The 51,241-nt window shown below is 74.5% G+C and carries 47 protein-coding genes (1 of these 47 running past the window's edge); 29 read left to right on the top strand and 18 right to left on the bottom strand.

Translation table 11 applies throughout. The features are described 5' to 3' along the window. Positions 1-457: 457 nt before the first annotated feature. Complete coding sequence (locus WA762_RS15315; protein WP_335936240.1) at positions 458-664, bottom strand: DUF5988 family protein; 207 nt, start codon at positions 662-664, stop codon at positions 458-460. Between the two features lie 237 nt (positions 665-901). Here WA762_RS15315 and WA762_RS15310 point away from each other — a divergent pair, with 237 nt between their 5' ends. Together WA762_RS15310 and WA762_RS15305 are read left to right on the top strand one after the other, a co-directional pair. Beyond that, positions 902-1,234, top strand: coding sequence for a hypothetical protein (locus WA762_RS15310; protein WP_335936239.1), 333 nt, complete (start codon positions 902-904; stop codon positions 1,232-1,234). A gap of 12 nt (positions 1,235-1,246) precedes the next feature. After that, positions 1,247-2,950: a helix-turn-helix domain-containing protein gene (locus tag WA762_RS15305; protein ID WP_335936238.1), complete on the top strand. Its 1,704-nt coding sequence runs from the start codon at positions 1,247-1,249 to the stop codon at positions 2,948-2,950. A 219-nt stretch (positions 2,951-3,169) separates the two neighbouring features. Here the strand turns inward: WA762_RS15305 and WA762_RS15300 are convergent, their stop codons facing one another. Together WA762_RS15300 and WA762_RS15295 are read right to left on the bottom strand one after the other, a co-directional pair. Beyond that, positions 3,170-4,597 carry an RtcB family protein gene (locus WA762_RS15300; protein WP_335936237.1) on the bottom strand — a complete coding sequence of 476 codons (1,428 nt, stop codon included), beginning with the start codon at positions 4,595-4,597 and terminating at the stop codon, positions 3,170-3,172. Positions 4,598-4,698: 101 nt separating this feature from the next. Next, entirely contained in the window at positions 4,699-5,163 is a 465-nt protein-coding gene (locus WA762_RS15295) for an archease (protein ID WP_335936236.1), read from the bottom strand. A 450-nt stretch (positions 5,164-5,613) separates the two neighbouring features. On the opposite strand from WA762_RS15295, the gene WA762_RS15290 reads away from it, so the two are divergent. The 4 genes from WA762_RS15290 to WA762_RS15275 all read left to right on the top strand — a co-directional run bounded on the left by WA762_RS15290 (position 5,614) and on the right by WA762_RS15275 (position 10,502). After that, positions 5,614-6,960 (top strand): discoidin domain-containing protein, encoded by a 1,347-nt coding sequence (locus WA762_RS15290; protein WP_335936235.1) that lies wholly within the window; start codon positions 5,614-5,616, stop codon positions 6,958-6,960. Then, positions 6,960-8,252 carry an MFS transporter gene (locus WA762_RS15285; RefSeq protein WP_335936234.1) on the top strand — a complete coding sequence of 431 codons (1,293 nt, stop codon included), beginning with the start codon at positions 6,960-6,962 and terminating at the stop codon, positions 8,250-8,252. Before WA762_RS15290 ends, WA762_RS15285 begins: the two co-directional genes overlap by 1 nt. After that, the gene (locus WA762_RS15280; protein ID WP_335936233.1) at positions 8,249-9,265 is read left to right on the top strand and encodes a TolB family protein; all 1,017 of its coding nucleotides are present in this window, start codon (positions 8,249-8,251) and stop codon (positions 9,263-9,265) included. Before WA762_RS15285 ends, WA762_RS15280 begins: the two co-directional genes overlap by 4 nt. 100 nt (positions 9,266-9,365) lie before the next feature. Then, the gene (locus WA762_RS15275; RefSeq protein WP_335936232.1) at positions 9,366-10,502 is read left to right on the top strand and encodes a baeRF3 domain-containing protein; all 1,137 of its coding nucleotides are present in this window, start codon (positions 9,366-9,368) and stop codon (positions 10,500-10,502) included. Between the two features lie 234 nt (positions 10,503-10,736). Here WA762_RS15275 and WA762_RS15270 read toward each other — a convergent pair whose 3' ends face one another. Continuing rightward, the gene (locus WA762_RS15270) at positions 10,737-11,903 is read right to left on the bottom strand and encodes an MGDG synthase family glycosyltransferase (protein ID WP_335936231.1); all 1,167 of its coding nucleotides are present in this window, start codon (positions 11,901-11,903) and stop codon (positions 10,737-10,739) included. Positions 11,904-12,325: 422 nt separating this feature from the next. On the opposite strand from WA762_RS15270, the gene WA762_RS15265 reads away from it, so the two are divergent. The 4 genes from WA762_RS15265 to WA762_RS15250 all read left to right on the top strand — a co-directional run bounded on the left by WA762_RS15265 (position 12,326) and on the right by WA762_RS15250 (position 15,188). Next, a complete protein-coding gene (locus WA762_RS15265) occupies positions 12,326-13,141 on the top strand; it encodes an SDR family NAD(P)-dependent oxidoreductase (protein ID WP_335936229.1) in 816 nt (271 codons plus the stop codon). A gap of 273 nt (positions 13,142-13,414) precedes the next feature. Beyond that, positions 13,415-14,176 carry a polysaccharide deacetylase family protein gene (locus WA762_RS15260; protein WP_335936228.1) on the top strand — a complete coding sequence of 254 codons (762 nt, stop codon included), beginning with the start codon at positions 13,415-13,417 and terminating at the stop codon, positions 14,174-14,176. 141 nt (positions 14,177-14,317) lie between these two features. Beyond that, positions 14,318-14,902, top strand: a complete 585-nt coding sequence (locus tag WA762_RS15255) for a TerD family protein (protein WP_335936227.1) — start codon at positions 14,318-14,320, stop codon at positions 14,900-14,902. Between the two features lie 103 nt (positions 14,903-15,005). Continuing rightward, entirely contained in the window at positions 15,006-15,188 is a 183-nt protein-coding gene (locus tag WA762_RS15250; protein WP_335936226.1) for a hypothetical protein, read from the top strand. Between the two features lie 85 nt (positions 15,189-15,273). Here WA762_RS15250 and WA762_RS15245 read toward each other — a convergent pair whose 3' ends face one another. Next, positions 15,274-15,747 (bottom strand): pyridoxamine 5'-phosphate oxidase family protein, encoded by a 474-nt coding sequence (locus WA762_RS15245; protein ID WP_335936250.1) that lies wholly within the window; start codon positions 15,745-15,747, stop codon positions 15,274-15,276. Positions 15,748-16,050: 303 nt separating this feature from the next. On the opposite strand from WA762_RS15245, the gene WA762_RS15240 reads away from it, so the two are divergent. Next, on the top strand, positions 16,051-16,533 hold the full coding sequence (locus tag WA762_RS15240) for a hypothetical protein (protein WP_335936225.1): 483 nt from the start codon (positions 16,051-16,053) through the stop codon (positions 16,531-16,533). A 65-nt stretch (positions 16,534-16,598) separates the two neighbouring features. Continuing rightward, on the top strand, positions 16,599-17,279 hold the full coding sequence (locus WA762_RS15235; protein ID WP_443080593.1) for a vitamin K epoxide reductase family protein: 681 nt from the start codon (positions 16,599-16,601) through the stop codon (positions 17,277-17,279). On the opposite strand, the gene WA762_RS15230 is transcribed toward WA762_RS15235, so the two are convergent. Continuing rightward, a complete protein-coding gene (locus tag WA762_RS15230; protein ID WP_335936223.1) occupies positions 17,230-18,588 on the bottom strand; it encodes a globin domain-containing protein in 1,359 nt (452 codons plus the stop codon). The two genes, WA762_RS15235 and WA762_RS15230, sit on opposite strands and share 50 nt — an antisense overlap. Before the next feature lie 257 nt (positions 18,589-18,845). Here WA762_RS15230 and WA762_RS15225 point away from each other — a divergent pair, with 257 nt between their 5' ends. Next, positions 18,846-19,592, top strand: a complete 747-nt coding sequence (locus WA762_RS15225; RefSeq protein WP_335936222.1) for a response regulator transcription factor — start codon at positions 18,846-18,848, stop codon at positions 19,590-19,592. A gap of 69 nt (positions 19,593-19,661) precedes the next feature. Here the strand turns inward: WA762_RS15225 and WA762_RS15220 are convergent, their stop codons facing one another. Next, the gene (locus tag WA762_RS15220; RefSeq protein ID WP_335936249.1) at positions 19,662-21,371 is read right to left on the bottom strand and encodes a sensor histidine kinase; all 1,710 of its coding nucleotides are present in this window, start codon (positions 21,369-21,371) and stop codon (positions 19,662-19,664) included. Positions 21,372-21,903: 532 nt separating this feature from the next. Between WA762_RS15220 and ctaD the strand changes: the two genes are divergently transcribed. Together ctaD and WA762_RS15210 are read left to right on the top strand one after the other, a co-directional pair. Further along, positions 21,904-23,658 (top strand): aa3-type cytochrome oxidase subunit I, encoded by a 1,755-nt coding sequence (gene ctaD, locus WA762_RS15215; RefSeq protein WP_443080590.1) that lies wholly within the window; start codon positions 21,904-21,906, stop codon positions 23,656-23,658. Between the two features lie 51 nt (positions 23,659-23,709). Beyond that, positions 23,710-24,072 carry a hypothetical protein gene (locus tag WA762_RS15210; protein ID WP_335936221.1) on the top strand — a complete coding sequence of 121 codons (363 nt, stop codon included), beginning with the start codon at positions 23,710-23,712 and terminating at the stop codon, positions 24,070-24,072. A 173-nt stretch (positions 24,073-24,245) separates the two neighbouring features. Here WA762_RS15210 and WA762_RS15205 read toward each other — a convergent pair whose 3' ends face one another. The 5 genes from WA762_RS15205 to WA762_RS15185 all read right to left on the bottom strand — a co-directional run bounded on the left by WA762_RS15205 (position 24,246) and on the right by WA762_RS15185 (position 29,590). Further along, entirely contained in the window at positions 24,246-24,866 is a 621-nt protein-coding gene (locus WA762_RS15205; protein WP_335936220.1) for an L-threonylcarbamoyladenylate synthase, read from the bottom strand. A gap of 158 nt (positions 24,867-25,024) precedes the next feature. Then, positions 25,025-25,963: a carbohydrate ABC transporter permease gene (locus WA762_RS15200; RefSeq protein ID WP_335936219.1), complete on the bottom strand. Its 939-nt coding sequence runs from the start codon at positions 25,961-25,963 to the stop codon at positions 25,025-25,027. Continuing rightward, positions 25,960-27,144 carry a carbohydrate ABC transporter permease gene (locus tag WA762_RS15195; protein WP_335936218.1) on the bottom strand — a complete coding sequence of 395 codons (1,185 nt, stop codon included), beginning with the start codon at positions 27,142-27,144 and terminating at the stop codon, positions 25,960-25,962. The genes WA762_RS15200 and WA762_RS15195 overlap by 4 nt, the downstream gene beginning before the upstream one ends. Positions 27,145-27,149: 5 nt before the next feature. Continuing rightward, positions 27,150-28,394 (bottom strand): extracellular solute-binding protein, encoded by a 1,245-nt coding sequence (locus WA762_RS15190; protein WP_335936217.1) that lies wholly within the window; start codon positions 28,392-28,394, stop codon positions 27,150-27,152. Positions 28,395-28,540: 146 nt separating this feature from the next. Beyond that, entirely contained in the window at positions 28,541-29,590 is a 1,050-nt protein-coding gene (locus tag WA762_RS15185) for a LacI family DNA-binding transcriptional regulator (protein WP_335936216.1), read from the bottom strand. Positions 29,591-29,730: 140 nt separating this feature from the next. Between WA762_RS15185 and WA762_RS15180 the strand changes: the two genes are divergently transcribed. Beyond that, complete coding sequence (locus tag WA762_RS15180) at positions 29,731-31,869, top strand: amylo-alpha-1,6-glucosidase (protein WP_335936215.1); 2,139 nt, start codon at positions 29,731-29,733, stop codon at positions 31,867-31,869. Positions 31,870-32,223: 354 nt separating this feature from the next. Here the strand turns inward: WA762_RS15180 and WA762_RS15175 are convergent, their stop codons facing one another. After that, the gene (locus WA762_RS15175; RefSeq protein WP_335936213.1) at positions 32,224-33,270 is read right to left on the bottom strand and encodes an AI-2E family transporter; all 1,047 of its coding nucleotides are present in this window, start codon (positions 33,268-33,270) and stop codon (positions 32,224-32,226) included. Positions 33,271-33,656: 386 nt separating this feature from the next. On the opposite strand from WA762_RS15175, the gene WA762_RS15170 reads away from it, so the two are divergent. Next, positions 33,657-33,812, top strand: a complete 156-nt coding sequence (locus WA762_RS15170) for a DUF6131 family protein (protein WP_335936212.1) — start codon at positions 33,657-33,659, stop codon at positions 33,810-33,812. A gap of 210 nt (positions 33,813-34,022) precedes the next feature. Beyond that, positions 34,023-34,715 carry an RraA family protein gene (locus tag WA762_RS15165; protein WP_335936211.1) on the top strand — a complete coding sequence of 231 codons (693 nt, stop codon included), beginning with the start codon at positions 34,023-34,025 and terminating at the stop codon, positions 34,713-34,715. 161 nt (positions 34,716-34,876) lie between these two features. On the opposite strand, the gene WA762_RS15160 is transcribed toward WA762_RS15165, so the two are convergent. From WA762_RS15160 to WA762_RS15150, 3 genes are all read right to left on the bottom strand, one after another. Continuing rightward, complete coding sequence (locus WA762_RS15160) at positions 34,877-35,929, bottom strand: polyprenyl synthetase family protein (protein WP_335936210.1); 1,053 nt, start codon at positions 35,927-35,929, stop codon at positions 34,877-34,879. Further along, the gene (locus WA762_RS15155; protein WP_335936209.1) at positions 35,926-36,984 is read right to left on the bottom strand and encodes a tetratricopeptide repeat protein; all 1,059 of its coding nucleotides are present in this window, start codon (positions 36,982-36,984) and stop codon (positions 35,926-35,928) included. The genes WA762_RS15160 and WA762_RS15155 overlap by 4 nt, the downstream gene beginning before the upstream one ends. Before the next feature lie 352 nt (positions 36,985-37,336). After that, on the bottom strand, positions 37,337-37,660 hold the full coding sequence (locus WA762_RS15150) for a hypothetical protein (protein ID WP_335936208.1): 324 nt from the start codon (positions 37,658-37,660) through the stop codon (positions 37,337-37,339). Between the two features lie 282 nt (positions 37,661-37,942). Here WA762_RS15150 and WA762_RS15145 point away from each other — a divergent pair, with 282 nt between their 5' ends. From WA762_RS15145 to WA762_RS15120, 6 genes are all read left to right on the top strand, one after another. Further along, positions 37,943-38,404 (top strand): hypothetical protein, encoded by a 462-nt coding sequence (locus WA762_RS15145; protein ID WP_335936207.1) that lies wholly within the window; start codon positions 37,943-37,945, stop codon positions 38,402-38,404. A 191-nt stretch (positions 38,405-38,595) separates the two neighbouring features. Beyond that, entirely contained in the window at positions 38,596-39,861 is a 1,266-nt protein-coding gene (locus tag WA762_RS15140) for a sensor histidine kinase (protein WP_335936206.1), read from the top strand. Positions 39,862-39,881: 20 nt separating this feature from the next. Then, entirely contained in the window at positions 39,882-40,544 is a 663-nt protein-coding gene (locus WA762_RS15135; protein ID WP_335936247.1) for a response regulator transcription factor, read from the top strand. Positions 40,545-40,630: 86 nt separating this feature from the next. Next, positions 40,631-40,822, top strand: a complete 192-nt coding sequence (locus WA762_RS15130; RefSeq protein WP_335936205.1) for a DUF6381 family protein — start codon at positions 40,631-40,633, stop codon at positions 40,820-40,822. A gap of 277 nt (positions 40,823-41,099) precedes the next feature. Next, a complete protein-coding gene (locus tag WA762_RS15125; protein WP_335936204.1) occupies positions 41,100-42,143 on the top strand; it encodes an MsnO8 family LLM class oxidoreductase in 1,044 nt (347 codons plus the stop codon). Between the two features lie 134 nt (positions 42,144-42,277). Next, a complete protein-coding gene (locus tag WA762_RS15120; RefSeq protein WP_335936203.1) occupies positions 42,278-42,787 on the top strand; it encodes a mycothiol transferase in 510 nt (169 codons plus the stop codon). Positions 42,788-42,978: 191 nt separating this feature from the next. On the opposite strand, the gene WA762_RS15115 is transcribed toward WA762_RS15120, so the two are convergent. Both WA762_RS15115 and WA762_RS15110 read right to left on the bottom strand, forming a co-directional pair. Beyond that, positions 42,979-43,785 (bottom strand): SAM-dependent methyltransferase, encoded by an 807-nt coding sequence (locus WA762_RS15115; RefSeq protein WP_335936202.1) that lies wholly within the window; start codon positions 43,783-43,785, stop codon positions 42,979-42,981. Positions 43,786-43,984: 199 nt separating this feature from the next. Then, positions 43,985-44,551: a DUF4291 domain-containing protein gene (locus WA762_RS15110; protein ID WP_335936201.1), complete on the bottom strand. Its 567-nt coding sequence runs from the start codon at positions 44,549-44,551 to the stop codon at positions 43,985-43,987. Between the two features lie 459 nt (positions 44,552-45,010). Here WA762_RS15110 and WA762_RS15105 point away from each other — a divergent pair, with 459 nt between their 5' ends. The 5 genes in view from WA762_RS15105 to WA762_RS15085 are tightly spaced (at most 2 nt apart) and all read left to right on the top strand, a layout consistent with a single transcriptional unit that may run on beyond the window. Next, complete coding sequence (locus tag WA762_RS15105) at positions 45,011-46,621, top strand: ABC transporter substrate-binding protein (RefSeq protein WP_335936200.1); 1,611 nt, start codon at positions 45,011-45,013, stop codon at positions 46,619-46,621. Further along, positions 46,618-47,604 (top strand): ABC transporter permease, encoded by a 987-nt coding sequence (locus WA762_RS15100; protein ID WP_335936199.1) that lies wholly within the window; start codon positions 46,618-46,620, stop codon positions 47,602-47,604. The genes WA762_RS15105 and WA762_RS15100 overlap by 4 nt, the downstream gene beginning before the upstream one ends. 2 nt (positions 47,605-47,606) lie before the next feature. Next, positions 47,607-49,514: a dipeptide/oligopeptide/nickel ABC transporter permease/ATP-binding protein gene (locus WA762_RS15095; protein ID WP_335936198.1), complete on the top strand. Its 1,908-nt coding sequence runs from the start codon at positions 47,607-47,609 to the stop codon at positions 49,512-49,514. Further along, positions 49,511-50,284 (top strand): ABC transporter ATP-binding protein, encoded by a 774-nt coding sequence (locus tag WA762_RS15090; protein ID WP_335936197.1) that lies wholly within the window; start codon positions 49,511-49,513, stop codon positions 50,282-50,284. Before WA762_RS15095 ends, WA762_RS15090 begins: the two co-directional genes overlap by 4 nt. Next, positions 50,281-51,241, top strand: partial view of a S9 family peptidase gene (locus WA762_RS15085; RefSeq protein WP_335936196.1) — the beginning only. The gene runs 965 nt beyond the window's last position; 961 of the gene's 1,926 nt are visible here — the first part of the coding sequence; it begins with the start codon at positions 50,281-50,283; its stop codon lies beyond the right edge, outside the window. The genes WA762_RS15090 and WA762_RS15085 overlap by 4 nt, the downstream gene beginning before the upstream one ends.

Raw genomic sequence — 51,241 nt, 5'->3', positions numbered from 1 at the left:
CTGGTCTGTCCGGGCGACTTTCCCGACCCCCGCTCACCCCCGGAACGGCGTGTCTTTCATTGACACGCCCCGAAAACACCGCACGACATTTCCGTTGCGTTGTTGGTTTCGGCCTGTGACCTGCTGCTCCTTCCGCTCTTCCCCGTGATGCGCGATGCGTCGACGCGTTGTGGGACGTCGCGGGGTGTCGTGGCGGCCGGCCGGGGCGGGCGGCCCGGACAGTCGGGGCGGAGCCGTGATGGGAGGGCCGTGGATCGGGAGAACGGCGACCGGGCGGCGGGCGGCACGCGACCGCCGGCCGCCCGGTGTCCTTCCGGTCCCCTGTGAGGACGGGCGGGCGTGGCCGGGGGCGCGCCGCTCGCGGACAGCGGCGTCGACGTACCGCGTCCGTCGTCGCCCGCCCGCCGCGGAGGGCGGGAGAACTCCTGGAGCCGGGGTGAACTCCTGGGGCCGGGGGTCAGCCGGGGAATTCGGTGCGTTCCCACCATTCGTAGACGGGCAACTGTCCCTCTTCCGTCTCCTTGCGGCGTGTGGTGATCCTGAAATGCTCGTATCCGCCGCGGAAGGCGACCTTGAAGTCGTCTCCCGGGGCGGTGAGGGAGACGATCCGTTCGGGGAGATCGGCGGGACCGCCTTCGAGGAATGCTCTGAGTGTGTTCGCCATGAAGAGGAGTTTCTCCGCTGGACGGTTCGGGCTTCCCCATGACGCGCCGGGGTGCCGATGCGCCGTCGGCGGGGAGCCCGGCCCTCGCCCGCCCGTCGGCCCTCGCGGCCCGCGGTGTGGGCGCGGGCCGCCGCGCGTCCCCGCGTGCGGGGAGCGGACGCGCGACGCCCTGGCCGGCTCGCCGCGTCGGCGGTGTTAACTTCTTGACAAGTTGCGGAGTATTCCGGGAGGTGGGCGGTGCTGCAGATCCGGATCGGTCCCGAGCGTGCCGCGGACGCCGGTGACGGGCTGGCGCGCACGGTCCTCGGCTGGCGTCCCGGCATGAGCGAGGACGAGGCATGGGAGGCCGGCCGGGGTGTCTGGAAGTTCAACGCCGATCGCGCCCTGTCCCAGAGCGAGGCGCAGATCATCAACGAAGCGGGAACGGTGCTCGCGGTGGCGAGGATCACCGGTATCTCCAAGCACGGCGGCCGTTACGCGCTCCAGGGCGAGCTGCTGCGCGGCGATCCGCGCGTCGGCCGTCCCACTCCCAGTCCGCATCTGTCCCGCAACCCCGTCACCTACCTCTGAAAGGCCCGTTCGGTGAGTGATTTCGACGCGATCGACTCGCTGCTCGCAGCCGTCGGGCCGGAGGCCGAGCTCCCCTCCGCCGAGGCGCGCCGGGAGCTGCGGGAACGGGCGCGGCTGTCCCGGGCGCAGGTGGCCCGGGCGCTGGGAGTGGGCCCGTCGACCGTGGCCGGATGGGAGAGCGGCCGCGACCCGTCGGGCGAGACGCGTACCAAGTACGCCTATCTGCTGGACGGCCTGAGCGCCAAGCTCGGCACCGAGCCCGGGGCCGTTCCGCCCACGTCGGAGCCCGAGCCCGGGGCCGGTCCTCCCGGGCAGGCGTCCGGGACCGTACCGGGACCCGGGGCCGGTCCTCCCGCGTCGGAGCCCGAGCCCGACGGCGCGGCGGACTCCGTCCCCGGGGCCGCCCCCCGGCCCGGGCCGGAGGGCGAGGACGCCTCGGGCCCCGGCCGGGCGTCCGACGAGGTGGAGCCCCTCGCCGTCGCGGAGCCGTGCGTGCTGTGCGGGCATCCGGCCACGCAGCGGGTCGCGGGCTTCGCCCAGCACCTGGACGCGGCCGACTGCCGCCCGGCCCCCGCGCCGGCCGGCCCCTCGGGCACCGCGTCGGCCCCGGCCCGCACCGCGGGCGCGCCCGCCCACCGGGCGCCGGGACGCGCCCCGGCCCGCAGCGGCGACGCGTCGGCCCCGGCGGGTCCGCCCGCGCGTCCCCGGACGCCGACGCGGCGCGCGTTCCAGGAACCGTCCGGCCCGGCCGACCTGATCCACGAGGCGGTCCGGAACGCGCTCACCGAGCACCGGGGCGACGTCGACGCGGCCGTCGCCGCCCTGACGAAGAAGTCCATCCCGGACGCCATGCGGCTCCTGGACGAGACTCGCAAGGGCGCCCGCTACGACGTGATCGCCCACCCCTGGATCCCGGACATCCTGAAGAAGCAGACGTCCCGGGGCGCGGACCAGATCTGGGAGGCGCGGCCGAAATGGACCCGCCGGGAGCTCCCGCCCGGCCGGCACGAGGTGACGGCGCTCGACATCAACGGCGCCTACCTCTCCGCCCTCAAGACCCACCTGCCGATCGGTCAGCTGGAGCATTCCACCGGCTTCGACCACGACCGCCGCCGCGCCGGAGTCCACCTGATCACCCCGCCGGAGTGGGAGCACACGGCGGTGCTCCCCAACCCGATCGGCAACCGGGACGAACCCGGACCTCTGTGGGTGACCGAACCGACACTGCGCCTCCTGCTGCGCCTGTCCGGTCCGAAGTACGGTCTGTGCGAGCCGCCGGAGATCCACGAGTCCTTCACCTCCGGGGCCACCGAGAACCTGCTGGAGAAGTTCCGGGTCGCGCTCAAGGAGGCCAGGGACACGGCGATCGCCGCCGGCGACGAGGTGACGCTGGAGTATGTGAAGGCGATGTACTCGAAGTTCGTCTCCACCATGGGGGAGTCGAACTACAACCGGGAGCTGTACCGGCCGGACTGGATGCACATCATTCGCTCGCAGGCGTTCGCCAACCTCTGGATGAAGGCGCTCAAGGCCCACGACGAGGGCCTTCCCGTGGTACGGGCGATGGGCACCGACGAGCTCCACGTCATCGGCGACTGGCGGCGCGTCTTCCCCGAGGGCCGAGGCGTCACCGAGGTCAAGGTGAAGGACGTCTACACCGTCGGCGAGGCGTACGCCGACGACGCCGACGGCATCGACGGCCTCGACGGTACGTAGGACGCCGGGGACGCCGACGGGCAGGCACGGGGAACGGGGGAGGCGAGCGGACGGGTCCCTCGCGGTGGGCCGGCAGGCGGGCCGGCGCGTGCGCGGACGTCGTCGGTGCGCGGAAGGCGTCGGCCGAGGCGCGTGCCGGAACCGCCGGCCGAAGGCCCGTCAGGCGCGCTCCGGTCGCCGTTCCTCTCCTGCGGCTCGCCGGGGAACCGCCCCGCGTCCTCATCCCTTGACGACGCCCAGCGGCACCAGGCGGGCGACCGGCCGGGCCAGCCCGGCCCCCTCGGTGGCGGCGACCACCGCGTCGACGTCCTTGTACGCCTCCGGCGTCTCCTCGGCGAGACCGCGCCATGAGGAGGGGCGCACGGCGATGCCGCGGTGCTCCAGTTCGTCGCGGAGCCGCTCCCCGCGGACCATGCGCAGCGCCTGGTGGCGGCTCCAGACCCGGCCGGCGCCGTGACAGGCGGAGTGGAACGCGTCGTTGTCCGGCAGGCCGACCATCACATACGAGCCGGTGCCCATCGTCCCCGGGACCAGCACCGGCTGGCCCGCCCCGGAGAGGTCCTCGGGCAGGTCCGGGTGGCCGGGCGGCAGCGCCCGCGTCGCGCCCTTGCGGTGGACGCACAACGTCCGCCGTGCGCCGTCCACCTCATGGGTCTCGATCTTGGCGGTGTTGTGCGAGATGTCGTAGACCAGGTCCAGGCCGGCGCCCGCGGCCGTCGCGAAGGCGCGGCGGGCGGCCTCCGAGAGCAACTGCCGGTTGGCGCGGCCGTAGTTGGCGGCCGCCGCCATCGCCCCCAGGTAGGCCCGGCCGCGCGGGGAGTCGACCGGTGTGCAGGCCAGCTGCCGGTCCGGGAGCCGGACGCGGTGCCGTTGCAGCTCCTGGTCCATCACCCGTACGTGGTCGGTGCACACCTGGTGTCCGAGCCCGCGCGAACCGCAGTGGATCATGACGCACACCTGGCCCGCCCGCAGTCCGAAGGCCGCCGCCGTGACCGGGTCGTCGATCCGGTCGACCGCCTGCACCTCCAGGAAGTGGTTGCCGGACCCGAGGCTCCCCACCTGGTGGAGCCCGCGCTCGACAGCCCGTGTGCTGACCTCTCCCGGGGCCGCGCCGTCCAGCACCCCGTGGTCCTCGCAGCGGGCGAGGTCGCGGGGCACGCCGTGACCGTGCTCGACCGCGTACCGGGCCCCGCCGACCAGCAGCTCGTCCATCTCCCCGGTCCCGGACAGCTCCCACAGACCGCCCCGACCCATGCCGCGCGGAACGGTGCGGTCGAGGGCGTCCATCAGCCGCCGCATCCGGGCGGGATCCAGCGCCTCGCGATCGATGCCGGCGGCCAGCAGCCGGACGCCGCAGGAGATGTCGAACCCCACGCCGCCCGGTGAGACGACCCCGCCCTCGGAGACGTCCGTGGCGGCCACCCCGCCGATCGGGAAGCCGTATCCCCAGTGGACGTCGGGCATGGCGAACGAGGCGCGCACGATGCCCGGCAGCGCCGCCACGTTCGCCACCTGCTCCAGCGCCTTGTCGCCCGACGCCCGCGGCAGCAGCGCCCGCGAGGCGAACACCACCCCGGGCACGCGCATCGGCTCCCGCCGTTCGATCCGGAACCGGTACGGGCTCCGCTCCGTCAGTGCGATCTCCATGACGCTCGCCTCCGGTCGGCCGCCGGCCCCGCGCGCGGACGGCGGCGGTGCGGGTTCTTCGCGATCCGCGGCGTGCTCGGACGCCGGGCCCCGCAGCGTGCTCAGACGTCGACGGTGACCCCGCAGGACCAGCCGCCGGGGCCGTGCCGCAGCCGCAGCCCGTGCAGTGCGACGGCCTTCGGCGCCGCGCCGGTCTCCCGGGCGGTCCGGGCGTCGGCCATGCGGAAGCGCACCCGCAGCCCCGGGCCGCCGCCCGCCGACCCGTACGGCTCCACGTCCACGTCGAGCGGGATCTCCCCGTCGGCGTCCAGGCGGTAGACCACCTCCTCCAGGACGGACGCCAGCAGATCGTCGTCGGAAGGGGCCGTGACCACGCACTCGCGTTCCCCGGTCGCCGCCGCCCCCGACGTGTCGGCGAAGCTCTCCACCACCGCGCGCACGGCCTCGGCTACACAGCCCGCCGCCGTCGGGGCCCACGCCTCCACCCGCAGGTCGGCGGTGTGCGGCACCGTCCGGTGACCGGCCGTGCCGGGCCGATGACGCGCCTCGAATACCGTACGGTCCACGCCCGGCGCCTCCGCGTCGTCTCCAGCTGCGCGCGCCCCGGCGCCCGGCTCCCCGGGCCGGGGCCCGCCCCCTCCAGCGTCGTCCCGCGCGCCATCCGGGGCAAGCCGCGCCCGGCACGGGCCGCACCCGCCCCGGACCCGCCGCCGGCACTCCCGCCGCGCCGGGCTTCCCGGCACGGACGTCCGGGGGAGCCCACCGGGGGTGTGCCGACCGCTCGCGGGCGCGAACTCCAGCCGGATCGAGGCGAGTTGAGGGACTGGTAGGAAAGTTTACTGTTCGCTAGCATTCCGGGCGGTGGCCCGGCGCGGTGCCCGCCCAGGCGGGCATGACGCGCTCAGCGAGAGCTCTGACCCGGCCACCTCGACGCCGTGCCCCGCCCGCGCACGGGCAGGGGGCGCGGTCCCGCACGACGCCCAGCTCTCGCCACCCCCCAGGCCAGGAGTCCAGGTATGCACCTGAACGGCTCAGCTCCGCTCCTCCCATCCGCGCGGCGCCGCACGGCGGGCATCGTCGTCGCCGCCGTGCTGCTCCTCGTCGGCGGGCTGCTGCTCGCCGTCCCCGACCGCGCCGACGCCACCGCCGACCCCCTCATCTCCCGCGGCAGACCCGCCACCGCCTCCTCCACCGAGGGCTCCGGCCTCGGCCCGGAGAACGCCTTCGACGGCGACCCCGCCACCCGCTGGGCCAGCGCCGAGGGCAAGGACCCGCAGTGGATCCAGGTCGACCTCGGTTCCACCGCCGACGTCACCCGGGTGAGACTCAGCTGGGAGGCCGCCTACGCCAAGGCGTACCGGATCGAGGTCTCCGCCGACGGCTCCGCCTGGACCCGGATCGCCGACGAGACGGCGGGCGACGGCGGCGCCGACGACTGGGCCGGACTCTCCGGCAAGGGCCGCTACCTGCGCGTGTACGGCACCGCGCGCGGCACCTCGTACGGCTACTCGCTCCACGAGGTCGAGGTGTACGGCACGCTCTCCGGCACACCCCCCGAGACCGGCGCCTTCACCGTGGTCGCCGCCGGTGACATCGCCGCCCAGTGCACCGCCTCCGACAGCGGCTGCGCCCACCCCAGGACCGCCGCGCAGGCCCGGAAGATCGACCCGAAGTTCTATCTGACGATGGGCGACAACCAGTACGACGACGCCCGGATCTCCGACTACCGCGCCTACTACGACAAGACCTGGGGCGCCTTCAAGAGCAAGACCCACCCGGTCCCGGGCAACCACGAGACCTACGACCCGGCCGGGGCGCTCGCCGGCTACAAGGCGTACTTCGGGTCGATCGCCTACCCCCAGGGCAAGAGCTACTACAGCTTCGACGAGGGCAACTGGCACTTCATCGCCCTCGACTCCAACTCCCTCGACAAGAGCGCCCAGACCGACTGGCTCAAGGCCGACCTCGCCGCCAACCGCAAGGCGTGCGTCGCCGCCTACTGGCACCACCCGCTGTACTCCTCGGGCGGCCACGGCAACGACCCCGTCAGCCGCCCGGTCTGGAAGCTGCTCTACGCGGCCAAGGCCGACCTGGTGCTCAACGGGCACGACCACCACTACGAGCGGTTCGCCCCGCAGAACCCCGACGGGAAGGCCACCGCCGACGGCATCACCGAGGTCATCGGCGGCATGGGCGGCGCCGAGCCCTACCCCATCGAGGAGGTCCAGCCCAACAGCCAGAAGCGGATCAGCGGCGAATACGGCGTCCTGAAACTGGACTTCACCGACACCGGCTACAGCTTCAGCTACGTCGGCGCCGACGGGAAGACCAAGGACACCAGCCCGAAGTACACCTGCCACTGATGTACCTGGCGACCACAGGCCGCCGCGACACACCGGCCCCGCCCCGCACCGGCGGGGCGGGCCGGCGTGTCCCCGGCACCGTCCTCGCACTCGGCACGGTCAGCCTCGTCACCGACGTCTCCTCCGAGATGGTCACCGCGGTGCTGCCGCTCTACCTGGTCCTCGGACTGGGTCTCTCACCCCTCCAATTCGGCTTCCTCGACGGCCTGTTCAACGGCGCGACGTCCCTCGTCCGGCTGATCGGCGGACACGCCGCCGACCGCGGGCGCCGGCACAAGAGGGTCGCCGGAATCGGCTACGCCCTCTCCGCCTGCTCCCGGATCGGACTGCTCCTCGCGGGCGGCGCCACCGCCGGGATCGCGGCCGCCCTCGCCGCCGACCGCGTCGGCAAGGGCATCCGCACCGCGCCCCGCGACGCGCTGATCACCCTCAGCAGCCCGCCCGAGACGCTCGGCAGGTCCTTCGGCGTGCACCGGGCGATGGACACCACCGGCGCCCTCCTCGGCCCGCTCGCCGCGTTCGCCCTGCTCTGGGCGACCGCCGGGGCCTACGACGCGGTGTTCGTCGTCAGCTTCTGCGTCGGGACGCTCGGCGTGCTGCTCCTTGCGCTGTACGTGCCCGGCGACCGGGCCGCACCGCCGACCGCCGCCGCGCCCCGCACCCGCGCCGTGTTCGGAGCCCTGCGCGACCGGCGTTTCCGGCGGATCCTCGGCGCCGCCGCCCTGCTCGGCGCCGCCACCGTCGGGGACGCCTTCGTCTACCTCCTGCTCCAGCGCCGCCTCGACCTTCCCATCGGCTGGTTCCCGCTGCTGCCGCTGGGCGCGGCGGCGTGCTACCTGCTGCTCGCCGTCCCCGCGGGGCGGCTCGCGGACCGGGTGGGACGACGGCTGCCGTTCCTGTGCGGGCACCTCGCGCTGCTCGGCGTGTACGCCGCCCTGCTCGCCCCGGCGGGCGGCCCGGCCCTGCTCCCCGTCGTGCCCGTCCTCGTCCTGCTCGGCGTCTTCTACGCCACCACCGACGGGGTGCTGATGGCGCTCGCCGGGCCCGTGCTGCCCGGCGACGGCCGGGCGGGCGGACTCGCCCTGCTCCAGACCGGCCAGGCACTGGCCCGGATGCTCGCCGCCGCGGGCTTCGGCGCCGCCTGGACCGTGTGGGGGCCGCGCCCCGCGCTGTGGGCGGCCGCGACCGCCCTGCTCGCCGCGCTCGCCGGCGGCTGGGTGCTGCTGCCCCGCGACCCCTCCGGCGCCGCCGCCGCGCCCGGAGCCCCGACCACCGAGAGGCCGACCGCATGAGCGCCACCCCGCCCCGCCCCACGACCCGGATGGGGCCCCGGGCCCGGCTCGCCGCCCTGGCCGCCGCCGTGCTGCTCCTCGCGGGCGGCTCCGCCGGCTACGTCCTGCACGCCCAGCACCGCGCCCGGGCCCAGCCGACCGAGGCCGACGCCTCGTTCACCGTCACCGGGCCCGCGCTCTACTTCCGGGACACGGCCACCGGGCGCGTCGCGCGCCGCCCGCTCGCCGCGCCCCCCGGCGCCCGCGCCGCCGACGGCCCCGCCTGCGACCGGTTCTACGCCGCCGGGGACCACGCGATCTGCCTGCGCGCCCGGCCCGGCGTGCTGCCGAGAACCCAGGCGATCGTGTTCGACCGGACGCTGCGCGAGCGGCGCCGGATCACCGTGCCCGGCATCCCCACCCGTGCCCGCGTCTCCGCGTCCGGGCGGATGCTGTCCTGGACGGTGTTCGCCACCGGCGACTCGTACGCCACCACCGCGTTCTCCACCCGGACCGCCGTTCTCGACCTGCGCACCGGATACCTCGTCAAGTCCATCGAGGACATCCCCCTCACCATCGACGGAGCCCGCTACCACGCCCCCGACGTCAACTACTGGGGGGTGAGCTTCGCCCGCGACGACAACCGCTTCTACGCGACCGTCTCGACCAAGGGCCGCACCTACCTGGTCGAGGGGGACAGGGAGAAGTGGTCGGCGAAGGCGCTGCGGCAGAACGTGGAGTGCCCCTCCCTGTCGCCCGACGACACCCGGCTCGCGTTCAAGAAGAAGGTCTCCGACGACCCGGCCGCGCCCTGGCGGCTGTACGTCCTCGACCTGCGGACCATGCGCGAGACGCCGCTCGCCGAGACGCGCGGCGTCGACGACCAGGCGGCCTGGCTGGACGACCGCACCGTCGCCTACGCCCTGCCCGGCGCCGAGGGCCGCAGGAGCGACGTCTGGACCGTCCCCGCGGACGGCACCGGGGCGCCCCGGCTCGCCGTGACGGGCGGTTCGTCCCCCGCCGCGGTGCGCTGAGCGGCGATCGCACCGGCGGGGCCCGCCCGGTCGCGGGCCCCGCCGCGCCGTGGTCCCCTGGAGACGCTCACCGTTCCGCGCCGCTCCAGGGAGGCCATGGATGCGCACGAGTGACCTGACCCCGGCCGTGCTCAAGGAACTGCGTCGCCCGCGCCCCTTCCCGGCGATCTCGCTCCTCATGCCGACCCATAGGGCCCGGCCCGACAACGAACAGGACCCGATCCGCCTGCGCAACCTCCTCAGCGAGGCGGCGCGGCGCGTCAAGGACGACCCGGCGGTCGACCGCGAGAACTGGCTCCGGCTGGAACGGCAGCTCGACGAGGACGCCGTGCTGCGGCTGTTCGACGCGCAGCGGGCGGAGGACGGGCTGCTGATCCTGCTCGCGCCGGGCGAGGACCCGCAGGCATGGCAGTTCGTCTCCCCGCACGACGTCCCCGAGCGCATCGAGGTCACGACCACGTTCCTCACCCGCAACCTGGTCGCGGCCCATCTCTACGCCCGGCCCTACTGGGTGCTGGTCCTCGACCAGGAGGAGAGCAGGCTCTACCTGGCCCACGCCGGCAGCCTGACCGAGGCGGACGGCCACGGCTTCCCCGCGGAGCCGCGGGTGCCGTCCCGCGAGGACGCGCTTCCCGGCCCGGCGTACGGCGCGGACCGCACCGGCTACCGCGCGGCCCGGATCGGGCAGTACGTCTCCGACGTGGAGGAGCGGTTCGCCCGGGTCATGACCGAGCGGAACCTGCCCGTGATCCTGGTGGGCAGCCCCGAACTGACCACCGTCTTCCGCAAGATCTCCCGCCATGCCGGGGCGGCGGTGGGCGAACTGGAGCTGACCGGCGCCGACAAGCACGCCGTTCCCCAGTTGGAGAAGCGCCTGGAACCTGTCTTCCGGAAGATCCGCGAGGACCGGGCGGAACAGGCCCGCCGGGAACTGGACGCGGCCCGCGGCCGCAAGGCGTACGTGGCGGGCCTGGCGGAGGTGTGGAACACCGTCCTGGACCACCGGGCGGCCCTCGTCCTCGTGGAGGAGGGGCTGCGCGCGGCCGGCCGCCCCGGCGACAACCACCAGCTGCAGGTCGTCGACGTGCCGGAGGGCGAACCGGCCCCGGAGGGCGTCGAGACGGACATCGTCGACAGCCTCGTCGAGGAGGCCCTGGACGCCGACACCGAGGTGCGCTTCGTCCCCGACGGCACCCTCCCCGACGGCATCGGCATCGCGGGCACGCTCCGCTACTGAGCCGTACCGCTGCTGAGCTGCTCCGCTATTGGGCCCCGCCGCCGAGGCGGCGCGCCACCGAGTACGGCCGTCGCATACGCGGGCCGGCCGCCGCGAGCGAGGACCCGCTGTCACGCGGCGCGTCGGTACGGAGCCGCCGGCGCGCGCCGGGCCGCCGCGCGGCCGGCCGGAACCACCGGCGCGCGGAACCGGGGCACTTCGCGTCCCGTCGCCACGCGCCCGGAGCGGCCCCGGTCAGACGCCCCCCGGTCCGCCGAGCCGCCCCGGCGTCCCGGAACCGGCCGCGTCCCCGCACGCGCGCCCCGCTCGGGCCAGCTCCTCCAGGGGGAGCAGCCCCGTCTCGCGGAACAGCCCCCGGGCCGCCGACAGCCGCCGCTCCCGCGCCGGGCCCGGCGCGGTCACCTCGTCCAGCGCCCTCAGCAGCGCCCACGGATCCGGGGCGTGGTCGGACAGGCCGTGCGCGGCCATCTGCCGCACTCCTTCCCGGCCGTGCCCCGGAATGGCGCGGTAGCCGACCACCGGCAGCCCGGCGGCCAGCGCCTCCAGCGCCGTCTGGCCCGCCGCGTTGTCGACCAGCGCGCGGGCGGCCGCCATCACCCCCGGCATGTCGTCCACCCAGCCCAGGGCGTCCGCGTGCCCGGTACCGGCGACGCGGCGGCGCAGCCGCGCGTCGTTCCCGCAGAGGACGACCGGCCGGTACCCCGCCGAGGCCAGCAGCCGGGCCGTGTCCGCCACCCCCGCGCCGGCCCCCCAGGCCCCCGTCGAGACCAGCACCGGCGGGCGGTCCGACGAACCGAACCGCCGCCGCCAGTACCCGGCCGTCGGCGCGGGCGCGCGGAAGCGGGGACCCACCAGGGCCCCGGAGACGACGGTCGGTCGCCGCACCGCCCGCCGCACCCGGGACGCCACCTCGGGCGTCAGACACAGATGCAGGTCGTTGCCCGGATGGAGCCACTGACGGTGCACGGCGAAATCGGTGAGGACGACGGCGCTGGGCGCCGCGAGCGCGCCCCGCGCCCGGAGCCCCCCGGTGAGCTGGGCCGCGAGATGGAAGACGGGCACCACCACGTCCGGCCGCCGCCGCGCGACCAGATCCAGCAGCCGCCTCTCCGCGAGCGCGGCCAGCGGCGCGCTGCCGGGGCGGGGGAGCCCGCCCGGGCCGGGGCCCCGGAAGAACGCCGCGTACAGCCCGGCGTAGACGACCGGCGCGCGGCGCACGACGGTCCGGTAGAAGGAGCGCAGCCCGGCGCCGACCCCCGGCGGCAGCAGATCGAGCACGTCGACCGTGGTCGTCCGCCCGCCGCCGGCCGTCAGCCGGCGGGACAGCTCGGCGGCCACCGCGTGGTGCCCGGAGCCCATGCCGGCGCTCAGGACGAGGAAGCGCCCGGGTGCCGTGCTCATCGGCCGGCCGCCCCCGCGCGCCGACCGGGCGCCGGGCCGCCGCGCCCCGACGGGCCGGGCGGCGAGGACCGTGCCGCCCGGCCCGGGACGGGATCACCCGGCCGGCCGGCGTCCGGGCGCGGTCCCCGAGGACCGTGCGCGTGGGCAGCAGACACCTGATCACCCCTGTGGTCGGCAGTGCGCGGCGGACCCTGCGCCACGGGCACTGGGCCTGGTCGTCCCATTCTGCGGGCGCGGGGGGTGCGGTGCGGTTCAGTGAGGTGCGGGTGTCGGCGGTTTTGTCCGGGCGCGCCCGGGCTACTCCTAACCAGACCCGGCGGCGCGTGGTCTCGTGAGGTCACCCGACCCGGATCTCCGCGCGGGCCCGGCTCCCCGGGCCGCGGAGACCCCGCGCCGCACCGTGCCGAAACAGGGGAGAGACCATGTCATCTGGTCCGCGCACCGCCCGCCGCGGCGTGCCGGACGGCGGCGCGCCGACCGGGCGCGGCGTCCAGGCTGGCGTGGCCCTGGTGACGGGGGCCTCCTCGGGCATCGGCGCCGCCGTCGCACACCGGATCGCCGCCGAGGAGGGCTGGCGGCTGCTGGTCGCCGGACGCGACCGCGAGCGGCTGGCGCGCGTCGCGGAGTCCACCCGCTCGACCCCCCTCTACGCCGACCTGATGACGCCCGGCGGCACGGAGCGGCTCGCCCGGGAGGCCCTCGACGCCGCCGGCCGGGTGGACCTGCTCGTCGCCGCCGCGGGCGTCGGCTGGGCCGGCCCCTTCGACGCCATGCCGGAAGCCGCCGCCGACCGGGTCCTCACCGTCGACCTGGTGTCCGTCGTCCGCCTGGTGCGCCATCTGCTGCCGCACATGCTCGCGGCGGAGCACGGCCGCATCGTGCTGATCGGTTCGGTGGCCGGATCCACCGCCGTCCGCAGCGAGGCGGTCTACTCGGCGGCGAAGGCGGCCGTCGCCGCCTTCGCCGACGCCCTGCGCCACGAGCTGCGGGGCACCGGGGTGCACATCACCCATCTGGTCCCCGGCGTCGTCGACACCCCGTTCTTCGAACGCCGGGGCATGCCCTACGCCCGCTCGTGGCCCCGGCCGATGTCGCCGGAGAAGGTCGCCGACGCCGTCTGGAACGCCCATGTGTCCGGCCGGGACGAGGTGTACGTCCCCGGCTGGCTGCGCCTGCCCGGCTGCGTGCGCTCGGTGGCCCCCGGGCTCTACCACCGGCTCGCGGCCCGTTTCGGCTGAGCCCGCGGCCGTGGACGTCCTCACCGTGTCCCGGCGCCGCCGACGGCGCGGCCCCGGCGCCGCGACGCCGTGCCGCGACGGACCGGACGGCGTGCGAGAGCGGGGACACGCACGCCCGCGCACGCCCGCGCACGCCCGCGACGCCGCGCCGCGGCCGTCCGCCCCGCCCGCACTGCTCCGGCGGCGGGGCGCCGGGAGACGACGAGAACGACGCCGTACGAGAGCCCGCCCGGGCGTGACCGGCAGCCGCGCCGACGCAGGGACGAGGAACCGATGAACCACCGAACCGCGCGCCTCCCCGCCGGACTCCGCGCCGCCCTGGCCGTGCCGGCGCTGGCGCTGGCCGCCCATGTCGTCCCCGCCGGCACCTGGCTCCCCGGACCGCGCCGGATCTGCTTCCCCGCTCTGGCCGGCCTGGGACGGCCGGACCACGTCGCCCTGACCTTCGACGACGGGCCGGACCCCCGCTCCACGCCGTACTTCCTCGACGCGCTGGACCGGCTCTCCGCGCGCGCCACGTTCTTCGTGCTGGGGGAGAGCCTGCTGCGCCACCCGGAACTCGGCCGCGACATCGCCCGCCGGGGCCATGAACTGGCCGTCCACGGCTGGACGCACAGCCGCCCCTGGCTCCCCGCGCCCGGCCGGGACCTGCGGGAGATCTCCCGCGCCGCGGCGGCGGTGCACCGGGTCTCGGGCGTCCGGCCGCTGTGGTACCGGCCGCCGTACGGGATCCTGACCGGCGGACGCTGGGCCGCGGCCGTGCGCTGCGGACTGCGCCCGGTCCTGTGGTCCGCGTGGGGCCGGGACTGGACCGAGGACGCGACCGCCGAGCGGATTCTGGCGACCGTGCGCGCCGGTCTCCGGGGCGGCGGCACGGTCCTGCTGCACGACGCCGACCCGTCGGCGTCCGGCCGCTGGCGGCCCGCGCTCGCGGCACTGCCCGCGCTCGTCGGCTCCGTCCGGTCGGCGGGCCTGGCCATCGGCCCGCTGAGCGCCCACGGCCTCGCGTCCGGCCGTACGGGCGACGCCGGCTGACGGCCCGTGGGGTTCCCCGCCGCGTCCGGTCGGCGCGGCCCTTCCCGGAAAGCCGCACCGGGAATCCACCCGGGTGGGTGGAGTACGGGCGGACCAGGCACACTGCAGGGGTAGCAGTCCGACCACCAAGAGGGATCACGCATGATCACGCTGAAGAAGGAAGACGGCCCGGCCGATCTGGACGGGGTCACCCATCTGTCCATCGGGGTGTCCTGGGACCCGACCGCCGGGAGCAGCGGAGGGCTGTTGGGCAAGCTTCGGCAGAAGGTCGGCACCGACCTCGACCTGATCGCGATCGCCATGCAGGGGTCGGAGCCGGTCAGGCTCGCCGGCCTGGACTCCCTGGACCCCATGGGCAACGGCTCGCTGATCCACAGCGGGGACAACCAGACCGGGCGCGGGGACGGCGACGACGAGACGGTGACCGTCGAGTTCGCCCGGATCCCGCCCAACATCACGTCCATCGTGTTCGTCGCCGCCGCCTACAAGAAGCGCAGCGCCTTCCAGAACGCGCGCAACATCAGCTTCAAGGTGTACGACGCGACGGGCGGCAGCAGCCAGCAGGTCGCGGACATCTGGCCGAGCCTGCTGACCAACGACAACGGCTGCGCCGTGGCCAAGGCGATCCGGGTCGGCACGGGCTGGAAGCTCGAAGTGATCAACGAGACCGGCAAGATCAAGCAGGGCGACGAGCAGGCCCTGATGCGCTTCGCCGTCAGCAAGTAGCCCGAACGGCGCCCCGCCCCGGCCGGCACGCCCCGGCCCGGGCGGGGGCCGGGACCGGATGCGGCGGACGGACCGCCGCCCCGCCGGCCGTCAGGAGGGACGCGTGCGGTTCGAACTCCGGACGACGGACGACGGCGACCTCACCCTGTGCGCCGAGGGGCGCTCGGCCCGGGAACTGCTCGACGACGACGCCGCACTGGTACGCGTCTTCGACGCCGACAGCTGGGAGCACGCGATGGCCCAGTACCACGCGCACCAGGGATGGGGCCCCTACCGCCCCGCGTGAGCGTGGGGGAGCACCCCGAGCGCGTCCACGACGCCCGCCCGCGGCGGCCCGGGACGTCCCCACCCGCGCGCCCCGGGCCGCCGGCTCATCCGTGCCCCTCGGCCAGCCGGATGCCGGTGACCAGATGCGGCCTGATCTGCACCGCGCAGTCCATCAACCGGTCCGACCAGGGCCGGATGAGGCGCTGATAGCGGAAGAGGGCCTCGGGATCCGTCACCGGCCGGCAGTAGCCCGTCGCGACGACGCTCCACCCCAGATGGGTCAGCGGATCGATGGCGTCGGCCTGATAGGCGACCACCACCCCGCGCTCGCCGTGGTCCCGGGCCTGGGAGAACAGATCCGAGTCCTGATGCGTCCGGATGACGATCCGGCCGTGGTCCAGCACATGGTTGACCGGCCGGATCGCGGGCAGCGCGTGCTGGGTGAACACGATCCGCCCGAACGACGCCTCGCCCAGCAGCCCCAGGGCCTGAGCACCCGTCAGCTCGACGGTGCGGCGCGGCCGGACGGCCGCCGGGGCACTCTCCGGAAGCAGCGGCCCGGCCGCGCCCGGGGGCATGGGCGACCGGGGCATCGGCCGGTGACCTGTGTGGCTCATGACTGACGACCTGCGTGGCTCATGGGGCGGCCTCGTCTCCTGATCTGCTCGTCTGCCGTACGAGTACACCCCGTGCCGCGCCGCCCCGCCAGGGCCGAACGGCCCAGGGCCGAACGGCCCTAGCGGCACCGGCCCCCCAGTGGTTTCACTGCGGTGGTTCGCACGCCACGGCCCGGCCCGACGGCGGCAACCGGGGCCGGGCCGCGGGTGTGCGGAGTGCTCGGTCGGGTCGGTGCTGCACAGGTGCGCAGAAGGGGTACGCGGGTGATCGCGGTCGTCGGACACAAGGATCTGGACAGCAGAACCCTGGAACTGGTGGAGGCGGAGCTGAGGACACGGCTGGAGTGCCTGGCGGACGGCATGGCCGCGCTCGTGCGCGCCGGCGCGGGCCTGCCCCTGGTGTTCGGGCGCGCGGTCCGGGCGGCCGGCCGGAAACTGACGGTCCTGCTGCCGGCCCAGGGGGCGGTCCCCGCGGTGCTGCCCGAGCGGGACCGGCGCGCCGCCGGGGAACTGCTGGTGCTGGCCGAACACGTACGGCTGCTGGCCTTCGACCCGGCCGACCGCGACGCCTGCGTCGGCGCCGACGAACGGGTGGTGGCGACCTGCCGGTCCGTGCTCGCCGTGTGGGACGGCTCGCCGTCCGACGGCCGGGACGCCACCGCGCACCTGGTCGCCTTCGCCCGGGCGCGCGGCATCCACGTGGACGTCGTATGGCCGGCCGGCTGCGAGCGACGGAGGCCGGCATGAGGACATCGGCGCGGCAGACGGCGGGGCCGGACTCCCGGACCGCCCACGGCCGGGAGCCCCGCCCGATGGACGACCGCGCGGACGGCGGGCCCGACGGCCCCGCGCCGCGGGCGGCCGGCGACCCCGCGGGGAGCGGCGACGACCCGGCGGGCGCGGGGGCGGAACGCGTCGGCGCCCGGCCGGGGTTCGGATGGCTGCTGGTGGTGACCGCCGCGCTCGGGCTGCTGGGCTCCTTCATGATCACCGTCGACAAGTTCGAGCTGCTCGCCGACCCCGGCTTCGTCCCGGCCTGCACGCTGAGCCCCGTGCTGTCCTGCACGGACGTGATGCGCAGCGAGCAGGCCTCGGTGTTCGGCTTCCCCAACCCGCTGCTCGGACTGATCGGCTTCGGGGTGGTGATGGCCATCGGCACGGGCCTGCTCTCCGGCGCCCGCTACCGGCGGTGGTACTGGCTCGGGCTGAACCTGGGCGCCCTCCTCGGCGTCGTGTTCTGCATGTGGCTGATGACCCAGGCGCTGTACGACATCGGCGCGCTGTGCCTGTGGTGCATGCTCGTGTGGGCGGCGACCGTCTTCATGTTCTGGCACACCACCGTGCACAACCTGCGCCACGGCGTGCTCCCCGCCCCCCGGGCCGTCGTCGCGGCGGTACTGGAGTTCCCGCTGGTGGTGCCGGTGACCTGGTGCCTGGTCATCGTCATGCTGATAGCAACCCGGTTCTGGTCGTACTGGGAGACATTTCTGTGACCACGGGTTCGAGCGCGCCCGCCACGGTCCCGCGTCCCGGTCCGGTGACCGGGACGCGGCTCGTGCCGTCGTGATGGATGTACGCCGCCGGGACCCCGGCGGCGGCGAGCCGGGCCGCGGCCACCCCCGTCGAGTCCGGCGCGGTGACCTCCGGGGTCAGCGCGAGGAAGACGTGCTGCCGCACGAGATCCCCGGAACTCCGGCCCGGCACGCCGCACAGCGTCCGCAGCTCCTGGTCGCTGAACGGACCGCTGGGCGGAAGCACGGTCAGCCAGGAGCGCCCGCGCCGGAACGCGTCCAGATACGCGGCGTCGTACATGCCCTCGTCCGCCGCGCCGTCCAGCAGCAGCCGCACCCGGTGGGCCCGCGAGCGTTCGGCGTCGATCTGCTGGAGCAGCGCCTTCACCGGTGCCCACCCGGTCCCCGAGGCGATCAGCAGCACGTCGGCGGACGGGGTGTGCCCGGGCAGCGCCAGCCTGCCGCGCGGCGCGCCCAGACGCAGGGTGTCGCCCTCCCGGGTGTGGTGCACGAGCACGTCGCTCACGCCGCCCGCGCCCCGGGCCCGCACGTGGAACTCCAGCTCGCCGTCCGGATGCGGGGCCCGGGCCAGGTAGTACGGACGCCACGCCTGCTCCAGCAGCGGCGACTCCAGCGACGCGTACTGCCCCGCCGTGAAGGTGTACGGCTGGTGGGGCCGGACCCTCAGGACCGCGAGATCCGGGGAGCGCAGTTCGTGCGCGGTCACCGTCGCGCTCCAGCTGGGCGGTTCCGCGATCGCTTCGTCGGCCCCCCGGACCATCGCCGAGACGGCCAGACGCAGCATCCGCAGCCAGGCGTTCTCCAGCATCTCGGTCCACCGGGCGCCCGCCCGCAGCCGCAGCGCCTCGATCAGCGCCGTCTCGAACGCCTCGAAGTGCGCCGGGCGCACCCCGAGCTTGCGGTGGTCGCGCCCCAGCTGCGCGAACGTGCTGATCATGTCGTCGGTCCGGTGCAGATTGCCGATCAGATAGCGGAAGATCTCGGCCAGGTGGGCCTGCTGGAACGCCATCGACTCGGGGAACAGCGACCGCAGGTACGGGTGCCGCTCGAACAGGGCCTGGTACAGGTCCGCGATCAGGTCCTCCAGCGGGCCGACCATCACCAGGCAGTCACCGATCAGCCGCTGGTCCGCCGTGCCGTCGTACGCCTGGGGCCGTTCGGCGCGAGGCGCCGCGGAGTCCGTGCCGGTCGGGGAAAGGATGCGCCGCCTCAGCCGCATCGCGTCGTGCCGCGCGAGCAGTGCGTGGTAATCCTCGCTCGGGGTGTTCATGGACCGGTGACTCCTTGGGGCAGCGCTGGTGGGGGGCGGAGGAAAACCGGGACGGGGCGACACGAGTGGTGCCCAAATGATCTCGGCGGCGTCAGTATGGCACCGCCGCCAACCCGCCGACCGGCCCTGGCCACAGGGCCGAAAGGCCCTGTTCAAGTGCCGTTGACCATGCTGCGCAACCCCGGCGCACGGGCCGCCGGGCGGGCGCACATACTGGTGGACGTCCAGCCTTGTCCCCCGAGCCGATCGAGCATGGTGTGAACGACTTCGCGAAGTCCCCGCTGCCCACGGACCCGCCGCGGTCCGCCGAACCCGTGCGCGTCTTCATCCTCGACGACCACGAGGTCGTACGGCGAGGTGTGCGCGATCTGCTGGAGGCCGAGGACGGCATCGAGGTCGTCGGCGAGGCGTCCGACGCCCGCGAGGCGCTGGCCCGGGTGCCCGCGAGCCGGCCCCAGGTCGCCGTGCTGGACGTACGGCTCGGCGACGACCCCCGCGGCGACCACGCCGGCATCGAGGTGTGCCGGGAACTGCGCGCCCTGATGCCCGAACTCGCCTGTCTGATGCTGACGTCCTTCGACGACGACGAGGCGCTGTTCGACGCCATCATGGCGGGCGCGGCGGGCTATGTGCTGAAGCAGATCAACGGCGCCGACCTGATCGCCGCCGTCCGCACGGTCGCCTCCGGCACGTCGATGCTCGACCCGCGGACGACCGCCCGTGTCATGGCCCGGCTCAGGGGGCCCGAGCGCGGCCCCGCCGAGGAGCCGGAGGCCTCGGAGCTGGACCAGCTCACGGCCAGGGAACGCCAGATCCTGGACCTCATCGGCGAGGGCCTCACCAACCGTGAGATCGCCGAACGCCTCTTCCTCGCCGAGAAGACCGTCAAGAACCGCATCTCCTCGATCCTCGCCAAGCTCGGCGTCGGCCGCCGGATCCAGGCGGCGATGCTCGTCGGCCGGATCAAGGACCGGCAGGCGGCCGAACAGGTGCGACGGGGCTGAGAGCCGGGCGGGCGCGGCCCCGCCGCCCCGCCGCCCGGAGCCCCCGGCGCTCCGGGCGGCGGCGGGGCCTCAGCCGTGGAGCGGGGCGCTCCACTCGATCCGGGTGCCGCCCTCCGGCGGCCGCCGCACGCTCAGCGTGCCGCCGCACAGCTCCGCCCGGGTGCGCATGTTGGCCAGCCCGCCCCGCCGCGCCGCCGCCCGTTCGCCGCCGGCCGCCGTCTCCGCGCCCCCGCCCGCGGCGGGCTCGGTGAGGTGGGCGTCCGGGACGCCGATGCCGTCGTCCGCGACGGTCAGGGTCACCGCGTCGTCGGCCGACAGCACGATGTCGATGCGGCTCGCCCCGGCGTGGCGGGAGGCGTTGGACACCGCCTCGGCGGCGACCGCCACCACGTGCTCGGCCAGCTCGTCCGGGACGGTGGTGTCGACCGGCCCGTCGATCCGCACGGACGGCCGGAAACCGAGGGCGCGCGCCGCCGTGCGCGCGGTCTCCGCCATCCGGTGCCGCAGCCCGCTGGGCCCCGAACCGTCCGCCGTGCGCAGATCGAAGATGGTGGACCGGATGATCCGGATCGTGGTGTCCAGATCGTCCACCGCCCGGCTGACCCGCTCCGCCGCGTCCGGGCGGTCCGCGATGGCCCGGGTGGTGCTCTGGAGCGTCATCCCGGTCGCGAACAGCCGCTGGATCGCCAGGTCGTGCAGATCGCGGGCGATCCGGTCCCGGTCGTGCATCACGGCGAGCTCCTCGGACTCGGCCCGGCCCCGGGCGAGCTCCAGCGCGATCGCCGCCTGGTCCGCGAAGCCGGACACCAGCGCCACCTCGGTGTCGTCGAACGGCGGGCGGCCCGCCGGCCGTCCCAGCCGCAGCGCCCCCATCAGCCCGACGCCGACCCGCAACGGCACGGCCACCACCGGCCCCAGCCCGTCCTCGGCGCCGTCGCCGAACGGATGGGCCCGCGGATCCGTGCGCACATCGGCGCAGTACGCCGGTGAACCGGTGCGCGCGGCCAGCCCGGCCAGCGAGCCCGTCGCGGGCACGGACAGGCCCGTCACCCGCTCGCTGTCCCGGCCGTGGGCCACGGCGACCGTGAGCCGCTCCTCGGCCCCGGGCGCCACCGCGTCCTGCGGCGGGGCCGCCGCCTGCCGCGCCGACGGCAGCAGGACCGCCGCCCGGTCCGCCCCCGCCACCTCCATCGCCCGCTCCGCGATCAGATGCAGCACCTCGTCGGCGTCCGCACCCGACAGAAGGGCCCGGGTGATCTCGCCCAGCGCCTCCAGCCGCCGCTCCCGGCGGCGGCTCTCGTCGTACATCCTGGCGTTGTCGATGGCGACCCCGGCGGCGATCGACAGGGTGGTCAGCACCGCCTGGTCGTCGTCGTCGAAGTCCGTCCCGCCCCGCTTCTCGGTCAGATACAGATTGCCGAACACCTCGTCCCGCACCCGTATGGGCACCCCCAGGAACGTGCGCATCGGCGGGTGGTGCGGCGGGAAGCCGTAGCTGCGCGGATGGCCGCCCAGATCGGTGAGCCGCAGCGGCTCCGGATGGCGGATCAGCTCGCCCAGGATGCCTCGGCCGCACGGCGACTGCCCGATCCTCGCGGCGAGTTCCTCCGAGATCCCCACCGGCAGGAACTCCAGCAGCTTCTGCCCGTCGCCGACGATGCCCAGCGCCCCGTACTCCGCGTCGGTCAGCGTCACCGCCGCCTCGACGATGCCGCGCAGCACCTCGGGCAGCTCCAGCCCGCGCCCCAGGCTCATCACGGCGTCCAGCAGCCCGCGCATCCGGTCCGGCCGGCTCGGCTGCGGCCACGCGGCGCGGCGCGGGCACGAGGCGCCCGACGGCCCGGCCCCGGGCGCGGCGGGGGACGAGGCTCCGGCCGCGGAGCCGGGTGCGTGCGGTGCTGTCTCTTCCATCGATCGCCGTTCTCTGGGGCCGTGCGCGGTGCGCCGTACGTCGTCCGCCGCACGGGGTGCGCCGGCTCTGCGCACCGGATCGCCGCAGGGCTGGGACCGGTCCACGACCCGTCAGCCTACGGCAGCCCCTCGGACGGGGAACGGGCGGTGCGGCGTCCCGGCGCGGGCGGGCCCGGGCCGACCGGCCCGTGCCCGGACCGGGGCAGGGCCGGTCGGCCCCCGCGGAAGGTGCCCGTCGGCCCCTGGGGCGTCGCGCGCCGCGCGAGCAGCATGGTGCGGCGCCGGGAAGGTCCGGTCCGTCCGTCCCCCGTGAGCAGCCGGACCTTCCCGACCGATCCCGTTCCCGGACCACCTGTCCGGGAACGTCCGGAGAACCGCAACAGCTGGAGGAACCAGTCCGGTGGACGCCATGGAAAGACAGGGCAGCGAGGCCCCTTCCGTACCGGGCCCGACGCCCCCCGGGCCCCGGCCCGAGCCCACACCGGGCCCCGATCGCCCCGGCAACGGGACCGCCCCCGGCGCGCTTCCGGCCGCCCGTCCCTCGCGCGGCCGGATCGTCGTCTCGTGGCTCACCACGACCGACCACAAGCAGATCGGCACCCTCTACCTCGTCACCGCGTTCGTCTTCTTCCTGATCGGCGGCGTGATGGCCCTGGTGATGCGGGCCGAACTGGCCCGCCCCGGGACGCAGATCATCTCCAACGAGCAGTTCAACCAGGCGTTCACCATGCACGGCTCGGTGATGCTGCTGCTGTTCGCCATGCCGCTGTTCACCGGATTCGCGAACTGGCTGATGCCGCTTCACATCGGCGCGCCCGACGTGGCCTTCCCCCGGCTGAACATGCTGGCCTACTGGCTGTTCCTCTTCGGTTCGCTGATCGCCGCGGCGGGCTTCCTCACCCCGCAGGGCGCCGCCGACTTCGGCTGGTTCGCCTACGCCCCGCTGTCCGACGCCGTGCACTCCCCGGGCATCGGCGCCGACATGTGGATCATGGGCGTGGCGCTCTCCGGCTTCGGCTCCATCCTCGGCGCGGTGAACTTCATCACCACGATCATCTGCATGCGCGCGCCGGGCATGACGATGTTCCGGATGTCGATCTTCACCTGGAACGTGCTGCTGACCGCCGTGCTCATCCTGATGGTCTTCCCGGTCCTGGCCGCGGCCCTCTTCGCGCTGGAGATGGACCGCAAGTTCGGCTCGCACATCTTCGATCCCGCCAACGGCGGCGCCCTGCTGTGGCAGCACCTGTTCTGGTTCTTCGGGCACCCGGAGGTCTACGTCCTGGCCCTGCCGTTCTTCGGCATCATCTCCGAGATCGTCCCGGTCTTCTCCCGCAAGCCGATGTTCGGCTACATCGGCCTGATCAGCGCCACCATCGCCATCGCGGGCCTGTCGGTGACCGTGTGGGCCCACCACATGTACGTCACGGGCGGGGTGCTGCTGCCGTTCTTCGCGTTCATGACGTTCCTGATCGCGGTGCCCACCGGGGTGAAGTTCTTCAACTGGATCGGCACGATGTGGAAGGGCTCGCTCTCCTTCGAGACGCCGATGCTCTGGGCCACCGGCTTCCTCGTCACCTTCGTCTTCGGCGGGCTGACCGGCGTCATCCTGGCCGCGCCGCCGCTCGACTTCCACGTCTCCGACTCGTACTTCGTGGTCGCCCACTTCCACTACACGCTCTTCGGCACCGTCGTCTACGCCATGTTCGCCGGATTCCACTTCTGGTGGCCGAAGTTCACGGGCAAGATGCTCGACGAACGCCTCGGGAAGATCACCTTCTGGGTGCTGACGGCCGGCTTCCACCTCACGTTCCTCGTGCAGCACTGGCTCGGGGCGCAGGGCATGCCCCGCCGGTACGCCGACTACCTGGCGGCCGACGGGTTCACCGCCCTCAACACCCTGTCCACCATCGGCTCGTTCCTGCTCGGGCTGGCCTTCCTGCCCTTCTTCTACAACGTCTGGAAGACCGCCCAGTACGGCGAACGGGTCACCGTCGACGACCCGTGGGGCTACGGCCGCTCCCTGGAGTGGGCCACCTCCTGCCCGCCGCCCCGGCACAACTTCACCTCCCTGCCGCGCATCCGCAGCGAGTCCCCGGCCTTCGACCTGCACCACCCGGAGATCGCCGCGCTCGACCACGCCGGAACGCACTGACCCGCGCCGACGACCCGTCCGCGCCCCGTTCCCGAGAAGGAGAGATGCCCGATGTCCCATGGTGTTCTGGCGCTCGGCGTCGCCGTGCTCTGCGTATCGGGGCACGTCTGGTACCTGCCCGCGTGCGTCGACCTGCGCGCGGCCCAGGACCGTCCGGAGTCCCGGCGGCCCGCCGCGGCGGCCGTGCTGACCGGATGGGGGACCGCCGCGGTGACGATGCTCCTGCTGCTGACCCCGGTCAGCCTGTGGGCGGTCGCCGCGGTGGCGGTCGCGGGTCTCGTCGTCACCGTGTCCCTGACCGTCCGGGCCTGGCTGTGCCGGCGCCAGGAACGGTACGAGGAGGCGGCCCGCTGGGCCGCCCTCCTGCCGGTGCGCGCCGCGGCCCCCGTCCCGCCCGCCGAGGACGACCGCTGACCCCGTCGCCCGCCTGAGAACCCGGACACACCGGAAGAAGACGTCCCGCCCCGGTCCGCCGGTCGGCTCCCCGCCGGCCGGCGGACCGTTCTCGTGTCGGGCAGGGGGCCGGAGGAGCCGAGGGGAGCCGGGGCCGGCCGGGTGGCGCGGAGCCGCCGGCCGTCGGCGGGCGGCTACTCGAACCGGGTGACGTCGCCGGCGCCCCGGCGCACGACCTCGGCCTCGCCGCCGGAGAAGTCGACGACCGTCGTCGGTTCGGTGCCGCATTCGCCCGAGTCGACCACGACGTCCACCTCGTGGTCGAGCCGCTCCTTGATCTCCCAGCCCTGCGTCAGCGGTTCGTCCTCGTCGGGCAGGAGCAGCGTGCTGGAGAGCAGCGGCTCGCCGAGCTCCGCGAGCAGGGCCTGGGTGACGACGTGGTCGGGAATCCGGACGCCGACCGTCTTCTTCCGGGGGTGCAGCAGCTGACGCGGCACCTCCTTCGTCGCCGGGAGGATGAAGGTGTAGCTGCCGGGCGTCGCCGCCCGCACGGCGCGGAACACGTCGTTGTCGATCCGCACGAACTGGCCCAGCTGGGCGAAGTCCCGGCACACCAGCGTGAAGTGGTGGCGGTCGTCGAGATGCCGGATCGCCCGGATCCGGGCGATGCCGTCACGGCTGCCCAGCCGGCAGCCCAGCGCGTAGCAGGAGTCCGTCGGATACGCCACGAGCGCCCCCGACCGGATGCTGTCGGCCACGGAGCGGATGGTGCGCGGCTGCGGATTCTCGGGGTGCACGTCGAAGTACTTCGCCATCCGCCGAGTCTAAGGCCGTCGCGCCGTCCCCGGCGGGCACGCGGGCGACGGCCGTGGCGCCTCGCCGCGGACCGCCCCCGGGGCGGCGCGTTCCGTTCCCGCCCGACGCGCGGGGCCCGGTCCCGGCGGCGACCGCCGGGACCGGGCCCCGCAGGTCCTCACTCCTTGACCGCGCCCGCGTTGGCGCCGTTCACGAAGTGGCGCTGGAAGCAGAAGAACAGCACCGCCACCGGAAGGGTGGAGAGCAGGGCCGCCGCGAGCTTCAGCGGGTACTGCGTACCGCCCCCGAGCCCGCCCGAGACGAACCGGGCCAGGCCCGTGGTGAGCGTCTCGTACTGACCCGACTGGGTGCTGACCAGGAAGTGCGTGAACTCGTTCCACGATCCCTGGAACGACAGGATCGTCAGGGTGATCAGCGCCGGCCTGGCCATCGGCAGGACAACGGACCAGAAGATCCGGAACACCCCCGCCCCGTCCACCCGGGCCGCCTCCTCGACCTCGCGGGGGATCGACTCGAAGAACTGCTTCATGATGAAGATGCCCGCCGCGTCCACCAGCAGCGGCACGATCATGCCGGTGTACGTGTCGAAGAGGCCGAACGTGTTCAGCACCAGGAACTTCGGGATGAGCAGGGCCACACCGGGCACCGCCATCACCGCGAGCACGAAGCCGAACAGCAGCGAGCGGCCCGGGAAGCGCAGCCGCGCCAGCGCGTACCCGGCCATCGAGTCGAACAGCACCCGGCCGGCCGTCACCAGCACCGCCACCATCGCCGAGTTGCTCAGCCAGCGCAGGAAGGGCACCCCGTCGGCGCCCTGGCCCAGCCCGAACAGCCGCTGATAGGCGGCCATGGTCGGTGTGGCCGGCAGCAGGGACAGCGGATGGGCGGCGGCGTCCGGGTCCGTCTTGAAGCCGGTCACCAGCTGGAGGACGAACGGCAGCAGATAGAGCAGCCCCATGCCGGCGACCAGCGCGTACCCCGCCAGGCGCCACGGCAGCGGGAAGCGGCCCAGCACGGGCCGCCCCCGCTCGCCCCCGGCGCGACGGCGTGACGGACGCGGGGCCTTGTCGCGTACGGCCGTACCGGTGGCGGTCATCGGTTCCTCCTGGTGCGAGTGCCGCGCTCCCGCAGCACCCAGCGCTGCAACGCGGTCAGGACGAGGATCACGGCGAGCAGGATGAACGCGATCGCCGAGCCCTGCCCGAAGTCCCCGTTGTCGAAGGCCGCCGAGTACGACAGGAAGGCGGGGGTGAGCGTGGTGTTCCCGGGCGCGCCCTGGCCCATCACGTACACCTGGTCGAAGACCTGCCAGGTGGAGATCAGGCCCAGCGTCAGGACCAGGAACAGCGCGGGGCGCAGCGCGGGCAGCGTCACGTACCGCAGCATCTGGAAGCGGTTCACGCCCTCCAGCGCGGCCGACTCCTCCAGCTCGCGCGGGATGTCCTGGAGCGCCGCGAGGAAGATCAGCATGAAGGTGCCGGAGGTGGTCCACACGGCGAGCAGGATCAGTGTGCACATGGCCACCGAAGGACCCGACAGCCACTCGAACCACGACAGCCCCAGCAGGGAGTGGTCGGCCAGCACCCCGGTGGGATGCTCGGGGTCGACGATCCCCAGACCGCCCAGGACCAGGGAGAGCACCCCGCGCGAATCGGCGAACCAGTTCGGCCCCTTGACCCCGATCCAGGACAGCAGCGAGTTGACGGCCCCGCTGCCCTGGAACAGGAAGAGGAAGACCGTGGACACCGCGATCGAGCTGGTGACCGAGGGGAAGAAGAAGGCCGTGCGCAGCGCGCTCCGCGCCCGCAGCAGCTTCTGGTTGACGATGATGGCCAGCCCCAGGGCCAGCGCGGTCTGCAGGGGCACGGTGAGCAGCACGTAGTAGGCGTTGTTGCGCAGGGAGGTCGCGAACAGCGTGCGGTCGAGCCCGTCCTGGGTGAGCAGCGACCGGTAGTTGTCCAGCCCGGCGAAGTCCACCTGGCCGGAGAACGGGTTGGAACGCCCGTCCCAGTGCAGCAGGCTGACCCAGAGCGCCATCAGGATCGGCAGCACCAGGAACAGCCCGATGACGATCACCATCGGGCTGACGAACAGCCAGCCCCAGGCGCCCTCGCCGCGGAGGCCCGCGCGCCGGGCGCGGGCCCCTTCGGCCGTACGGGCGCGACCGTCCGCGGGGACGCCTCCGGTCGCGCGGGCCCTGTCCGCCGTGCCGGACGGGGCGTCGGGCCCGCCGGCCGTGCGAGGATCACCGCTCTCGCGGCTCGTACGGATGGGCATGTGGTTCAGTTGCCCTTCGCGATCGCCTGTTCGCCGTTGCGCTGGAGACCGGAGAGGATCTTCTTCGGGTCGGCGGTGCGCAGCGACTGCAGATCGGTGTTGAACTGGCTCAGCACCTTGTCGAACCCGGCGATCGTCACCGGGCCCTGGGCGTACGCGGTGCCGTCCACCCACGCCTTGGCGGCCGGCTGCTTCTCGGCGTACGTCTTCAGCGCGCTGGCCCGCGAGGGCATGACCCCGAACTCGGCGGCGAAGTCGAGCTGCTGCTCGGCTGAGGACAGGAACTTCACGAGGTCGACCCCCGCCGCGCGGTGCGCGCTGTCGGCGGCGACGCCCCAGCAGTTGCTGTAGGCGAGGGTGCCCTGGCCCGCCGGCCCCGCGGGCAGCGGCACGACGGCGTACTTCACGTCGGGGTAGTCATGGCTCATCCCGCCCTCGAGCCAGTTGCCCTCGATGGTCATGGCGGCCTTGCCCTTGCCGAGCGCCTCGCCGCCCCAGCTGGTGTCGACCTGCTTGGCGAACTTCATGGAGCCGGACTTCAGGAGGGACTGGACGAACTCCAGGCCCTTGAGGTTCTCCGGGGTGTCGGCGGTCATCTTCTTCTGGGCCGGGTCGGTGAGCGAGCCGCCCGCCTGCTTCATGAAGACGCCGAGCCGCTGGTACTCGTCGCTGGTGACCAGGCCGGTGACGCCGTCACGGGTCAGCCGCTCCGCGACCTTGCGCAGGTCCTCCCAGGTCTTCGGGTAGTCCTTCTCCGTCAGCCCGGCCTTCTTCCACAGGTCGGTGTTGACGACGAGGGCGAGCGTGGACTCGTCCTTCGGGACGCAGACCAGCTTCCCCTCGTGCGAGAACGAGGTGCGCAGCTGCTCGGAGAAGTCGTCGGCGTCGGACATCTGGTCGCCGTACGCGTAGAGCGAGCCGCTGCGGGCGTAGTTGGCGAACTGGTCGGAGTTGACGTAGAAGACGTCCGGCGGCCGGTGCCCGGCGAAGGACTGGGCCAGCTGCTGGTTCATGTCCTTGGCGACCTCGACCGTGACCGAGTTGCCGGACTTCTTCTCGTACGCGGCCGCCGCCTTCTTGACCGCCTGGGTCTCGGCGTCGCCCGAGGTGGCGATCAGCACCGTCAGCTTCTGCTTGCCGGACTCGTCCTGCTTCGTCTCCCCGTCGCCGCCGAAGCCGGACGAACAGCCGGTGGCGGCGAGCAGCGCCGCGCAGGTGGCGATGGCGGCGAAGGCCGTGCGGGTTCTCATGGGTTTCCTCCAGGAAGGGTACGACGTGCGTCCGGCCGGCCCGAAGGGGTTGCGCCGCGCAGTCGGCGGCCCGTCTCCGGGCCGCGGGGGGTGAGGGTGCGTGGGGGGTGTGTGGGGGTGAGGGGGAAAGTCCGGTTCTCCGTGGGTCAGTCGCTCCGCGCGGCGGTGCTGCCGCGCACGACGAGGGAGGGTTCGAGCAGGACGCGTTCGGGCGGGGCGCCGGCGTCCGACATCCGGGCCAGCAGCAGCCGGACGCACTCGCGGCCGACGGCCTCCAGCGGCTGGGCCACCGTGGACAGCCCGGGGGAGAGGAGCGCCGCCGCGGGCGAGTCGTCGAAGCCGACCACCGAGACGTCCTCGCCGGGCACGGCCCCGCGCTCGCGCAGCGCGTCGTAGCAGCCCAGCGCGAGCATGTCGCTGGCGGCGACCACGGCCGTGGCGCCGGCGTCGAGCAGCGGCCCGGCGGCGGCCCGCGCCGAGACGGTGTCGTCGACGCTCTCCGCCCGCCGGCCGCGCACCGGGAGCCCGTGCCGCCGCATGGCGCGCTGCCAGCCCAGGGCGCGGTCGTCACCGGCCCCGGAGCCGCGGGGCCAGCCGAGGAACGCGATCCGGCGGTGCCCGAGGCCCACCAGGTGCTCGACGGCGGCGTCGGTGCCCGAGGCGCCGTCGACATCCACCCAGTCGCCGATCTGCCGGCCCGACCACATCCGGCCGAAGCCGACGAACGGGACGCCGCGCTTCTCCAGCCACGCCTGACGCCGGTCCCCGCGCTCGGTGCCGCTCAGCACGAAGCCGTCCACGCTGTGCAGGTCGAGGAGCTCCTCGTAGCCCTTGAGACCGGCGCTGCCGGGGGGCGAGGCGAAGAGCAGGATCCGGTACCCGGCCTCGTCCGCGGTCTGGGACAGCGCGTGCAGGAACCGGTCCATGACCGGCGCCGAGACGCCCGGCGGGGTCGGGCGGATGCCGTAGCCGATGAGCCGGCTGGAGCGGGTGCGCAACGTCTGGGCCGCCCGGTGCGGGCGGTAGCCCAGCTCCTCGATGGCGCCCAGGACCCGCTCCAGGGTCTGCGGGCGCAGCAGGTCCGGCGCGTTGAGCGCGTTCGACACCGTCTGCGGGGAGACGTCCGCCCGGCGCGCGACCGTGGCGAGGGTGACCGGGGCTCCCTTGGCGGCGGGGGAGTCGGGGGAGCGGGCCATCTGTACTCTCCGGAGCGGGTCGTGCGAGCAATGTGATCCAGCAGTGTGATTCATTGGAGCGTTCCAAAAGCATTGTCAACGAGCTGAAGTCGTCGTTAAGGTTTTTGGAACGCTCCAATGCCATGAGAGGTTCCGCTCTGTTGGACACAACTGTCAAGACCCAGGACAACGAGATTCCCGACACGCCGCCTTCCGGCGCACCGGAGGGCCCGGCGAACACGGGCCTCCAGCCGTTCCTGCACGACGCCTGTGTGACGCTGTGCGCGCCGAGCTTCGTGATCTCGCACGCGGACGGGCAGATCGACGGCTCGGCGGACGGCTTCTACCACGGCGACAGCAGAGCGCTCGCCCGGCTGACGGTCGCGGTGGACGGCACGGAGATCGCGTCGGTGGGCACGACCGCGGAGGGCGCCGACCGGGCCGCCTTCCGCGGTGTGCTGCGCGGCCTCGGCGAGTCGACGGCCGACCCGGCGGTCACCCTCCACCGGCGGCGCCGCGTCACCCCCGGCGGTCTGGAGGAGACCCTCGACATCGCCAACGCCGGGATCCGCCACGTCCGCTTCCGGCTGACCGTCACCGCCGGCACCGACCTCGCCCCGATGGAGCGGGTCAAGACCGGGCACGCGTCGCGGCCGGTCCCCGCCACCGCGGCCGACGGCGGGCTCGCCTGGACCGGCGGCCCCCTCGCCGTACGCCTGACCGCCTCCCCGGAACCGGCCGCCGTCACCCCCGGGACCGGCCGGCTGGAGTACGAGATCGAACTCGCCCCCGGCTCCTCGTGGACCGCCGTGCTGCGCTGCGAGGCGACGCACGAGGACGGCGACCAGTTCCCCGCGCCCGCCGAGGGGACCCTGCCCTGGAGCACGCCCGCCCTGCGCAGCGCCGACCGGCGCTTCGACCACTGGCTGAGCCGCTCCGTCGCCGACCTCGACCGGCTGCGGCTCACCGATCCGCAGCGCCCCGCCGACCAGTTCCTCGCCGCCGGAGCCCCCTGGTTCCTCACCCTCTTCGGCCGCGATTCGCTGTGGGCGGCCCGCATGACGCTGCCGCTGGGCACCGCGCTCGCCGCCGGCACACTGCGCACGCTCGCCCGCCGGCAGGGCACGAAGCAGGACCCGACGACCGAGGAGCAGCCCGGCAAGATCCTGCACGAGGTGCGTCGCGCCACGCAGGACTTCGACGAGGGCTTCTCCCTGCCGCCCTGCTACTACGGCACCGTCGACGCCACCCCGCTCTGGGTCACCCTGCTGCACGACGCCTGGCGCTGGGGCCTCGCCCCCGAGGAGGTCGAGCGGCTCCTGCCGCACGCCGAGTCCGCCCTCGGGTGGATGCGCGACCAGGCCGAGGCGGGCGGCGACGGCTTCCTGAAGTACATCGACCAGACCGGCCGGGGCCTGGCCAACCAGGGCTGGAAGGACTCCGGCGACTCCATCCGGTACTCCGACGGACGGCTCGCCACCTACCCGATCGCCCTCTGCGAGGTCCAGGCGTACGCGTACGAGGCGGCCCGCGGCGGCGCCGACCTGCTGCGCGCGTTCGGACGCCCCGGCGCCGACGCGTGGGAGGAGTGGGCGCAGCGGCTTCGCGACCGTTTCCGGGCCCGCTTCTGGGTGGAGGACGAGCGCGGGGCGTACCCGGCCGTGGCGCTCGACGGGGAGGGCCGCCCGGTGGACTCCGTCACCTCCGGCTTCGGCCATCTGCTGGGCACGGGGCTGCTCGACCACGAGGAGAGCGCCCTGCTGGCCGCCAGGCTCGGCGCGCCCGACCTCGACTCGGGACACGGGCTGCGCACCCTGAGCAGCGACTCCGTGGCGTACAACCCGTATGGCTACCACATCGGCTCCATCTGGCCGCACGACACCGCGATAGCGGTGCACGGCCTGGCCAGGGCCGGGTTCCCGGACGCCGCGGCGTCCCTGTCGGCGGGGCTGCTGACCGCGTCGGACTCCTTCGACGGGCGGCTCCCCGAGCTGTTCGCCGGCCACGGCGCGGCGATCGACTCCCGGCCCGCGCCCTATCCGGCGTCCTGCCGCCCGCAGGCGTGGGCCGCGGCCTCCTCGGTGCTGGTGCTCCAGTCGGTGCTCGGGCTCTCCGCCGATGTGCCGGGCGGCACGGTCACGGTCGCGCCCGGCTTCGCCGAGGCGTACCGGCCGTTGAAGGTCCAGGGGCTCGAAGTCGCCGGCGGACGGCTGGACGTCTCCGTGGACGCCGACGGCACGGCGCACGTCGAGGCGCCGCACGGCCTGGAGGTGAAGCGGGAGCACCTGACGCCGCGCTGACACCCCGTCGGCGCCGAGCGGCGGGCCCCGGCCGGGGCGCGCCGAGTCCCGGGCGGAGCCCGGTGGCCCGGGCCGGTGCGGGCGCCGGTTCGCCCTCGCCACCGGGGCCATGCCGTGACCGCGTCCGGCCGGGGCCGCCGCGCCCCCGACGGGCGGTCCCGGCCCGGCGGAGGGCGTCTGCCGACGGGCCGCGCCGTGCCGCCGCGCGGTCGTCCGGTCGCGCGTGGGACCGTTCGCCGCGCGCGGACCCCGTCGGCACGACGAGCGGCTCCGGACGGGCGGCCGCCCGCCGCCGTCGCGTCGTGCGCGTGCGGACCCGTCGCAGGCCGCCGTCCCCGGACCGAGGACGATCCGTCACCGCGCCGGGCGCGCCGACCCGCCCTCCCGGCACAGCGCCTGACGGACCGACCAGAGGACGGACACGAGCGGCACCGCCACCACGGCCCCCAGCACGCCCGCCGCGATGGCGCCGGCGATCACCGCGATCGCGACGACCACGGGGTGCAGGCGGACGGCCCAGCTCATCACGAGCGGGTGCAGCAGGTGGCCCTCGATCTGCCCGATGACCACGATCAGCGCGATGACGACGGCCGCCACCAGCGGGCCCTTCGCGGCCAGCGCCACCACGGCGGCGACGGCGAGCGCGATCGGCGAGCCGATGAGCGGGACGAACGCGGCGAAGAACTCCAGCAGCGCCAGGGGAAGGGCCAGCGGCACCCCGAGCGCGTACAGGGCCAGCCCGACGAGCACGGCGTTGGTCGCCGCCACCAGGACGATGCCGTGGGTGTACCCGGTGAACGTCCGCCAGGCCGCGCGACCCGCGATCTCCACCCGGTCCCGGGCCGTCTCCGGGAGCTGACGGCAGAACCAGCTCCAGTGCCGGTCGCCCGAGTGGATGAAGAAGACCGAGCAGAACAGGGCGAGGGCGAACACCGTCACCACCTCGACCAGCCGGCCCACACCGCTGAGCGCGGTGCTGATGAGCGCCGAGCGGTGGCGGGAGAGGAAATCGCCGATGCGGGACTGGAGGTCGTTGAGCGTGTGCGGGTCCAGACGGAACGGCGGCGCCTCCAGCCAGCGCTTGATCCGGCCGAGTCCGTCGGCGAACTCCCGTTCCAGCACGTGGCGTTCGCTCGCGACCACCTCGCCGACGAGACTCAGCACGCCGAGGACCAGCACGATGCTGCCGAGCAGGGCCAGGGTGACGGCGAGCGGACGCGGCATCAGACGGGACAGGAGGTCCGCGGCCGGCCGCAGCATCGCCGTGCCGACCAGGCCGAGGAAGACGGCCGCCGCCACCTCGTGGAACCGCCCCAGCACGGCGAAGGCGGCGTACACGACCGCCCCCACCACGAGGACGCGCCACGCGTACGCGGCGCACAGCCGCAGCGTGGGGTTCACCCGGGGTCCGTGCCCGGCGACGCGCGGCGCGGGACGTGCGCCCGGGGGCCGGTGCGGGCGGCGCGGCGATCCGCGCCGCACCCGGCGGGAGGCGGCACGACGGGACGTCCGGCGGCCCCCGGGAGGCGTGCTGTCGGGCTGCGGATGCGATGGCCTGGGCATTCCCCTGCTGGTACCAGCAGCGACCGTGCGGCCCGGGGCTCCCGCGACGACATGCGGGGGAAGTCACCCTACGGGCCCAGCCCCCGGCCCGGCCGCGGCGCTTGTGCGCGCGGTGGCGGAAGGGGCCGGCCGCCGCCGTCGCGACGTCACGCCGCCCCGTCCGACGTCACCCCGCGACCCGGTGCGGCGCATACTGGGAGACAGTCGCGTGATGGGAGGACTCCATGATCGTCCTTGGCATCATTCTGCTGATCCTCGGCCTGGTGACGGGCATCTCGATCCTGTGGACCATCGGCATCGTGCTGGTCGTGATCGGGCTCGTCCTGTGGCTCCTGGGCACCGTGGGACACGCCGTGGGAGGCCGGCGGCACTACTGGTAGCCCGTCGCTCCCGACGTATCACCCGAGCCGTACGGCTCTCTCCCTCCCCGGGACCGGGGACCCGGCGCTGTGCCGGGAGGCTGCCGGGCGGGCCGTCGACGGGCCGCGCCCGTCCCAGTAGCATCGCGGCCGCGAACACGCCCCGATCCGCCGTCGCCGCCACCGTTCGCGGGGGCCCGGCGACGGCCCCGCCTCGCCAGGGAGAGCTTCATGCTGAGGGCTTTTGACGACCTGTCCACGCCGCTGGTGGCCGACGCCTGCCTGCGCGCCGACGTGCCGCTGCGGGCCGCACCGGCCGGTCTGGCCGCGGTGACGCCCGGGCTCCGGATCGCGGGCCGGGCCCTGCCGGCCCGGCACTACGGCAGCGTGGACGTCTTCCTGGAGGCGTTCGGCGCCGCCGAGCCGGGCGACGTCCTGGTCGTCGACAACGGCGGTCGCACGGACGAGGCGTGCGTCGGGGACCTGACGGTCCTGGAGGCCGCGGCGGCCGGGGTGGCGGCCCTGGTGGTGTGGGGACTGCACCGCGACACCGCGGAACTGGCGGAGATCGGCGTTCCGGTGTTCAGCTACGGCAGCCATCCGTCCGGCCCGGTCCGGCTCGACGACCGCGAGCCGGAGGCGCTGACCGCGGCCCGGTTCGGCCCGCACGCGGTGAGCCGCGAGGACGTCGTCCTCGGCGACGAGGACGGGGTGCTGTTCGTCCCGGCCGGACGCCTCGACGAGGTGCTGGCCACCGCCCGGGAGATCCGGCGGACCGAGCGCGACCAGGCGGCCAGGATCAGGGCGGGCGAGACGCTGCGCGAGCAGACCTCGTTCGACGACTACCTGGCCCGGCGGGCGGCCGACCCGTCGTACAGCTTCCGCCGGCACCTGCGCCGGATCGGCGGGGCCATCGAGGAGTGATCCGGGGCCGACGGCGCGAGCCGGGTGCGGGGCAGGCCCGCCGCCCCGCGCCCGGCTCGCCGCCCCGCGCCCGGCTCGCCGCCCCGCGCCCGGCTCGCCGCCCCGCGCCCGGCTCGCCGCCCCCGGCGCGGCACGGTGCCGGGGGCGGCGAGCCGTCGTGGTCAGCCGGCCCGGTCCACGAGGAACGGGAACAGCGCGAGGAGCTCGCCCAGCGCGGCCGGTTCCAGCGCGACGCCCTCCAGGCCGCGGCGGGCGCGGTCCAGATGCCGCCGGGCCTCGGCCAGGGTCGCCGCCCGCCCGCCGGCCTCCTCGACCAGGGCGGCCGCCCGCCGCGCGGCCGCGGCGTCGAGCGGGTCCCCGGCGCCGAGAAGGGCGGCCAGCCGCCCGGCGGCGGGACCCTCCGACGCCAGGGCCGCGAGGACGGGGTACGTCTTCTTCAGCCGGCGCAGATCGCTGTGCACGGGCTTGCCCGTGACCTGCGGATCGCCCCAGATCCCGAGCAGATCGTCCACGGCCTGGAACGCCACCCCGAGGTGGCGCCCGGCATCGGCCAGGGCCTCGACGGTCGCGGCCGGGGCGCCGGCGAGCACCCCGCCCAGTCCCGCCGCGCAGCCCAGCAGCGCGCCGGTCTTGTGCTCGGCCATCCACCGGTACTCGTGCGGTCGCACCGCCTCCGGCCCGGTCCAGGGACGGGACTCGAAGAGCAGGTCCTCCGCCTGACCGCCCACCAGATCCGTCAGCGCCGCGGCGAGATGCCGCACCGCCGCGGCGCCGTGCGGGCCGGGGGCGTCGGCCAGGGTCCGCACGGCCAGCGCGAACAGCGCGTCCCCCGCGAGGATCGCCGGACCGGTTCCGTACGCCTTCCAGACCGTGGCGCGCCGCCGGCGGGTCTCGTCGCCGTCCATGATGTCGTCGTGCAGGAGCGAGAAGACGTGGACCAGCTCGACGGCGACCGCGCCCACCACGGCGTCGTCGGCGGACGCGCCCGCGGCCTCGGCGGCGAGGAGGGTGATCGCCTGGCGGACCCCCTTGCCCTCCGACCCCCGCACCGGCAAGCCGTCGACGGTGTCCCACCCGAAGGAGAAGGCGGCCATCTCCGCGTGCCACGGGTGCAGTTGCCGCACGGCACGCACCAGCGCCGGGCGGACCAGGTCACGGCAGCGGCCGAGGACCTGCGGCGCGGCGGGCCGACGCGTCACGGACGGTGGGGTCATCGTCGGCCGCCCTCCTCGCCCGCCCCGCCGGGCGGAGCCACGCCCAGCTCGGCGAACGCCTTGTCCACCATCTCGCGGGCGTTGAGCAGACCGATCCGGTCCAGGGTGCGGCGCAGCTCACCCAGATCGGCGGCGGTCTCGTCCCGGTCGCGGCCGAGCCGGGCGAGCGACTTGACCAGGCCCAGCCGGGCCAGGGCCTCGCCCCGGGGCTCGGTCATGGCCCGGAACTCCCCGAGCGCCTGCTCGTAGACCGCACGCGCCTCCTCGTACCGCCCGGCACGGAAGAGCACATTGGCGCGCATCTTGTGGTTGTACGCCAGCGCACTGGACAACTTCATCTCGCGACAGGTGAGTTCGGCCTCGGAGAGCAGGGCAAGGGCGCGTTCCGGGTCGTCCCGCAGTGAGACGATGTCGGCCATGCCGCGCAGCGCCCAGGCCCGGCCCCGCCGGTCCTCCGCCGCGCCGGCCAGCTCGGCGGCCTCCTCGAACATGGCGAGCGCGCTGTCGAGCGATCCGGTGTTGCGGTGGATCTGGGCGATGCCCTCCAGCGCCCACACGGTGTGGCGGGCCTCGCCGCGGGCGCGTGCCTCGGCCAGCAGCTGTTCGTGCAGGGCCGCGACGGTCCGGTAGTCGCCCTGTATGCGTCCGGTCTCCGCGAGACCGGCGAGGGAGTACCCGCGGGCGACGATGTCACCGCCGCGCTTGCCCATGTCGGCCGCGAGCTCCAGCAGACGGAACGCGAGCCTGAGCCGACCGCACTGCCGGGCGAGCGTGCCGCCGCTCCACAACGCCCATGCCATCGACCCCTGGTCGCCCGCCGAACGGGCCGCCCGGTAACTGTCCTTCCACGCACGGTCCGCCTCCTCGACGTTGCCGAGTCTGCGGTGCGCCTCGGCCACCGCCAGCCCGCAGCGGGCCACCTCCTGCCGTGAACCGGTGAGTTCGGCCTCCCTCAGATGTCTCAAGCCTTCGGCGAGTACGTCCGTGAGGGAGGAGTTCACCGACATCTTGGTGAGAGCGCCCTGGTACTCGGGCGCCAGTGCCTTGCCGTGCATGGAAGCCTTTCGCGCGCGGCCGGGCCGCAGACCGCATCTATGCGCTTCGCGTATATACATCGTATACACGCCATGCATAGCTGACTGGTGGTCGCACCCGGGCGCTCGTGGGGTCGGACAGGGTGTCACATGCGACGAGCCGCCGGTCGGCGGGCCGCCTCGTTGTCGATCAAGACGGCGGCCGGGAGCCCGAGGTTGCTCCGGGATCAACGGAAGTCGAACACGTGTTGTTTCGCAGTGGGCGAAGCGGAACAGAAGGCCGGGAACGGGGCGTTGGGTGTGAATGGTCGCAACGGACCGAAGAGGCGAGGTGGTTGAGTCCGGCCGGCCGCATGAGGCGAGGGCCCGCGCGTCACCGGTGGAGCGGTGTGCCCCATGCGGCGGGAGCGGCCGAGGCGAGGTCGGCGCCGCGCACCGGGCGCCGTTCGTCGTGCCAGACGACGGTCAGCGGCACGTCGAACGGGAACTCGATGTCCGTGCCGTCCTCGAACGAGACGACCACATGGGTGTCCGGGCCGGACGGATGGCTGTCCACCCACTGCACGTGTTCCACCGTGGGCGTCAGGGCCCCGCCGGGGTCGACCAGCCGGTAGCCCTCGTCCACCTCCTGGGACTGCACGGTCATCAGCACCGGCTGGCTCTTCGCCGCTTCCTCGTTCCGGAAATACGTCGCCATCCGGCAAAAAGTACCGGACCCGGAGCTCCGCCGGGCCTCACGGACGCGGGCGATTCGGATGACCGGAACCGGCCCGGCCGCGCCCCGCACCGCGTGCGCGCGGGTTGCTCGCGCCGCCCCGCGCGGCCCGGTCCCCAGGGCGCGTCCTGGTGCTCCTGCTCGGGGGAGGCGTGCGGGGCCCTGCCGTGCCGTGCGGACCGGGCCGGGACGCTCGCGAAGCGCCGTCGGCGCCTTCTGGCTAAGCTCGATCGGGGGCCGATCACCAGAACGACGGAGGCTCCCATGACGACGGCATTCGAATGGCGCGACGCGGCCCCCCGCCTCGCCACCGGCGCGTTCATCCTGAACTCGGGCCTGGGCAAGCTCAAGGCGGACGAGGACACCGCCCGGTCCATGCACGACATGGCCTGCGCCGCCTACCCGTTCCTGAAGAAGATCGAGCCCGGGCGGTTCACCCGGGCGCTCGCCTGGTCGGAGATCGCGATCGGCGGCGCCCTGCTCGCCCCGTTCGTACCGACCCGCGTGGCCGGACTGGCGCTGACCGGGTTCTCCAGCGGGCTGCTCGGGCTCTACCTGCGGCTGCCGGGGATGCGGGAACCCGGCAGCCTGCGGCCCACGCACAACGGCGTCCCGCTGGCCAAGGACTCCTGGATGCTGGGCATCGGGCTCGGCTTCCTCGGCGCCGGTCGGCACCGGCCGGCCGCCTCCGGGCGCCGGTGCCCCGGGCTCTGCCGCCGTCGCTGACCGGCCGGCCGGGTGAAACCCGGTCACGAGGGCGGGGACCGGGGGCGTCACGGCCTCCGAGAAGCGGCCCCCGGCTCGGAACGCATCGGTGCGGAGTCGTCCCCGAAGCGTACGGAACCTCACCGGAAGAGGGGCCGGAATGCGACCCGAGGCCGATGAGGCCGGAGCCCGGCCGTGCCTACGATCGGCCGGTGGAGCGCGAATACCCTCACCGAGGCCCGGCGTGGACGGAATGGGCGCTGTCCGGAGCGGTGCTGCTGCTGGTGGCGCAGGGGCTGGCCATGGCCCGCCTCCACGCCCCGCCGTCGTACCCGGCGGAGGCGTCGGCCGTCCTCGCCGCACTGGCCCTGCCGCTGCGCTGGCGCCATCCGCTCCCGGTGCTCGGCGTCGCGGTGGCGGCGCTGGTCGCGCGGGGCGCGTACGAACCCATGACGGTGCTGGTCTTCCATCTGGCGGCCCAGGGCAGGTGGCGGGTCGCGGCGGGGGCCGGGGCGGTCGCGGGAGTGCTGCCGTGGCTCTGCGGCGCCCCGCTCAGCGGTGGTGTGACGCCGACCTACGGGGCGGTGCTGCTGTTCACCCTGGCGCTGACGGCCGGGCTGTGGTGGCACAGCCGCCGGAAACTGATCGACTCGCTGGAGAAGCAGGTCGAACTCCGCGCCGAACAGGTCCGGTCGGCCGAACGGGCCCGGATCGCGGCCGAGATGCACGACGTGCTGGCCCACCGGCTCAGCCTGCTCGCGCTGCACACCGGGGTCCTGGCACTGCGCGCGGACACGCTGCCGCCGCAGGTGGGCGAGCGGATCGCGCTGCTGCGCACCACGTCCACCCGGGCACTGGAGGATCTGCGGGACGTGCTGGGCGTGCTGCGCGCGGGGGACGGCACGCAGCCCGCCGCCGGTCCCGCGCCCTGCGCCCCCGCGATCCGCGACCTGGCGGACCTGCTCGACGAGGTGGCCGCGAGCGGGCAGCAGGTCGAGGCGGAGGTGACGGGCGATCCGGACACCGCGCCCGCCACCCATCTGCTGGCGGTGCACCGCCTCGTCCAGGAGGGGCTCACCAACGCCCGCAAACACGCCCCGGGCGCGGCTGTCCGGCTCAGGGTGCGCTACGACGGACCCGCGACCGAGGTCGAGGTCGTCAACGGCGCCGCGCCCGTTCCCGTGCCCCGGGCCGAGGCGCCGACGGGCCGGGGGTTCGGCCTCGTCGGACTGGCCGAACGGGTCGCCGGACTGCACGGCGTGCTCGACCGCGGTCCGACGCCGGACGGCGGATGGCGGCTCGCGGCCCGGCTGCCGCGGCCGCCGGGCACGGACCCGGGACGCGAGCCCGGCGAGGGACGGCACGGGACGGAGCGCGCCGGGCACGCGCCGACGGGACTCGCGCCGATGGGAGCCGTCCCGACGGAACCCGTGCCGACGGGAGCCGGGGCCCCGGCCGGGAAAGGGGCCGGGCGGTGACCGCGGCGGCCATCCGGACGATGGTGGTGGACGACGACGCGCTGGTCCGGCTGGCGCTGACCGACCTGCTGGCGACCGATCCCGGCATCGAGGTCGTCGCCCAGGCGTCCGACGGCCTCGAGGCGGTGGCCCTGGCCGCCGCGCACCGGGTGGACGTCGCCCTCATGGACGTACGCATGCCGAGGCTGGACGGCATCGGGGCGATCGCGCGTCTGCGCGGGCTGCCGCACGCGCCGCGCGTGATCACGCTGACCACCTTCGACCTGGACGCCTATGTGTACGAGTCGCTGGCGGCGGGCGCCGACGGGTTCCTGCTCAAGGACGCCGACCCGGCGGAGATCCTGCGGGCCGTGCACCTGGTGGCGGCCGGTTCGGCGCTGCTGCACCCGGCCGCGGCCCGGCGTCTGATCGACCGCTTCCAGCACACCGCCCGCACCGGGCCCGGCGTGGACCGGGGCCGGATCGACCGGCTGACGCCCCGCGAGCGAGAGGTCCTGGCACTGCTGGCCCAGGGAGCCGCCAACGCGGAGATCGCCGGGCGGCTGCGGATGAGCGAGAGCACCGTGAAAGCCCATGTCAGCCGCATCCTGACTACGCTGGGAGTGGGAAACCGCGTGCAGGCGGCGCTGGCCGCCCGCGACGCCGGGCTGTTGATGCCCGAGGCGCCGTTCGGCACGGCGTGACGGACGGTGACCGCCTGGAGTGCGGTGTCCCGGGAAACCTGGTTCCGTGGCGGAGGCGGCTCCACCCACAGATCCAAGGAGTGAACATGAGCGAGTCGGACGAATACCGTGGTCGAGTGAGGGAGATGCGCGCCAAGGCGAAGGACCTCAACGAGGCCGCCGAACGCACCACCGACCCCAAGGAACGGCAGCGACTGAAGGACAAGGCCCGCAGGATCGAGGAGCGGAGCGAACAGGTCAGCGGCACGGCCGGCGGGGACATCCATCCGATGGAGTGACCGCTCTCCGGAGCAGCCGCTCCGTCCACCGGTCGGCGGCCGCACACCCGGCCGCCCCGGCACGGCGGGCGCACGACCGGCGCGGCCCCGGGCAGCGTGCCCCGGGGCCGCGCCGCGTGCGCGAGGGGCCCACGGCGTTTCGGGTCCCGTGCGGGTCCCGTGCGCGACGGGAATCCGCGAGGAGCCCGGCAGCTCGGCCGCGGCCGGAATCAGTGCGGGGACGGGGCGGCTTCGGCCCGGAGGGAATCCGCGCGGCGGACGGACGTTGAACCAGGACATGAACCCCGTGCTCGCGGCCATCCGCTTCTCCGTGCTCGACCGCTCCCGCGTCCGCGAGGGCCGCGAGGCCCCGGAGGCGCTCCGTGACACCGTGGCCCTGGCCCGGGAGGCCGAGGCCCTCGGTTACCACCGGTTCTGGGTGTCCGAGCACCACGGGGTGCCGGGGATCGCCGGGTCGGCGCCGACCGTGCTGGCGGCGGCCGTCGCGGCGGCTACGTCCGCCATCCGGGTGGGGACGGGCGGGGTGATGCTCCCCAACCACCGGCCGTTCGTGGTGGCCGAGCAGTTCGGAGTCCTGGAGTCGCTCTTCCCCGGCCGGATCGACATGGGCCTCGGACGTTCGGTGGGTTTCACCGACGGCGTCCGGGGGGCGCTCGGCCGGGACAGGACGGCGGCGGAGGACTTCGCCGGGCAGCTCGCCGAACTCCTCGGCTGGCTGGACGGCACCCAGTCCGCCCACCCGGGCGTGCACGCCCGCCCCGCCGAGGGGCTGCGCGTCCCGCCGTTCGTGCTGGCCACCGGGGCGGGGGCGGGCACCGCCGCGGCGGCCGGGCTGCCGCTGGTCGTCGGAGACCTCCGCGACCGGGAGAGGCTGCTGCGGACCGTCGAACGCTACCGCCGGGAGTTCCGCCCCTCGTCCTGGGCCGCCGAGCCCCATGTCGTGGTGTCGGGCACGGTCGCGCCCGCCGGGAGCGAGGAGCAGGCCCGGCGGCTCCTGATGCCGGAGGCGTGGTCGATGGCGTACGCCCGGACCCACGGCGAGTTCCCGCCGCTCCTGCCCGCCGACCGGATCGAGGCCCTGACCATGACGGAGAAGGAACGCGCCCGCTACGAGGAGGGGCTGCGCGGCCATGTCCAGGGGACGGAGGACCGGGTCGTGGCCGCGCTCGAAGAGATCATCGGGCAGACCGGCGCGGACGAGGTGCTGGTCACCACCAGCACCCACGACCGGGCGGCGCTGGTGGACTCCTTGCGCAGGCTGTCCCGGGCCGCAGGACTGACGGCCGGCCGGTCCGGCCCGGCCGGTGCGCCACGCGCCTGAGGCGGGGCATGCCGCCGGCCCGGCCCCGGCGAACTCCCGGCGGCGACGGCCGTGGGCGGTGTCCGGGCCGACGGCGTCCCGGGCGGCGCGTGTCGGTCGCGGAGCACCGGCGCGGCAGCGGCCATGGTGAGGTCATGAACAGCGCTGACCTTTTGACGGACGCGTTCAACCGCGTCCAGGAGACGGTGCACTCGGCGGTGGAGGGCGTGTCGCGCGCCGACCTGCACGCCCGGCTCGACGACGGGGCGAACACGATCGCCTGGCTCGTCTGGCATCTCACCCGGGTCCAGGACGACCACGTCTCGGACGCCGCCGGTGTCGAACAGGTCTGGACCGCCCAGGAGTGGGCCGGCCGCTTCGGCCTGCCCTTCGAGAAGTCCGCCACCGGATACGGCCACGACCCCGCGCAGGTCGCGGCGGTGCGGGTCAAGTCGGCGGCGCCGCTGCTCGGTTATCACGACGCCGTCCACGAGCAGACCCTCGCGTTCGTGGGCGGGCTCGACGGCAGGTCCCTGAACCGGATCGTCGACGAGGCGTGGTCGCCGCCGGTCACCCTCGGGGTCCGGCTGATCAGCGTCGTCTCGGACGATCTGCAGCACGCCGGGCAGGCGGAGTTCATCCGAGGGGTGCTCGCCCGGCGGTAGCCCGGGGAACCGGCGGGCGCGGCGGCGCGTCGTGCGGCGGCGCGGTGCGAGCGGGGCGCCGGTCTTCCGCGCGGCCGGCCTCCCGGGGCCCCGGTCTTTCGCACCGCCGGTCTTCCGTGCTGACGAATCCTCCGGCGCTCCGGGCGCCCCGGCCGAGGGTCGAACGGCCGGGCGCCCGGGGACCGGAAGTCTCACACCTTGAGTCCGACACCGCTGACCGCGTGACCCTGCCGCTCGTTCGCCCCGCCCTGGGCGGGGTCCGGGCGCCAGTCCGCCGTCCGGACGACGCCCGGCTCGACCAGCCGCAGACCGTGGAAGAAGTCGGCGATCCGCTCGGGGCTGCGCAGATGGTACGAACTGGCCGAGTTCGCGTTGTACGAGGCGACGGCCTGGTTCAGCGACTCGCTGGTGTCCGTGCCGTCGCTGAGGGCCAGATAGCTTCCCGCGGGGAGGGCCGCCAGCAGCCGGTCCACCAGGGTCCACGGGTCGTCCTCGTCGGGCAGCTGCCCCATGATCCCCAGCATGGTCAGTCCGACCGGCTTGCTGAAGTCCAGCGTCGTGGCCGCCTCGGCGAGGATCGTGTCGGCGTCCCTGACGTCGGCGTCGATGTACGCGCACGCGCCCTCGGGCGTGCTGGTGAGCAGGGCGCGGGCATGGGCCAGGACGAGCGGGTCGTTGTCGACGTACACGATCCGGGACTCGGGGGCCACCCGCTGGGCCACCTCGTGCGTGTTGTTCGCCGTCGGCAGGCCCGTGCCGATGTCGAGGAACTGGCGGATGCCGGCCTCCGCCGTCAGGAAGTGCACCGCGCGGGCGAGGAAGGCCCGTTGGAGCCGGGCGATCGCGGCGAAATCGGGGAACGCCTTCAGGATCATGTCGCCCATCTCGTGGTCGACGGCGTAGTTGTCCTTGCCTCCCAGGAGGTAGTTCCAGACACGGGCCGAATGGGGGCGGTCCGTCTGAATCCGGTCGGCCGGGGACTGCGGTGAAGTACTCATGGCCAGATCTTCACATATGCCAGTGGCGTATGGAGCGGGCGAGGCGCCTGATGGCGGCGGGAGCCGTCGCGGGCGCGGCGCACGCGCTGGACCCCGCTGACGGCCCGTCAATCGAGGCCCGCCGTACGGCCGGTTCGGCGCGGGGCGAGGCGGAGGCCGTTCCCTCCGCCGTGGACCGGCCGCGCGGCGGCGCCGGGCCTCAGCCGTCGATGAGCAGCCGCTTCGCGAGGGCGGCCGGGACCGGGTAGGGGCGCTCCGGCGGCAGCAGCCGCTGGGCCCGGGCCGCCCGCCCGTTCTGCCTCGCCGCCGTGATCGCGCGCACCCGCGGGGTGATGTCGGTGAGATCGACGACCCACTCCTCCGCGAAGGCGCGGATCAGCCCGCGCCCGACGCCGACCTGGATGCTGTAGTGGTTGAGGGCGGCTCCCCGCAGCGAGCGCTCCGGATCCCACTGGACATGGACGGGGGCCTGCGCGACGGCCGCCGGATCGGAGGTGGTCAGCACCGCCGAGGACAGCGCCTCCTCCCAGCCGTCACGGGTGATCCGCACCGCCAGGACGCGTTCCTGCCCCGCCTTCCGCGCCCAGTTGCTGCGGTGCATCAGCCACAGGAACGACGGCTTGATCCAGGTCATCCGGTGGAACGAGAACGGCGCCACGAAGCGCCCGGCCCGCAGGCAGGGATCGGCGATCGCGGGTGAATACGCCTGGTAGACCACGATCGTGCGGGCGTCGTACTGGGCGTGGATCCGGTACCGGGGGGTCATCGGCGCATCCTGCCCGGACGCCGCGACCATCCGCAAAGGGATATTCCCGCCCCGCGCGGGCACGTTCGCGCCCCGGGGCTCGAGCCGTTCTCGGGAACGGTTCGCTCCGAGGCCGTCTCCGCGAAGTGCCGTCGCCCGGCCGGAGGCCGGGCCGCGCGGCCGGCGCCTCCCCCGAGTTCTCGGCTCCGCTCGAACAGGGAAGACCCCGTTGATCGCGGGGCGGCGGGGTCGTCCTCGCACCGGACGCGCGAGGACGAGTCCGACGGCGCCGCGAGCACGTGCGCCAGGCGTCGCACGGCAGTCGGCGCTGCGACGACACGGCCCGGCCCCGCGTTCGTCTTCGTCGCGGCGCACCATCGGCGAGGGAGTTTTTCGTGCGGCGCGACCACTCGCGGCCGCCGCACCGCTGCCTACTGTTCCCTCACTCGGCGGCGGGGTGCCGCTTCTTCGGAGGTGACCATGGTCAGCGTCACAGGCACGGACACGAGAAGCAGAAGGACGTGCGGGGCCAGGGCCGCGGCCGCGGCGGTCACGGTGCTCGGCCTGGTCGCCACCGCATCCGCGTGCGGCGGTGGTCCGGCCTCCGGGGGCAGCGGCTCCACGGTGGTGTTCGCGGTCGCCGCCGACCCCGGCACCCTCAGTCCCACCATGGCGCTGGCCACCACCGCGCTGTCGATGAACACCTTCGCGTACGACACGCTCGTGCACGTCGCCGCCGACGGCACGGTGGTCCCCGGCGTCGCCGAGAAGTGGTCCGCCACGGCCACCTCCGCGCGGTTCACCATCCGGCCCGGCGTGACCTGCGAGGACGGATCGCCGCTCACCGCGGACGACGTGGCCGCCGAGTACAACCACATCGCCGACCCGAAGAACCAGTCGCCGATGCTGGGCCTGTCCGTTCCCGTCACCGCCGTGGCGAAGGCCCACAGGGCGACGCGGACCGTCACCGTCACCACGACGAAACCCGCCCCGTTCATCGTCGAGATGGCCCGGATGCTGCCGCTGCTGTGCCGGAAGAGCCTGGCCGAGCCGACCGCGCTGGCCAGGGCGACCGCCGCCAGCGGACCGTACCGGCTGACCGAGGCCGTCCCCGGTGACCACTACACGTACGTCAGACGGGACGGGTACACGTGGGGGCCCCGCGGGTCCACGGGGAAGGACCTGCCCGGCAAGGTCGTGTTCAAGGTGGTCCCCAACGAGTCGACCGCCGCCAACCTCCTGATGTCCGGTCAGATCCACGGCGCCGTGGTCAACGGCGCCGACCAGGACCGGCTGGACGCCGCGAAGGTGAGGAGCCGGAGCTTCGAGGCCCTGTTCGGACAGCTGCTGTTCAACCAGGCCGCCGGCCGTCCGGGCGCCGACCCGGCCGTGCGCAGGGCCCTGGTCTCGGCACTGGACCTGAAGGAGCTCAGGAACGTCGCCACCGGGGGCAAGGGCGAGTCCGCCACCGCCATCGGCGAGACCGTGCCCACGCCCTGCGCCGGCGACACCGTCACCGGGAACCTGCCCGCCCACGACCCCGAGCGGGCCGCCGCCGCGCTCACCGCGGCGGGCTGGACGAAGGACGGCGGCACCTGGACCAAGGCCGGAAAGCCGCTCACCGTCGGGCTCAGCTACCCGACCAACCAGGGACCGCAGGTCGCCTCGGCCGTCGAACTCGCCGTCCAGCGGTGGACGTCCTTCGGGGTGAGGGCGAAGGCGAGGCCCATCGGCTCCTCCAGCATCCTCGGCACCCTGGCCGGCGGGGACTGGGACCTGGCCTGGGCCCCCATCGGAGTCACCCTCCCGGACCAGCTCACCCAGTTCTACGACGGGCCCCCGCCCCCGAAGGGCAACAACTTCGGGTCCCTCGCCAACCCCGACTACCACCGGCTCGCCGCCCTGGCCGCGGCCAGGCCCGGCGCCGACGGCTGCGCCCTGTGGGAGGCGGCCGACGCCGCCCTCGTCAAGAACGTCGACATCGTCCCGTTCGCCGCCCGACCGGTCCGCTACTACGCCAAGGGCATCACCTTCGAGGTCGACGGCGGCGGGGTCGTTCCCAGCACCCTGCGACGGGGCGACGGCCGATGACCGCGCTCACCCCGAACCCACTCCGTGCGACGGTCCGCGGCCCCTGGGCCGGATTCGTCCTGCGCCGCACCCGGCGACTCGTGGTGTCGCTGGCCGCGCTCGTCACCGCGGCGTTCGCGATGATCCACCTGATCCCCGGCGACCCGGTCCGGGCGGCCCTCGGCCCCACCGCCGACCCGGCGCTGATCGAGGCCCGCAGGCGCTCGCTCGGCCTGGACGAGTCCCTGCCGAGACAGTTCGGCGCCTTCGTCGGCCATCTGCTCCAGGGCCGGCTCGGCGACTCGATCGGCGCCCAGATGCCCGTCTCGGAGATCATCGCGGGCCGGCTACCGGCGACGCTGCAGATCGCCGTGCCCGCCTTCGCGCTGATCCTGCTGATCGCCGTCCCGGTCGGGATGACGGCCGCGGTGCTGACCAAGGACGGCCGCCGACGCCGGAGCGAGCTCGTTTTCACCGGCGTCACCGGTCTCCTGGGCGCCGTGCCCGAATTCCTGCTGGCCGTCGGCCTGGTCGCCGCGTTCGCCGTGACGTGGCCGCTCTTCCCCGTGGCCTCCCGCGCCGGCCTGGACTCCTACGTGCTGCCGGTGCTGGCGCTCGCCGTCGTCCCGGCGGCGACCCTGTCGCGCATCGTCCGGGTGGAGACCCTGCGGGTGCTCGGCGAGGACTACATGCGCACCGCCCGCGCCAAACGGCTCCCGGCCCGGCTGCGCTACCTGCGCCACGCCCTGCCCAACCTGCTGACCTCCTCGCTCACTCTCGGCGGCCTGCTGTTCAGCTCGCTGCTCGCCGGCACCGTACTGGTCGAGAACGTCTTCGCCTGGCCCGGCCTCGGCACCACGATCGTGCAGGCGATCACCGAGAAGGACTATCCGCTGGTCCAGGGCGTCGTGCTGGTCTACGGCGCGGCCGCGCTGCTCATCACCTTCGTCGTCGACATGGCCGTGGCCGTCGCCGACCCCCAGTCCACCGTGCGCGGGAGCTGATGATGCGTCAAGGTCTTGACACCTCGTTGGGGCGCCGACTCGGGCGCACGCTCAGGACGCCGATCGGCGTGACCGCGCTGGCCGCCTGTCTGCTCCTGGTTGCGCTCGCCGTGCTGGGGCCGGTCCTGTGCGGCGACCGGGCGGCGCGGATCGACACGGACGCGATCAACCAGGGAAGCAGCGCCGCACACCTGCTGGGCACCGACCAGCTCGGGCGCGACATCGCGGCCCGGGTGGTCGTGGCGACCCGGCAGACCCTGCGTCTCACCCTGCTCGCCGCCGCGATCGGGGTCGGCGGCGGACTGCTGCTCGGCGTCGCCCCGGCGGTGACGGGCCGACGGCTCGGCCGGCTGATCACGGCGACCGTGGGCGTGCTGGTCGCCTTCCCGGGGCTGCTGTTCCTGCTCTTCCTCGCCACGATCTTCGGCGTGGGCAGCACCGGCGCGGTGCTCGCCGTGGGGCTGGCCATGGTCCCGCCCGTGGCACGGCTGGTACAGAACCTGACGGCGTCGGTCGCGGGCTCGGACTACGTCGCCGCGGCCCGGATCCTGGGAGTGGGCCGGTTCAGGCTGGTCGTGCGCCATCTGCTCCCCGACATCGCCGAACCGTCGGTGCTGTTCGCCACCCAGGCGATGAGCGGCATCCTCGTCGCCTTCTCCGGACTCTCCTTCCTCGGACTGGGCGTGCAACCGCCCGAGTACGACTGGGGACGGCTGCTGAACGAGCAGCTCAACCGCGTCTACGTCAACCCGGTGGCCGCCCTGGCGCCCGGCGCGGCCGTCGTCCTGACCGGGCTGGTGTTCGGCCTGGTCGGCGAGGTGCTCGCACAGGCCGGCGGCCGACGGGCGCCACGGCGCGAGGACCCGGAGCCGCAGCGGGACGACCTGCCGGCCGCGACGGCGCCCGACGAGGACGGGAGCCTGGTCAGCGCCCGCGACCTGCGGGTGACGTTCCCCGGCGACCGACAGGCCGTGCGCGGCGTCTCGTTGGACATCCGCGCGGGCGAGGCCGTCGGCCTGGTCGGCGAGTCGGGCTCGGGCAAGAGCCTGAGCGCGCTGGCTCTGGCCGACCTGGTGCCCCACCCCGGACAGGTCCGCGCGCGCACGCTCCGCTTCGACGGACACGACCTGCGGACGGAACCGGGACCGGGCACGGGGCTCGCCATGGTCTTCCAGGACCCCATGGCCTCGCTCAACCCCGCCCTGCGCGTCGGCCGCCAGCTCGCCGAAGTGGCCGAGGTGCACCTCGGGGCGAGCCGCGCCCGGGCCGCGGCACGAGCCGTCGACCGGCTCGGCGCCGTCCGGATCCCGGAGCCGGAACGACGCGCCCGGCAACGGCCGCACGAGTACTCCGGAGGAATGCGGCAACGGGCCGTCATCGCCATGGGCCTGATGGGCGAACCGAAACTGGTCATCGCCGACGAACCGACCACGGCGCTCGACGTGTCCGTCCAGCGACAGGTGCTCGACCTGCTCGCGGAGGTGCGCGAGGACACCGGCGCCGCGCTGCTGCTGATCTCCCACGACCTCGCCGTCGTCTCCCAGGTCTGCGAACGGATCCTGGTCATGTACGGCGGCCTGATCGTCGAGGAACTCCCGGTCTCCGCGCTGGCGGCGGGAGCGGCCCACCCCTACACCCGGGCCCTGGTGGGGGCCGTCCCGACCATGACCACCGCACCCGGCACGGACCTGGTGACCATTCCCGGCCGCCCGCCGGAGCCGGGGGAGACCGGCCCCGGCTGCCCCTTCGCACCGCGCTGCGCCCGCGTCCGGGAACGCTGCCGCGCCGACGTCCCCGCGCTGACCCCGACCGGACCGGACCGCAAGGTCGCCTGCTGGCACCCCGTGGACGCGGCCACGGCCGGCGCCCCCGCCCGCACCACCGGCCGAGAATCGGAGACGACGCCATGAGCTCGCTCGAACTGCGCGGCATCACCGTGCGCTACGGCCGCTTCACCGCGGTGGAGGGCGTCGACCTGCTGGTGCCGGACGGATCGGTGACCGGACTCGTCGGCGGATCCGGATCGGGTAAATCGACCCTCGGAAAGGCCGTCGTGGGCCTGGCGCCGGTCCGGTCGGGCAGGGTCCTGGTCGACGGGAACGACGTCGTGCACCGCCGCGGACGAGCCCCGGTGCAACTGGTGTTCCAGAACCCGTACGCCTCGCTCGACCCGCACATGACCATCGGCGCCTCCGTCGCCGAGGCGCTGCCCCGCGCCGAACGGCCGCGCGGCACGCCGGCCCGCGCCCGCCGTGCCGCACGCGACGCGGAGGTGGCCCGCTTCCTGGAACTCGTCGGCATCGACCCCGCGCGGGCCGCACTGACCCCGGACGTGCTCTCCGGCGGCCAGCGCCAGCGGGTGGCCCTGGCCAGGGCGCTCGCCGCCCGGCCCGGCGTGCTGATCGCGGACGAGATCACCTCGGCCCTCGACGTGTCCGTCCAGGGCGCGGTGCTCAACCTGCTGCGCGGCCTCCAGCGCGAACTGGGCTTCGCGATGCTCTTCATCTCCCACAACCTCGCGGTCGTCCGCCACCTGTCCGACCAGGTCGCCGTGATGGACGGCGGACGCCTCGTCGAAAGCGGCCCCGCCGAGCGGGTGCTGGAAGACCCCGAACACCCCACGACCCGCGACCTCATCTCCTGCGTACCGACCCTTGCCCTCGCCGAGGAGGCGCCATGACCCGGCCACTGACCATCGACGACCTGTACCGCTTCGAGATCCCCGGCGATCCCGCGCTGTCCCCCGACGGCGACCGCGTCGTCTACACCCTGACCACCCAGGACGCCGCGAACGACCGCGTCGTCCGGTCCCTGTGGGAGGTGCGCGCGGACGGCGGTCCGGCCCGGCGGCTCACCCACGGCCCCGCGGACACCGCGCCGCGCTGGTCCCCGGACGGGACGACACTGGCGTTCCTGCGCGAGGGACGGCTCCACCTGCTGCCCGCCGACGGGGGAGAGGCCATGCCGCTCATCGCCCCCGGCCGGTGCCCGGCCGGAGCGGGCACACCGGTGTGGAGCCCCGACGGATCACGGATCGCGTTCTCGGCCCCCGCCGCCCGGCGCGAGGACACCGCGCCCGTCGTCGTCGACACCCTCGGCTGGAAGGCGGACGGAGCCGGCCTGATCGGATCGGTCCGGACCCGCCTGTTCGTGGTGGACGTGGCATCGGGCGACGTCGAACCGGTGACGGACGCCGACCGCAACGCCGGCGCCCCCGCCTGGTCGCCCGACGGCACCCGACTCGCCTACCCGGCCCACAGCGGCCCGGACTCGGCCGCGCTCGGCGCCTCGGCCGCCCACGTCGTGGAGGTCGGCGCGGGCGGCGGCGAGCCCCGCCGCATCGGCCCGGCCGGCGGCCTCGCCGGACCGGTGGAGTGGTACCCGGACGGGTCCGCGCTGCTCGTCGTCGGCCGCGACACGTTCGCCGTCGGCCACGCCCGGCTGCTGCGCCAGCCCCTGGACGGATCGGCCCCGACGCCGGTCGACGGCGACCTCGACCGCAACGTCATGGGCGGCGGCCCCGGATACCCCGGAGCCCGGCCGCAGTTCCACGGCGACGACATCCTCTTCTGCGCCCGCGACCGGGGCGCCACCCGCCTGTACCGGGCGGACGCGGCCGGAATCAGCGCCTCCCCCC

This window comes from Streptomyces tyrfis, from assembly GCF_037034285.1.
Taxonomy (GTDB): Bacteria; Actinomycetota; Actinomycetes; order Streptomycetales; family Streptomycetaceae; genus Streptomyces.
This window is presented reverse-complemented; position numbering and strand designations above follow the sequence as displayed.

What these genes read in the sequence shown, in the direction of transcription:
- WA762_RS15315 (WP_335936240.1), bottom strand. Translation starts at nt 664, where the DNA reads ATGGCGAACACACTCAGAGCATTCCTCGAAGGCGGTCCCGCCGATCTC.
- WA762_RS15300 (WP_335936237.1), bottom strand. Translation starts at nt 4,597, where the DNA reads ATGGAGATCGCACTGACGGAGCGGAGCCCGTACCGGTTCCGGATCGAA.
- WA762_RS15290 (WP_335936235.1), top strand. Translation starts at nt 5,614, where the DNA reads ATGCACCTGAACGGCTCAGCTCCGCTCCTCCCATCCGCGCGGCGCCGC.
- WA762_RS15285 (WP_335936234.1), top strand. Translation starts at nt 6,960, where the DNA reads ATGTACCTGGCGACCACAGGCCGCCGCGACACACCGGCCCCGCCCCGC.
- WA762_RS15280 (WP_335936233.1), top strand. Translation starts at nt 8,249, where the DNA reads ATGAGCGCCACCCCGCCCCGCCCCACGACCCGGATGGGGCCCCGGGCC.
- WA762_RS15275 (WP_335936232.1), top strand. Translation starts at nt 9,366, where the DNA reads ATGCGCACGAGTGACCTGACCCCGGCCGTGCTCAAGGAACTGCGTCGC.
- WA762_RS15270 (WP_335936231.1), bottom strand. Translation starts at nt 11,903, where the DNA reads ATGAGCACGGCACCCGGGCGCTTCCTCGTCCTGAGCGCCGGCATGGGC.
- WA762_RS15265 (WP_335936229.1), top strand. Translation starts at nt 12,326, where the DNA reads ATGTCATCTGGTCCGCGCACCGCCCGCCGCGGCGTGCCGGACGGCGGC.
- WA762_RS15260 (WP_335936228.1), top strand. Translation starts at nt 13,415, where the DNA reads ATGAACCACCGAACCGCGCGCCTCCCCGCCGGACTCCGCGCCGCCCTG.
- WA762_RS15255 (WP_335936227.1), top strand. Translation starts at nt 14,318, where the DNA reads ATGATCACGCTGAAGAAGGAAGACGGCCCGGCCGATCTGGACGGGGTC.
- WA762_RS15245 (WP_335936250.1), bottom strand. Translation starts at nt 15,747, where the DNA reads ATGCCCCCGGGCGCGGCCGGGCCGCTGCTTCCGGAGAGTGCCCCGGCG.
- WA762_RS15235 (WP_443080593.1), top strand. Translation starts at nt 16,599, where the DNA reads ATGGACGACCGCGCGGACGGCGGGCCCGACGGCCCCGCGCCGCGGGCG.
- WA762_RS15230 (WP_335936223.1), bottom strand. Translation starts at nt 18,588, where the DNA reads ATGAACACCCCGAGCGAGGATTACCACGCACTGCTCGCGCGGCACGAC.
- WA762_RS15220 (WP_335936249.1), bottom strand. Translation starts at nt 21,371, where the DNA reads ATGCGCGGGCTGCTGGACGCCGTGATGAGCCTGGGGCGCGGGCTGGAG.
- WA762_RS15210 (WP_335936221.1), top strand. Translation starts at nt 23,710, where the DNA reads ATGTCCCATGGTGTTCTGGCGCTCGGCGTCGCCGTGCTCTGCGTATCG.
- WA762_RS15205 (WP_335936220.1), bottom strand. Translation starts at nt 24,866, where the DNA reads ATGGCGAAGTACTTCGACGTGCACCCCGAGAATCCGCAGCCGCGCACC.
- WA762_RS15200 (WP_335936219.1), bottom strand. Translation starts at nt 25,963, where the DNA reads ATGACCGCCACCGGTACGGCCGTACGCGACAAGGCCCCGCGTCCGTCA.
- WA762_RS15195 (WP_335936218.1), bottom strand. Translation starts at nt 27,144, where the DNA reads ATGCCCATCCGTACGAGCCGCGAGAGCGGTGATCCTCGCACGGCCGGC.
- WA762_RS15190 (WP_335936217.1), bottom strand. Translation starts at nt 28,394, where the DNA reads ATGAGAACCCGCACGGCCTTCGCCGCCATCGCCACCTGCGCGGCGCTG.
- WA762_RS15185 (WP_335936216.1), bottom strand. Translation starts at nt 29,590, where the DNA reads ATGGCCCGCTCCCCCGACTCCCCCGCCGCCAAGGGAGCCCCGGTCACC.
- WA762_RS15170 (WP_335936212.1), top strand. Translation starts at nt 33,657, where the DNA reads ATGATCGTCCTTGGCATCATTCTGCTGATCCTCGGCCTGGTGACGGGC.
- WA762_RS15165 (WP_335936211.1), top strand. Translation starts at nt 34,023, where the DNA reads ATGCTGAGGGCTTTTGACGACCTGTCCACGCCGCTGGTGGCCGACGCC.
- WA762_RS15160 (WP_335936210.1), bottom strand. Translation starts at nt 35,929, where the DNA reads ATGACCCCACCGTCCGTGACGCGTCGGCCCGCCGCGCCGCAGGTCCTC.
- WA762_RS15155 (WP_335936209.1), bottom strand. Translation starts at nt 36,984, where the DNA reads ATGCACGGCAAGGCACTGGCGCCCGAGTACCAGGGCGCTCTCACCAAG.
- WA762_RS15150 (WP_335936208.1), bottom strand. Translation starts at nt 37,660, where the DNA reads ATGGCGACGTATTTCCGGAACGAGGAAGCGGCGAAGAGCCAGCCGGTG.
- WA762_RS15145 (WP_335936207.1), top strand. Translation starts at nt 37,943, where the DNA reads ATGACGACGGCATTCGAATGGCGCGACGCGGCCCCCCGCCTCGCCACC.
- WA762_RS15135 (WP_335936247.1), top strand. Translation starts at nt 39,882, where the DNA reads ATGGTGGTGGACGACGACGCGCTGGTCCGGCTGGCGCTGACCGACCTG.
- WA762_RS15130 (WP_335936205.1), top strand. Translation starts at nt 40,631, where the DNA reads ATGAGCGAGTCGGACGAATACCGTGGTCGAGTGAGGGAGATGCGCGCC.
- WA762_RS15125 (WP_335936204.1), top strand. Translation starts at nt 41,100, where the DNA reads ATGAACCCCGTGCTCGCGGCCATCCGCTTCTCCGTGCTCGACCGCTCC.
- WA762_RS15120 (WP_335936203.1), top strand. Translation starts at nt 42,278, where the DNA reads ATGAACAGCGCTGACCTTTTGACGGACGCGTTCAACCGCGTCCAGGAG.
- WA762_RS15115 (WP_335936202.1), bottom strand. Translation starts at nt 43,785, where the DNA reads ATGAGTACTTCACCGCAGTCCCCGGCCGACCGGATTCAGACGGACCGC.
- WA762_RS15110 (WP_335936201.1), bottom strand. Translation starts at nt 44,551, where the DNA reads ATGACCCCCCGGTACCGGATCCACGCCCAGTACGACGCCCGCACGATC.
- WA762_RS15105 (WP_335936200.1), top strand. Translation starts at nt 45,011, where the DNA reads ATGGTCAGCGTCACAGGCACGGACACGAGAAGCAGAAGGACGTGCGGG.
- WA762_RS15100 (WP_335936199.1), top strand. Translation starts at nt 46,618, where the DNA reads ATGACCGCGCTCACCCCGAACCCACTCCGTGCGACGGTCCGCGGCCCC.
- WA762_RS15095 (WP_335936198.1), top strand. Translation starts at nt 47,607, where the DNA reads ATGCGTCAAGGTCTTGACACCTCGTTGGGGCGCCGACTCGGGCGCACG.
- WA762_RS15090 (WP_335936197.1), top strand. Translation starts at nt 49,511, where the DNA reads ATGAGCTCGCTCGAACTGCGCGGCATCACCGTGCGCTACGGCCGCTTC.